General features: G+C 28.8%; 58 protein-coding genes and 1 other annotated feature (1 of these 59 running past the window's edge). Of the genes, 4 read left to right on the top strand and 54 right to left on the bottom strand.

Annotated elements, in window-relative coordinates; genetic code table 11:
* The 8 genes from fabD to ABHC41_RS05705 all read right to left on the bottom strand — a co-directional run.
* Window positions 1–498, bottom strand: partial view of an ACP S-malonyltransferase gene (fabD, locus tag ABHC41_RS05740; protein ID WP_271892381.1) — the 5' portion only. Its footprint begins 459 nt before the window's first position; the window shows 498 of its 957 coding nt (coding positions 1–498); it begins with the start codon at window positions 496–498; its stop codon lies off the left edge, out of view.
* Window positions 499–513: 15 nt separating this feature from the next.
* Entirely contained in the window at window positions 514–1,443 is a 930-nt protein-coding gene (fabK, locus tag ABHC41_RS05735) for an enoyl-[acyl-carrier-protein] reductase FabK (protein ID WP_166505857.1), read from the bottom strand.
* A 10-nt stretch (window positions 1,444–1,453) separates the two neighbouring features.
* Entirely contained in the window at window positions 1,454–2,440 is a 987-nt protein-coding gene (locus tag ABHC41_RS05730) for a beta-ketoacyl-ACP synthase III (RefSeq protein WP_195237263.1), read from the bottom strand.
* 30 nt (window positions 2,441–2,470) lie between these two features.
* Entirely contained in the window at window positions 2,471–3,478 is a 1,008-nt protein-coding gene (gene plsX, locus ABHC41_RS05725) for a phosphate acyltransferase PlsX (RefSeq protein WP_166505859.1), read from the bottom strand.
* An 11-nt stretch (window positions 3,479–3,489) separates the two neighbouring features.
* Entirely contained in the window at window positions 3,490–4,047 is a 558-nt protein-coding gene (gene fapR, locus ABHC41_RS05720; RefSeq protein ID WP_092924404.1) for a transcription factor FapR, read from the bottom strand.
* Between the two features lie 145 nt (window positions 4,048–4,192).
* Window positions 4,193–4,369 carry a 50S ribosomal protein L32 gene (gene rpmF, locus ABHC41_RS05715; RefSeq protein ID WP_071119670.1) on the bottom strand — a complete coding sequence of 59 codons (177 nt, stop codon included), beginning with the start codon at window positions 4,367–4,369 and terminating at the stop codon, window positions 4,193–4,195.
* 13 nt (window positions 4,370–4,382) lie between these two features.
* Window positions 4,383–4,910 carry a DUF177 domain-containing protein gene (locus tag ABHC41_RS05710; RefSeq protein WP_092924402.1) on the bottom strand — a complete coding sequence of 176 codons (528 nt, stop codon included), beginning with the start codon at window positions 4,908–4,910 and terminating at the stop codon, window positions 4,383–4,385.
* A 149-nt stretch (window positions 4,911–5,059) separates the two neighbouring features.
* A complete protein-coding gene (locus ABHC41_RS05705) occupies window positions 5,060–6,256 on the bottom strand; it encodes an acetate kinase (protein ID WP_092924400.1) in 1,197 nt (398 codons plus the stop codon).
* 402 nt (window positions 6,257–6,658) lie between these two features.
* Here ABHC41_RS05705 and ABHC41_RS05700 point away from each other — a divergent pair, with 402 nt between their 5' ends.
* On the top strand, window positions 6,659–7,939 hold the full coding sequence (locus tag ABHC41_RS05700; RefSeq protein ID WP_271892391.1) for a nucleotidyltransferase: 1,281 nt from the start codon (window positions 6,659–6,661) through the stop codon (window positions 7,937–7,939).
* A gap of 57 nt (window positions 7,940–7,996) precedes the next feature.
* Here the strand turns inward: ABHC41_RS05700 and ABHC41_RS05695 are convergent, their stop codons facing one another.
* The 6 genes from ABHC41_RS05695 to ABHC41_RS05670 form a co-directional block, all read right to left on the bottom strand.
* Window positions 7,997–9,388, bottom strand: a complete 1,392-nt coding sequence (locus ABHC41_RS05695) for an FAD-binding oxidoreductase (protein WP_092924396.1) — start codon at window positions 9,386–9,388, stop codon at window positions 7,997–7,999.
* Window positions 9,389–9,399: 11 nt separating this feature from the next.
* Complete coding sequence (locus ABHC41_RS05690) at window positions 9,400–10,611, bottom strand: FAD-binding protein (RefSeq protein WP_271892395.1); 1,212 nt, start codon at window positions 10,609–10,611, stop codon at window positions 9,400–9,402.
* A gap of 12 nt (window positions 10,612–10,623) precedes the next feature.
* Window positions 10,624–11,412 (bottom strand): electron transfer flavoprotein subunit beta/FixA family protein, encoded by a 789-nt coding sequence (locus ABHC41_RS05685; RefSeq protein WP_271892397.1) that lies wholly within the window; start codon window positions 11,410–11,412, stop codon window positions 10,624–10,626.
* 16 nt (window positions 11,413–11,428) lie between these two features.
* Window positions 11,429–12,703, bottom strand: coding sequence for a nickel-dependent lactate racemase (larA, locus tag ABHC41_RS05680; protein WP_271892400.1), 1,275 nt, complete (start codon window positions 12,701–12,703; stop codon window positions 11,429–11,431).
* A gap of 18 nt (window positions 12,704–12,721) precedes the next feature.
* A complete protein-coding gene (locus ABHC41_RS05675; RefSeq protein ID WP_092924388.1) occupies window positions 12,722–14,275 on the bottom strand; it encodes an L-lactate permease in 1,554 nt (517 codons plus the stop codon).
* Between the two features lie 128 nt (window positions 14,276–14,403).
* Entirely contained in the window at window positions 14,404–15,120 is a 717-nt protein-coding gene (locus ABHC41_RS05670) for a FadR/GntR family transcriptional regulator (RefSeq protein ID WP_092924385.1), read from the bottom strand.
* A 102-nt stretch (window positions 15,121–15,222) separates the two neighbouring features.
* Between ABHC41_RS05670 and ABHC41_RS05665 the strand changes: the two genes are divergently transcribed.
* On the top strand, window positions 15,223–16,422 hold the full coding sequence (locus tag ABHC41_RS05665) for a sporulation integral membrane protein YlbJ (protein ID WP_166505863.1): 1,200 nt from the start codon (window positions 15,223–15,225) through the stop codon (window positions 16,420–16,422).
* Between the two features lie 26 nt (window positions 16,423–16,448).
* Here ABHC41_RS05665 and ABHC41_RS05660 read toward each other — a convergent pair whose 3' ends face one another.
* From ABHC41_RS05660 to ABHC41_RS05635, 6 genes are all read right to left on the bottom strand, one after another.
* Window positions 16,449–16,973, bottom strand: a complete 525-nt coding sequence (locus ABHC41_RS05660; RefSeq protein ID WP_092924379.1) for a hypothetical protein — start codon at window positions 16,971–16,973, stop codon at window positions 16,449–16,451.
* 2 nt (window positions 16,974–16,975) lie between these two features.
* Complete coding sequence (coaD, locus tag ABHC41_RS05655; RefSeq protein WP_195237250.1) at window positions 16,976–17,473, bottom strand: pantetheine-phosphate adenylyltransferase; 498 nt, start codon at window positions 17,471–17,473, stop codon at window positions 16,976–16,978.
* Between the two features lie 50 nt (window positions 17,474–17,523).
* Complete coding sequence (gene rsmD, locus ABHC41_RS05650) at window positions 17,524–18,075, bottom strand: 16S rRNA (guanine(966)-N(2))-methyltransferase RsmD (protein WP_092924373.1); 552 nt, start codon at window positions 18,073–18,075, stop codon at window positions 17,524–17,526.
* Between the two features lie 40 nt (window positions 18,076–18,115).
* The gene (gene recG, locus ABHC41_RS05645; RefSeq protein WP_166505865.1) at window positions 18,116–20,173 is read right to left on the bottom strand and encodes an ATP-dependent DNA helicase RecG; all 2,058 of its coding nucleotides are present in this window, start codon (window positions 20,171–20,173) and stop codon (window positions 18,116–18,118) included.
* 69 nt (window positions 20,174–20,242) lie between these two features.
* Window positions 20,243–21,865: a DAK2 domain-containing protein gene (locus ABHC41_RS05640; protein ID WP_092924367.1), complete on the bottom strand. Its 1,623-nt coding sequence runs from the start codon at window positions 21,863–21,865 to the stop codon at window positions 20,243–20,245.
* Window positions 21,866–21,879: 14 nt separating this feature from the next.
* Entirely contained in the window at window positions 21,880–22,230 is a 351-nt protein-coding gene (locus ABHC41_RS05635) for an Asp23/Gls24 family envelope stress response protein (protein ID WP_092924364.1), read from the bottom strand.
* A gap of 311 nt (window positions 22,231–22,541) precedes the next feature.
* On the opposite strand from ABHC41_RS05635, the gene rpmB reads away from it, so the two are divergent.
* Window positions 22,542–22,730 carry a 50S ribosomal protein L28 gene (gene rpmB / locus ABHC41_RS05630; protein WP_092924361.1) on the top strand — a complete coding sequence of 63 codons (189 nt, stop codon included), beginning with the start codon at window positions 22,542–22,544 and terminating at the stop codon, window positions 22,728–22,730.
* 226 nt (window positions 22,731–22,956) lie between these two features.
* Here rpmB and ABHC41_RS05625 read toward each other — a convergent pair whose 3' ends face one another.
* The 19 genes from ABHC41_RS05625 to dapF form a co-directional block, all read right to left on the bottom strand.
* A complete protein-coding gene (locus ABHC41_RS05625) occupies window positions 22,957–23,106 on the bottom strand; it encodes a 2-oxoglutarate translocator (protein WP_092924358.1) in 150 nt (49 codons plus the stop codon).
* A gap of 140 nt (window positions 23,107–23,246) precedes the next feature.
* Window positions 23,247–23,774, bottom strand: a complete 528-nt coding sequence (locus tag ABHC41_RS05620; protein ID WP_166505866.1) for a flavodoxin domain-containing protein — start codon at window positions 23,772–23,774, stop codon at window positions 23,247–23,249.
* 162 nt (window positions 23,775–23,936) lie between these two features.
* The gene (locus ABHC41_RS05615; RefSeq protein WP_166505867.1) at window positions 23,937–24,581 is read right to left on the bottom strand and encodes a thiamine diphosphokinase; all 645 of its coding nucleotides are present in this window, start codon (window positions 24,579–24,581) and stop codon (window positions 23,937–23,939) included.
* Between the two features lie 9 nt (window positions 24,582–24,590).
* Window positions 24,591–25,247, bottom strand: coding sequence for a ribulose-phosphate 3-epimerase (gene rpe, locus ABHC41_RS05610; protein WP_166505868.1), 657 nt, complete (start codon window positions 25,245–25,247; stop codon window positions 24,591–24,593).
* Between the two features lies 1 nt (window position 25,248).
* The gene (gene rsgA, locus ABHC41_RS05605; RefSeq protein ID WP_092924346.1) at window positions 25,249–26,133 is read right to left on the bottom strand and encodes a ribosome small subunit-dependent GTPase A; all 885 of its coding nucleotides are present in this window, start codon (window positions 26,131–26,133) and stop codon (window positions 25,249–25,251) included.
* Window positions 26,134–26,301: 168 nt separating this feature from the next.
* Complete coding sequence (gene pknB / locus ABHC41_RS05600) at window positions 26,302–28,197, bottom strand: Stk1 family PASTA domain-containing Ser/Thr kinase (protein WP_271892416.1); 1,896 nt, start codon at window positions 28,195–28,197, stop codon at window positions 26,302–26,304.
* Window positions 28,198–28,209: 12 nt separating this feature from the next.
* Window positions 28,210–28,959: a Stp1/IreP family PP2C-type Ser/Thr phosphatase gene (locus ABHC41_RS05595; RefSeq protein ID WP_195237244.1), complete on the bottom strand. Its 750-nt coding sequence runs from the start codon at window positions 28,957–28,959 to the stop codon at window positions 28,210–28,212.
* Window positions 28,960–28,977: 18 nt separating this feature from the next.
* Window positions 28,978–30,009 carry a 23S rRNA (adenine(2503)-C(2))-methyltransferase RlmN gene (gene rlmN, locus ABHC41_RS05590; protein ID WP_092924337.1) on the bottom strand — a complete coding sequence of 344 codons (1,032 nt, stop codon included), beginning with the start codon at window positions 30,007–30,009 and terminating at the stop codon, window positions 28,978–28,980.
* A 9-nt stretch (window positions 30,010–30,018) separates the two neighbouring features.
* Window positions 30,019–31,344 carry a 16S rRNA (cytosine(967)-C(5))-methyltransferase RsmB gene (gene rsmB, locus ABHC41_RS05585; protein WP_092924334.1) on the bottom strand — a complete coding sequence of 442 codons (1,326 nt, stop codon included), beginning with the start codon at window positions 31,342–31,344 and terminating at the stop codon, window positions 30,019–30,021.
* Window positions 31,345–31,400: 56 nt separating this feature from the next.
* On the bottom strand, window positions 31,401–32,102 hold the full coding sequence (locus ABHC41_RS05580) for a zinc metallopeptidase (protein WP_092924331.1): 702 nt from the start codon (window positions 32,100–32,102) through the stop codon (window positions 31,401–31,403).
* 34 nt (window positions 32,103–32,136) lie between these two features.
* Window positions 32,137–32,889, bottom strand: coding sequence for a DUF116 domain-containing protein (locus ABHC41_RS05575; protein ID WP_166505872.1), 753 nt, complete (start codon window positions 32,887–32,889; stop codon window positions 32,137–32,139).
* Window positions 32,890–32,898: 9 nt separating this feature from the next.
* Window positions 32,899–33,828, bottom strand: coding sequence for a methionyl-tRNA formyltransferase (gene fmt / locus ABHC41_RS05570; RefSeq protein ID WP_195237240.1), 930 nt, complete (start codon window positions 33,826–33,828; stop codon window positions 32,899–32,901).
* Window positions 33,829–33,842: 14 nt separating this feature from the next.
* Complete coding sequence (gene def / locus ABHC41_RS05565) at window positions 33,843–34,283, bottom strand: peptide deformylase (RefSeq protein WP_092924321.1); 441 nt, start codon at window positions 34,281–34,283, stop codon at window positions 33,843–33,845.
* Window positions 34,284–34,302: 19 nt separating this feature from the next.
* Window positions 34,303–36,792 (bottom strand): primosomal protein N', encoded by a 2,490-nt coding sequence (gene priA, locus ABHC41_RS05560; RefSeq protein ID WP_195237238.1) that lies wholly within the window; start codon window positions 36,790–36,792, stop codon window positions 34,303–34,305.
* Between the two features lie 109 nt (window positions 36,793–36,901).
* On the bottom strand, window positions 36,902–38,101 hold the full coding sequence (coaBC, locus tag ABHC41_RS05555) for a bifunctional phosphopantothenoylcysteine decarboxylase/phosphopantothenate--cysteine ligase CoaBC (protein WP_166505875.1): 1,200 nt from the start codon (window positions 38,099–38,101) through the stop codon (window positions 36,902–36,904).
* Between the two features lie 5 nt (window positions 38,102–38,106).
* Complete coding sequence (gene rpoZ / locus ABHC41_RS05550) at window positions 38,107–38,370, bottom strand: DNA-directed RNA polymerase subunit omega (protein ID WP_166505876.1); 264 nt, start codon at window positions 38,368–38,370, stop codon at window positions 38,107–38,109.
* Between the two features lies 1 nt (window position 38,371).
* On the bottom strand, window positions 38,372–38,989 hold the full coding sequence (gmk, locus tag ABHC41_RS05545; RefSeq protein ID WP_092924309.1) for a guanylate kinase: 618 nt from the start codon (window positions 38,987–38,989) through the stop codon (window positions 38,372–38,374).
* A 53-nt stretch (window positions 38,990–39,042) separates the two neighbouring features.
* Window positions 39,043–39,924, bottom strand: coding sequence for a YicC/YloC family endoribonuclease (locus ABHC41_RS05540; RefSeq protein ID WP_271892432.1), 882 nt, complete (start codon window positions 39,922–39,924; stop codon window positions 39,043–39,045).
* A 1-nt stretch (window position 39,925) separates the two neighbouring features.
* Window positions 39,926–40,753: a diaminopimelate epimerase gene (gene dapF / locus ABHC41_RS05535; RefSeq protein WP_271892434.1), complete on the bottom strand. Its 828-nt coding sequence runs from the start codon at window positions 40,751–40,753 to the stop codon at window positions 39,926–39,928.
* A gap of 204 nt (window positions 40,754–40,957) precedes the next feature.
* Between dapF and ABHC41_RS05530 the strand changes: the two genes are divergently transcribed.
* Complete coding sequence (locus tag ABHC41_RS05530) at window positions 40,958–42,730, top strand: NFACT RNA binding domain-containing protein (RefSeq protein WP_271892437.1); 1,773 nt, start codon at window positions 40,958–40,960, stop codon at window positions 42,728–42,730.
* 79 nt (window positions 42,731–42,809) lie between these two features.
* Here the strand turns inward: ABHC41_RS05530 and ABHC41_RS05525 are convergent, their stop codons facing one another.
* The 15 genes from ABHC41_RS05525 to ABHC41_RS05455 form a co-directional block, all read right to left on the bottom strand.
* Complete coding sequence (locus ABHC41_RS05525) at window positions 42,810–43,829, bottom strand: BMP family ABC transporter substrate-binding protein (protein ID WP_166505879.1); 1,020 nt, start codon at window positions 43,827–43,829, stop codon at window positions 42,810–42,812.
* Window positions 43,830–44,102: 273 nt separating this feature from the next.
* Window positions 44,103–45,347: a uracil-xanthine permease family protein gene (locus ABHC41_RS05520; protein WP_092924295.1), complete on the bottom strand. Its 1,245-nt coding sequence runs from the start codon at window positions 45,345–45,347 to the stop codon at window positions 44,103–44,105.
* 105 nt (window positions 45,348–45,452) lie between these two features.
* Window positions 45,453–45,986 carry a bifunctional pyr operon transcriptional regulator/uracil phosphoribosyltransferase PyrR gene (gene pyrR / locus ABHC41_RS05515; protein WP_092924293.1) on the bottom strand — a complete coding sequence of 178 codons (534 nt, stop codon included), beginning with the start codon at window positions 45,984–45,986 and terminating at the stop codon, window positions 45,453–45,455.
* A 229-nt stretch (window positions 45,987–46,215) separates the two neighbouring features.
* Window positions 46,216–47,127: an RluA family pseudouridine synthase gene (locus ABHC41_RS05510; protein ID WP_166505880.1), complete on the bottom strand. Its 912-nt coding sequence runs from the start codon at window positions 47,125–47,127 to the stop codon at window positions 46,216–46,218.
* Entirely contained in the window at window positions 47,127–47,582 is a 456-nt protein-coding gene (gene lspA, locus ABHC41_RS05505; RefSeq protein ID WP_166505881.1) for a signal peptidase II, read from the bottom strand. Before lspA ends, ABHC41_RS05510 begins: the two co-directional genes overlap by 1 nt.
* Before the next feature lie 65 nt (window positions 47,583–47,647).
* Window positions 47,648–48,421, bottom strand: a complete 774-nt coding sequence (locus ABHC41_RS05500; RefSeq protein WP_240275615.1) for a polysaccharide deacetylase family protein — start codon at window positions 48,419–48,421, stop codon at window positions 47,648–47,650.
* Between the two features lie 3 nt (window positions 48,422–48,424).
* Entirely contained in the window at window positions 48,425–48,925 is a 501-nt protein-coding gene (locus ABHC41_RS05495) for a TraR/DksA C4-type zinc finger protein (protein WP_166505883.1), read from the bottom strand.
* Between the two features lie 3 nt (window positions 48,926–48,928).
* Window positions 48,929–49,312 carry a DUF5665 domain-containing protein gene (locus ABHC41_RS05490; RefSeq protein WP_166505884.1) on the bottom strand — a complete coding sequence of 128 codons (384 nt, stop codon included), beginning with the start codon at window positions 49,310–49,312 and terminating at the stop codon, window positions 48,929–48,931.
* A 122-nt stretch (window positions 49,313–49,434) separates the two neighbouring features.
* Complete coding sequence (gene trpS, locus ABHC41_RS05485; RefSeq protein ID WP_166505885.1) at window positions 49,435–50,445, bottom strand: tryptophan--tRNA ligase; 1,011 nt, start codon at window positions 50,443–50,445, stop codon at window positions 49,435–49,437.
* A gap of 15 nt (window positions 50,446–50,460) precedes the next feature.
* Window positions 50,461–51,159 (bottom strand): 5'-methylthioadenosine/adenosylhomocysteine nucleosidase, encoded by a 699-nt coding sequence (locus ABHC41_RS05480; RefSeq protein WP_166505886.1) that lies wholly within the window; start codon window positions 51,157–51,159, stop codon window positions 50,461–50,463.
* Window positions 51,160–51,216: 57 nt separating this feature from the next.
* Window positions 51,217–51,441, bottom strand: a binding site (T-box leader).
* Window positions 51,442–51,818: 377 nt separating this feature from the next.
* Window positions 51,819–51,998 carry a hypothetical protein gene (locus ABHC41_RS05475; protein ID WP_092924268.1) on the bottom strand — a complete coding sequence of 60 codons (180 nt, stop codon included), beginning with the start codon at window positions 51,996–51,998 and terminating at the stop codon, window positions 51,819–51,821.
* Between the two features lie 214 nt (window positions 51,999–52,212).
* Window positions 52,213–53,082, bottom strand: a complete 870-nt coding sequence (locus ABHC41_RS05470) for an ABC transporter ATP-binding protein (protein WP_207733530.1) — start codon at window positions 53,080–53,082, stop codon at window positions 52,213–52,215.
* A gap of 2 nt (window positions 53,083–53,084) precedes the next feature.
* Window positions 53,085–54,167: an iron ABC transporter permease gene (locus ABHC41_RS05465; RefSeq protein ID WP_092924262.1), complete on the bottom strand. Its 1,083-nt coding sequence runs from the start codon at window positions 54,165–54,167 to the stop codon at window positions 53,085–53,087.
* Window positions 54,167–55,195, bottom strand: coding sequence for an ABC transporter substrate-binding protein (locus ABHC41_RS05460; protein WP_166505887.1), 1,029 nt, complete (start codon window positions 55,193–55,195; stop codon window positions 54,167–54,169). Before ABHC41_RS05460 ends, ABHC41_RS05465 begins: the two co-directional genes overlap by 1 nt.
* Window positions 55,196–55,731: 536 nt before the next feature.
* Complete coding sequence (locus ABHC41_RS05455; RefSeq protein ID WP_166505889.1) at window positions 55,732–57,420, bottom strand: AbgT family transporter; 1,689 nt, start codon at window positions 57,418–57,420, stop codon at window positions 55,732–55,734.
* Window positions 57,421–57,671: the final 251 nt, after the last annotated feature.

Raw genomic sequence — 57,671 nt, 5'->3', positions numbered from 1 at the left:
TATTTGACCTGGAGAATTATAGTTTGCTACTTCAACAACTCCATCATCTATATTATCTATTATGCTTTTTAGCTTATTTCTATCTAACCCTAGTATTGCAGCCATAGCTCCTTTGCCTACTGGGACAGCTTCTTGCATAAATGATCCTCTTTTTTTAACTAAAGAAACAGCATCATCAAAATCAATAGCATCTGTAGCTACTAATGCACTATACTCTCCTAATGATAATCCTAAACATGCATCATATTTTAAGTCTATTTTTTCATTTAATGACTTTAAAAGAGCTATACTATGAGTAACTATTGCTGGCTGAGTATTTTCTGTTTTAGCTAATGTTTCACCATCACCTTCAAACATTATACGTTTTAAATCCATGTCTAAAGCTTCACAAGCTTTATCTATAACTTCTTTAGCTATATTATCATTTTCATATATATCTTTTGCCATACCTACATACTGACTTCCTTGTCCTGGAAATACTAATGCTATTTTACCCATAAGCCACCTCCTGCTTTATAAATCTATGTTTGGCATTATCTCTTTAACTTGGTTGACTATGTCACCTATAATTTTTTTACAAGGCTTAATATCTTTTACTATAGATGCTATTTGACCAGCCATAAACGATCCATTTTCAATGTCCCCATCTATAGTAGCCATTCTTAAAGAGCCTACACATTTTTTATCTATTTCTTCTGGATTTATTCCCTCTTTTTCCATACTAAGGACTTCTTTTGATAATTTATTTTTAAGAGTCCTAACAGGATGACCTGTACTTCTTCCTGTTACTATAGCATCTCTATCCTTAGATTTTATAATCATATTCTTATAATTTTCATGAACACTACACTCTTCACTACATATAAATCTAGTTCCTATTTGAACTCCTTTAGCACCTAAAGCAAGTGCTGCAACAACGCCTCTTCCATCTGCTATACCACCTGCTGCTATAACAGGTATATTAACTGCATCTGCAACTTGCGGCGTTAATACCATAGTAGTTAATTCTCCTATGTGCCCTCCAGCTTCTGTTCCTTCAACTATAACTGCATCTGCCCCTAGTTTTTCCATTCTTTGAGCTAATGCTATCGTTGGAACTACTGGTATAACTTTTACATTTGCTTTTTTAAGCTTTTCCATATACTTTGCTGGGTTACCTGCTCCTGTTGTTATCACAGGTATATTTTCTTCTATTACCAAATCTATTATTTCATCTGCAAATGGAGATAATAGCATTACATTTACACCAAATGGCTTATCTGTAAACTCCTTGCATTTTCTTATTTCTTCTTTTATTATTTCCTTTGGTGCATTACCACCTGCAATAATTCCTAATCCACCTGCATTTGAAACAGCACTTGCTAAATTAGCATTAGCAACCCATGCCATTCCGCCTTGTATTATAGGATATTGTATATTTAATAATTCACAAATTTTATTCATCATTTCCTCCTTATATACTCCACTTAATAACTGAAGCTCCCCAAGTAAGTCCTCCTCCAAAACCAACTAAGACTATATTATCACCCTTTTTGATTTTAGAGCTTCTGTATGCTTCATCCATAGCAACGGGGATTGATGCTGCAGACATATTTCCGCATTTGTGTAAATTTACATAAACTTTATCCATACTTAACTTAAGTCTTTTTGCCGATGCCTCTATTATTCTTATATTTGCTTGATGTGGTATAAGATAATCTATATCATTAGTGTCCAAACCTGCCATTTCTATAGCCTTTATGGATGCATCTCCCATTATTCTAACTGCAAATTTGTATACGTCATTTCCTGCCATTTTTATAGTGTGAAGATTATCCTCTACAGTACTTTTACTAGCTGGAAGCCTAGATCCTCCAGCTGGTATATTTAGGAAGTCTTTACCTCTTCCATCTGCACCAAGGTAAGTAGATAGTATTCCACCATCATTTACTTTACCTATAATAACTGCTCCTGCTCCATCTCCAAATAGGATAGAAGTACCTCTATCAGTATAATCTAAAACCCTTGAAAGTACTTCTGCTCCTATTACCAAGATGTTTCTATAACAGTTAGTTTCTATAAATTGTTTAGCGATAGTTAATCCATATACAAAACCTGAACATGCAGCTGATATATCAAAAGCACAAGCATTAACTGCACCTATTTTTTCTTGTACTAAGCATGCAGTTGATGGAAACGCCATATCTGGTGTAGCAGTTGCTACTATTATAAGATCAATTTCACTTGCTTGTAAATTTGCACATTCCATAGCTTTAAGTGCTGCCTTTACAGATAAATCTGATGTTGATTCATTGGCATCAGCTATTTTTCTTTCACTTATTCCTGTTCTAGTTTTTATCCATTCATCACTTGTATCTAATATTTTTTCAAAGTAAGAATTATTTAGTACCTTTTTGGGTAGATAACTTCCTACGCCCAATATACCAGCTTTTTTGTTCATATATAAATTAACCCTCCATACGAGTTTATTTTATTCTTCGCTTTCTTTATTAACTACTACAAAATCTTTTATATCTTGTAGCACGTTTCCTTTAGCAAATTTTATTCCTTGATTTATGGCATTTTTTATAGCTCTTGAATCTGAACTACCGTGTGCTTTTATAACTCCTCCATTAACTCCTAATAAAGGTGCTCCTCCATATTCAGCATAATCCATAAATGATTTTAATTTTCTTAGGTCATCTTTTAAAAGCATTGCTCCTAATTTACCTTTTGTACTTGATAAGAATGTTTCTTTTAAAAGTCCCATTACAGATATTGCAACACCTTCTGCTGATTTTAGAAGTATGTTACCTGTAAATCCATCACAAACAATTATATCTGTATAATCATTTATTACATCTCTTGCTTCTACATTTCCTATAAAGTTTAAGTCTATATTTTTTAATTCTTCATAAGCTTTTTTTACTAAGTCATTTCCTTTTCCTTCTTCTATTCCTACATTAGCTAAGGCTACCCTAGGATTAGAAAGACCTAAAACTTTTTTAGCATATATATTACTCATAGCTGCAAACTCTACTAAGTTTCTTGGTTTGCAATCTGCATTAGCTCCACCATCAGCTATAAGAGTCATTCCTTTTTTAGCATTTGGTATAGCTGGACATAAACAAGGTCTATCTATACCTTTAATTCTACCTACTACAAATAATCCCCCAGCAAGTAATGCTCCCGTATTTCCCGCTGATATAACTGCATCTGCATATCCTTCTTTTACAAGTCTAAGCGCAACAACCATTGATGAATCTTTTTTAGATCTTATCGCTTTTACTGGCTTATCTTCATTTTCTATAATTTCTGTTGTATGAATTATTTCAAGTTTTTCTTTATCAAAATCATATTTTGAAAATTCTTTTTCTAATATCTCTTTATCTCCAGTTATTACTATATTTATTCCATATTCTTTTATTGCATTAACTGCACCTTCTACATTAGATTGTGGTGCATTATCTCCACCCATACCATCAATTACTATTCTCATACATTCTCCTCCTAATCTAATTCTTCAAATATAAATTTTCCTCTAAATATTTGTTCTTGTGCTTTATTATTAATGACAACTTTGACATAATGCTTTGTACCTACATTTTTGTAGATTTCAGCCTTTGCTATAAGTCTATCCTTTTGTTCTATTAATTTCAAACATTTAACATTTGCAAACCTCATTATTACTTTTGGTGCATCTACTATAGCCATTGCTAATGAGTCTGCCATAGAAAATATATATGTATCCTTTAAAGTATTAGTTTTAGAATAGAGCATATCTTCTGTAATTTCTAGCATAGATATTCCTAATTTCCCTACTGATAAATCAATTATTTCTCCTGTAATTTCCTTAATTCCAAGAGTTTTTACCTTTGAACTTTCTGCTTCTGCAATATTTTTTACTCTCTCCCTAAGTTCAGGTATATTCAGACTCATTCTATCTAGCCTTATAGTTTGAATACTAACTTCAAATAGGCTAGCTAACTCTTCGTCTGTATAAAAAGGGTCAGCCTGTAACATTTCTATTAATTCCTTTTGTCTTTGGGCTTTACTTTTCTTTTTCATATTACCTCCAAGTTTTTATAGCTGTAATTAGTACCAGCTACTAATAGTAGTATATAGTATCACAATAAAATTATCAATACTTTTTTATTATTTTTTGTTTAAACAAAAAAAACATGTAGAGTAATCTACATGTTTTTAGAAGTTATTATTCAGATACAACTTCTTTACCTTTATAATATCCACAGTCTGGACATACTCTATGTGGTAATTTTGGCTCATGACATTGTGGGCAACTTACAAATCCAGTTGCTACCATTTTAGAGTTAGCTGCTCTTCTCATTTTAGTTTTTGATTTAGATGTTTTACGCTTTGGTACTGCCATTTACGCCACCTCCTTAGTCGTTTTTAAATATATCTTTTAATTTAGCAAAACGGGGATCAATATTCTCCTCGTCGTTCGCAGTTTCAGTGCAAGAACAATTTTCTTTATTAAGATTTGCTCCGCATCCTTGACAAAGTCCCATACAATCTTCATCACAAAGAACTCTTGGTGGTATTTTAAAGTCTAATGTTTGTTGTATAAGTTCTATAATATCTACAACTTGTCCATCATAGATGAATGCATCATCATCTTCAAAACTATCTTCATCATAGTCTTCTTTTACTAAAAAACCATTTATAGAGTATTCTATTGGTACTTCGACATCTTCTAAGCATCTTGAACATTGGTCAAGAATTGTAAAATCTACATCTACATCTAGGTATAATCCATTTTTAGTAGATGATATTTTACCATTTAAATTTATTGGTGAAACTAACTTATAGTTGTTATCACAATAACTAATAGTATCAACTTTTTGAGAAAAATTCAAGTCTAATTTGTCAGTTTCTCTTCTTATTAATTTATCTAGACTGATTTGCATTGTATTCACCTCAATCCACTACCAATTTATTATACAAATTTAGTAGATGTTTGTCAAGTATTTTTACTTGATAGATATTTTGAAAATGTTGTAAGACATAGTTTAAGGTAGGCTTTAACCTACCTTAAATATATTATAACCTATTACAATTATTTTACTAATGCAACAGTATCTCTTGCTATCATTAACTCTTCGTTAGTTGGTATTAATAATATCTTAACTCTAGAGTCTTCTGTAGATATTACTCTTTCTTTTCCTCTAACTTTGTTAGCTTCTTTATCTAAGTTCATTCCTAAGAATTCCATGTTAGAAGCTATTGATTCTCTTATTTCTATACCATTTTCACCAACACCAGCAGTAAATACAACAGCGTCAACTCCGTTCATTTCTGCAGCATAAGCTCCTATGTATTTTTGAACTCTTTGAACGTATGCATCTAAAGCAACTTGAGCTTTTTCATCACCGTTTGAAGCAGCTCCTTCTATATCTCTAAAGTCACTAGATATACCAGTCATTCCGTATACACCTGACTTTTTGTTCATTAAATCAGATAATCCTTTAGCATCTAATCCTTCTTTTTCCATTAAGAATGGTAATATAGCAGCATCTATATCTCCACATCTAGTTCCCATTATTAATCCTTCAAGTGGAGTGAATCCCATAGATGTATCAACACACTTACCACCATCAACAGCAGCTATAGAAGCTCCATTTCCTAAGTGACAAGTTATTATCTTAACGTCTTCTATGTTCTTTCCAAGCATTGCAGCAGCTCTTTGAGATACATACTTGTGAGAAGTTCCGTGGAATCCGTATCTTCTTACACCGTACTTAGTGTATAATTCATGAGGTAATCCGTATAAGTAAGATTTTTTAGGCATAGTTTGGTGGAAAGCAGTATCAAATACTCCTACCATTGGTACACCTGGAAGTATTTCTTCACAAGCTTTTATACCCATTATGTTAGCTGGGTTGTGAAGTGGTGCTAATTCTACACACTCTTCTAATGCAACCATAACTTCGTCAGTTATCTTAACTGAACCAGCGAACTTTTCTCCACCGTGAACTACTCTGTGTCCTACAGCTTCAACTTCGCTTATTTCTTTAACTCCACCGAATTTAGCATCAACAACACCGTCTAATACTAACTTTATAGCATCTTGATGGTTTTTCATTGGTTGTTCTATTATTAATTTACCTTCAACACCATCTTTTTCTTGCTTAAGTATAGAACCTTCTATACCTATTCTTTCAACTAATCCTATACATAAAACTTCTTCATTTGACATATCTATTAATTGATATTTTAATGAAGAACTACCACAGTTTAATACTAATACTTTCATTAGTATACCTCCTTAAAATTTTATGAATAATATGTAAAAAGCCTTTTAGGCTAACATTTACAATTTACTTTTTGTATACAGTAAACATTCTTTAACACTAATTAATATATCACTTTTTATTATAAAAGTACAGTACATTATCTATTTATTTGAAAATTTATTAAATTTGGTTCATAAATTAAAAGCATAAGTTTTATTATATATAAATAGTATATTGACTTTATTTAATATATTTTATATTTATATATTTACTTCATTTAAATATTTTTGCTTAACATAGATTATTTTTCTCTATTTGTTATAATATTATAATATATTATTTAAATTATTTTTTACAATATAGTTAGATTTCTACATATATTGTAATTACTCTATTATAATATTAACACAAGGAGAATCATTATGAATATACTTGGAGTAATAGTTGAGTACAATCCATTTCACAATGGACATTTACACCATTTAAATAAATCTAGACAGCTAACAAAAGCTACTCACACAGTCGCTATTATGAGCGGAAATTTTTTACAAAGAGGTGAACCAGCCTTATTTGATAAATATACTAGAGCTTCTATCGCAGTTGAAAACGGTGTAGATTTAGTTCTTGAACTTCCTACTTTATATGCTTGTCAGTCTGCTGAAATATTTGCCCACGGTGCAATAACAACTTTAAATTCATTAAATTGTATAGATTCAATTTGTTTTGGTAGCGAAGAAGGAAGTATTGATGTTTTGTATACTATAGCTAAAATACTAGTTGATGAGCCAAATGAATTTAAAGTAAATCTAAAGAAATACTTAGATGAAGGTATGCTTTATCCTAGTGCACGTAGCATGTCTTTATTTGACTATATATCTAAACATAATTTGATAGATATATCAAAAGATAAACTTTTAAATGTATTAAATTCCTCTAATAACATTTTAGGTCTAGAATACATAAAATGTCTACTAAAATTAAATAGTAATATAAAACCTTTTACGATTTCTAGAGTACAAGCTTCATACAACTCTGAAAATATAACTAGTAGTATTTGTTCTGCTACTGCCATAAGAAAATCTTTAAAAGATTACAATGAGTTATCACTTATAAGTAATGTAGTTCCTAGCCAAACTTATAATATACTTAATGAAAAAATTAATAATAATTTTTTACCTATGTTTGATGAAGCTTACTTTGATATTATAAAATCTATTGTAGCTAGAGATATTAGTATATTAGATAAATATTTTGAAGTTAACGAAGGAATAGAAAATAAAATATACCAAAATATATTTAGGTCTAATTCTCTTGATGAACTTCACTTATCTATAAAAAGCAAAAGATATACATTAACTAAAATAAAAAGAACTCTTAATAATATACTACTTGGAATAACTAAAGAAGATATAAGTTACGTTAAAGATATAAATGCCGTTCCTTATATAAGAGTTCTAGCTTTTAACGATAGAGGTCGGGAAATATTAAAAGCTATTAAGAAAACTTCTGAAGTAAATATAGTAAATAAATTATCTAAAGCGTCATTTTCTATGAATGATAAATTATTTAAGACTTTGCTTGATTATGATATAAGATCGAGTAACATATATAATTTAATTTACTATAAAAACAATCCTGATTTATTAAAGGGTCCTATGGATTATTATATATCTCCTATTTACATTAAAAATAATAAAAATTAAAATCTATTTACAAATAAAAAAGCACAGTTTATTCTGCGCTTTTTTATTTAGTTTAAATTAGTATATTTTACTTGGATTTAATATATTTTTATGATCAAAAGCAGTTTTTATACTTTTTATAAGATCCATATAAGACTCACTTTGAGATTCATGTAAATATTCTTTTTTAGCATAGCCTATTCCATGTTCTCCTGAGACTTGCCCTCTAAGTTCTCTTGATTTTTCATACATACAATCAAAGCTTTCTTTTAATTTTAACTTCCAAGTTTCATCATCCATACCATCTCTTAATGTATAAACATGAAGATTACCGTCTCCTGCATGCCCAAAACTCTTTATTCTTACATTTAATTCTTTTTGTAAATCATGAGTATATCTTATAAAATCAGCAACTTTATCTCTAGGTACTACAACATCACATTCGTCCATTTCTGTTGTAGATGCTTTTATAGCTTCTAAAAATGCTCCTCTTGCTGACCATATAGATTCATTTCTTTCCTGTGTATCAGATATAAATACATCATATGCCCCATTTTTTAAGCATAAGTGGGCAACTTTTTCATATTCTTTTTCTATATCTTCTTTACTATTTCCATCAAATTTTAATAGTAGATACGCATCTGAAGTATTATCAGGGAAAGACTTTCCTAAAAATTCTTCTGCTGCAAGTATTACATCTCTTTCCATAAATTCTATCGCTGTTGGTATTGACTTTGATTTTATTATTTTAGGTACAGTTTCTATTGCTGTTGGTAAATCCTTAAAAGGAATTAATAAACTTATATCTTTTTTAGGAAGAGGTAAAAGTTTAAGTATTGCCTTTGTTACTATTCCTAATGTACCTTCTGAACCTACAATCAAATCTTTTATACTATATCCAGAACTATTTTTTACTACTTTTCCTCCTATATTAACAATATCACCATTAGGAAGTACAACTTCAAGTCCTCTTACATAGTCTCTTGTAACTCCATATTTAACAGCTCTCATTCCCCCTGCATTAGTGTTTATATTTCCACCTATTGTGGCACTTTTTTCACCTGGATCTGGCGGATAAAATAAATCTCTTTCTTGAACATATTGTCCTATAGTCATCAAAAGCACTCCTGGCTCTACTGTTAATGTTAAATTTTCTTCATCTAATTCTAATATTTTATTCATTTTGCTTAAATTAATCATTATACCACCATGAATTGCTACAGAAGCACCAACAAGCCCTGTTCCTTGTCCTCTTGGTGTTACAGGTATATTATTTTTATAGGCATATTTCATTATTTTAGATACTTGTTCTGTATTATATACATTAACAAGTACTTCTGGATATTTTTCCACTCCTCCTAATTCATCATGTGAAAAATCTTCACTTATATCTTCGCCTGCAAAGACTTCTTCTTCTCCACAAATATCTATTAAAAATCTAATATCATCATTATCTATTTTTTTATACATAGCTATTCCCCCTATTCTTCTACGGATAATGCCACTTCTAATTGCTTTTGTTCTATTTTTTCTATTAATTTAGGAACAATCTCATATATATCACCTACTAATGCTAAATGAGCAACATCAAATATCGGTGCTTTTTCATCTTTATTTATTGCTACTATGTAATCAGAACCTTGCATACCTGCTACAAACTGAACAGCCCCAGATACCCCACACGTAATTATAAGTTTAGGTTTTACAGTTCTTCCACTAAGACCTATTTGTCTTCTTGGGTCTATCCATCCAGCTTCTATTAATGGTCTTGTTCCTGCAACTTGTGCTCCTAGTCTATCTGCTAATTTATATATCATATCCATATCATCTTGCTTTTTAATAGCCCTACTTGCAACTACTATAACTTCTGCTTCTTCAAGACCTACCTCTTTCGTTTTAGGTTTACTATCTAATACATTTATATTTGATACTAATTTTTCCTTACTAATACTACATAATGTTATCTTTCCATTTGGACTTTCAACTTCTTCTGGTTCTGAGAATATTTTATATCTTACTGTAGCAAACTGTGGTCTATTATTTGGAGTATGAATATGAGCCATTATATTTCCTCCAAATGCTGGTCTTATTTGATCTAAATCTGTATTTTCTTGAATATCAAGTATTGTACAATCTGCCGTAAGCCCTGTTTTAAATCTAGCCGCAAGTCTTGGTGCTAAAGATCTTCCAAGTGTAGTTCCCCCTACTAACATTATCGTAGGTTTTATATTATTTATAAAATCTTCAACTGCTCTAGAGTATGGCTCTATTCTAAAATGTTCAAATTCTGGATTATCATAAACAAATACTTGATCTACTCCATAAGATATTAATTTATCACATTTATCTTTTATATCTTTACCTACAAATACACAATATACTGGATGATTTACTTTCTTAGCCATTTCACGAGCCTTACCTATAAGTTCATAAGTTACAGGATGTATATCTCCTTCATGGTGGTCTACATATACAGCTATTCCTTTCCATTCATCCTTGTTTATCTCTTTTTTTAGATTTTCTACAAATTCAAAAGCTCCTTTTGGTCCCTTTTTAACACAAATCTTACACATTTTACAAGCTGAATTTATTTCTATTTTTTGGTCAATTAATTCTATGGCATTAAATGGACACAATTTTAAAACTTCATCTATATTATCTATTTTCTCTTGATTTATTACTACTTTAGCCATATAAATCCCCCCTTATATTAACTTTAACTCCTTAAGTTTATTTGCTAACTTTTCACTTATTTCTTCACTACTTCCTCTTAAAATTTCTTTTTCATTATTAGAAGTTGGAGGGAATATTCTTAATACTTGGGTTGGCGAACCATTAAGTCCATAATTGTTTTCATCTTGATCTTCAAAGTCACTTAAACTATACATAGGTATTTCTCTATTTTTAGTATCTAGCTTTAATTTAAAAGAAGGTAATCTCGGTTCATATATGCCCTTTTCAACAGTTATTAAACATGGATAATTTATTTCACATTCTTCTAATGTATTTGGCATATCACACTCAACTACTATACTTTTATCTTTAATTTCTATTATTTTAGTTACATTTGTAATATGTGGTATATTTAAAAATTCAGCTATTTCTGGTCCAACTTGAGCTGTATCTCCATCAGTAGTTTGCTTTCCACATATTATTAAATCTGGATTTCCTACTTTTTTTATACCTTGAGATAGTGTATAAGAAGTTGCAAGTACATCAGCACCTGCGAATTTTCTATCACTAAGTATAGCTCCCTCATCTACTCCCATCATAAAACTTTCTTCTACAATTTGTTTTGCTTGTGGTGGTCCCATTGTCAATACTTTTAAAGTCGCACCTTTTTTTTCTTTTATTTTAAGTGCTGTCTCTAATGCGTATAAATCATATGGATTCATTTTAGAATCTACACCATCTCTTTTAAGCACACCTGTTTTTTCATCTACTTCAACTTCAGAAGTTCCTGGAACTTGCTTAATACATGTTAAAATTTCCATACTTTATCCCCCTTAACTATTTAACTATTACAGATACTCCATCAGGAATAACTACAACCTTTGAATCCCTTCCCTTTATATGAAATGCCATATTTAAAGCATCTTCAAAGTTTGATGCATGCTTCATATGCATATTCTCTATCATATCTTTATCACACTTATCTGTAACCATTATTACAGTGTAATTTTCAAGTATTCTAGCTAATATTTGAAACTCCCATTGGTCAGGTACAGTATCTCCCCTACTTACCTTTCTTACTTTTTCTAAAACTTCTTTTGGTGATTTAGCATTTGCTATATTATCGTAAAAAGATTGACCTCCATGACCATCATTGCAGGCAGATATCATAATTATTACTCCACCTTCATTGCAAGTAGCTTCTGCTGCAGTCATTCCTTTTACAGACTGATATATATTTTGATCAAGAGGATACCCTCCATTAGTACTAACAACTATATCAGCTTTATGAGATTTAACTTTAGATAACTCTGTTACAAATTCACATCCTTTTCTATGTGCTTTTTCTACATCTCCAGCAAAAGATGCTATAACTTTTTTATCTTGGTCTATTACAACATTTAGTATAAAAGCGAGATTTGATACTTTAGCTGCATATACCATATCCTCGTGAATAGGATTATTTTGTAGTGTTCCAGTTCTGGCATTTTCACTATCTATAAAGTCACTACAGTGGTTATACATTATAGTTTTTGCTGATGCTATACCTGGTAATATACTTTTTCTACCTCCAGAAAAACCTGCAAAAAAGTGAGGTTCTATAAAACCTTCTGCTATTAATAAATCTGCTTCTTTAACTAGTTTATTTAGATATAAATCTCCACCAGATGGCAATACTCCCATTTTTTCCATTTGAGAATCATCTGTTGATATATGCATTATTATTTCTTCATTTTCTACTATTTCCTCACCCATTTTATAAATCAATTCTTCTTTTGTACTTTCTCTGTGAAACCCTGTAGCAATTAATATTTTTATACTTGCATCTTTATTTACTTTTCTTATTCTTTTTAAGATTATTGTCATGGTAATTTTGCTTGGTACAGGTCTTGTGTGATCACTAGTTATTATGACGATACTTTTTTTATCTTTTGCTAATTCTTCTAATTTCTTAGAGCCTATTGGATTGTCTAATGAATTTTCTACTATTTCTTCTTGAGTTCTATTGACTTTATATGTATGTGCTTTAGATTGAAGTGTCATTACGAAATTTTCATCTGGAATATTTAAAATCATTCCCTCTTTAGAATATGGAACTTTTAAAGTAGGCATATTTTCCCCCTTATATTTTTATATCTGTATATAACTTCCAAAATAAACTAATACTCCTAATATTACTACATATCCTAAACAAAATTTAAGAGTTGAGTTTAAAATTTTACCTTCTTTTCCTATTAACCCAGTAGCAGATGTTGCTATAGCTATACTTTGAGGTGATATCATTTTTCCTGCTGTTGCCCCTGCAGTATTTGCTGCTGCTATCCAATATGGGTCTATGCCTAGAGATGTAGCTGATTGAGATTGTAAACCTCCAAACAATATATTTGCTGATGTGTCACTACCTGTTACAAATGTACCTATTGAGCCTAAAAGTGGTGATATTACAGGATAAAATGATCCAGTTATTGCGCTTAGTCCAAAAGATATTGATGCTGTCATTGTGCTGTAAGACATAAGTTTTGATATAGCAACTATAGATGTTATAGTTATAAAAGATTTAGATAATTGTTTTACAGTTCTTATAAATACATTTATCATAGTAGATACTTTTACTCTTTGTATTAATCCACCTATAAATGTAGCAACTATTATTACAATACCTGGTGTATTTATCCATATGAATTCAGTTGTTGCGGCTCCTTCTCCTGTGTATATTTTAAATTGACTTGCAAATCTAGCTAAAAATTCATTTATAGATGTGAACAATGGACTTGCTGCTAAAATTAAAACACATAGTAATATGTATGGAAGCCAAGCTAATATACCCTCTTTTGTACTTACACTGACTTTTAATGCTACACTTCCTTTTATTCTATTTTCTTCTTCTGACATATCTTTTCTTTTATTCATTGCTTTTGCCATAAGAATTGTAATTAGCATACTACATAAACTTCCTATAAGAGCAGGTAATTCAGCTCCTAGATACTTTGCTACAAATATTTGAGGTAATGCAAATGCTACCCCTGATGCTAAAGTTATTAAAAATACTCCTTTTAATGCTTTAAGGCTTTTCTTTGTTAAAATTACTAATACAAAAGGTATTACTATTATGAATGGTGCTAATTGAATTGCTGTTAAATAACTTAATCTCATTACGTCTAGTCCCGTCACTGATGCTAATGTACTTACAGGTATGCCTATTGCTCCAAAAGCTGTTGGTACTGTATTAGCTATAAGACATATTATAGCTGCAAATATGGGATTAAATCCTAAAGATGCTAATATACTTGCTGGTATTGCAACTGCTGTGCCGTATCCTGCAACAGCTTCTAAAAAACCTCCAAATCCCCAAGCTAGTATAAGCACTTGTATTCTGTCATCTGTTGTAATACTAGATAACATTTTTTTCATAGTATCCATAGTTTTAGTTTCAACTGCTAAATTATAAGTAAATAGCGCTGCAACTATAACTAAAAGAATTGGCCATAATGCAACTAATACTCCTTCTATAGATGCCGTAATAGCATCTACAAATGGCATTTTCCAAAATACCATAGCTATAATAAATGTTAATATAACTGTTGCAAAGCAGGTTTTATGTGCTGGTAGTTTCATTATCCCTAAGGATACAATTAACCATATTATCGGTATTATAGCTATTAAAAATAATACATACTCGTTCATCAAGTACCTCCTATATATTTTATTTTATGTCGGTAACTTGAATGATGGTCAGTGGTATTACCACTTATATTTTATATAATATAAGAGATATTTATAAACCGCAATAATTGATTGAAAATTAACAATTTTCAACCAATAGTTTTTATATAGCTTTCTCTTATATTTTCCATATGTCTTTTCATCTCTTCATAAGCTAATATCGGATCATTTTTGCTTATTCCTTCATATATCCTTCTATGATTTTCAAATAATAGTTCTTCATCTCTATAATTTTCTATAATTTTTTCTCTTGCATCTTCTATAAACCTTTCAAATAGTTTAGATGATGTTATAAATACACTTTCTATAAGATAATTTTTACTTATAGATGCTATTTTATTGTGAAATCTTTGATCAAGTTGGATTATTTTCTTACTATTGTATTTTTTCATACTATTTTCTTTTCCCATTGCACCTATTATATTTTTTAATTCTTTACAGTCTTCTTTTGTTGCTTTTATTGCTGCTATTTTTACGGTTTGTAATTCTAATACTTCTCTTAGTTCCAATACATTTTGCCATGTACCTTCATTTAATTTAAATACCATAGATAGAGGTTCTATTAGTGACTTTTCTATATTAGTACATATAAAGTTTCCATCGCCTTGTTTGCTTTCAACCACCCCCATAGTCTCTAATACCCTTATTGCTTCCCTAATAGATGTTCTACTTACACTCATCTGCTCTGATAATTCTCTTTCCGATGGGAGCTTATCTCCTTTTTTTAATTCCCCATTTAAGATTTTATCTTGTATTTGTTCTATTACAAGTTCATAAACTTTCTTATTTGAAATATTAACAAACATGATATCCCCCTTAAATTTATATTATTTATATATTTTTTCTCATATATATCTTCTTCCTTAAATATACTTGTCTTATACTATATATTTTATTAGGTGATGCTTATGAAGAAAAGAAAAATTATATGTTTTTTTGTTCCTATATGTATCGTTTTATTAATTATACTTGGAATAATTATTTTTCCTAATGATTCCTTAGAGGCTGCTAAGGAAGGCATAGAAATTTGGACCACAATACTAATACCTTCTTTACTTCCATTTATTATAGGTGCAAACTTGATTGTTGATTTAAAAATCGTTGATATAATTGGGTTTATAATTAACCCTTTTACTAAGTTTATCTTTAATGTTTCTGGGAAAAGTGCCTTAGTCTTTCTTATATCAACAGTTTCTGGCTATCCTGTAGGTGCAAAACTTGCCTCAGAACTTAGGCTTAATTCTCAAATTTCTAAGGATGAAGGGCAAAGGCTAATTTCTTTTTGCTCTACATCTGGGCCACTATTTATAATAGGTGCTGTAGCAACTGGTATGTTTAAACATCCCAATCTTGGTTATTTAATGATTATTTGCCATTACTTAGGGTCTATATCTATAGGATTGTTTTTTAGAGGTTACGGTAAAGATATTATTTCTAGTTCATCTATATCCCTAAAAGCTAATATTAAAAATACAATAAATACTCGTTTCTCTAATGGTCAAGGCTTTTTTGTTCTATTTGGAAATGCTGTAAATAGTGGTGTTAATACATTACTTATGATTGGCGGTTTTGTAATAGTATTTTCAGTGATTTTTAAGGTACTTACATTATTTAAAATAGTTGATGTCATTGCTTTTATCTTATATATTCCTCTATCTCTTTTAGGATTTACAAAAGAACTTTGTTACGGTCTTATAAGTGGCTTATTTGAAATAACTATAGGTTGTAATAAAATATCATCTGTATCTAATGTTTCAGAAGCTTTAAAAGCCTCTCTAGCTAGTTTCTTAATAGGGTTTAGTGGTATTTCTATACTTGCCCAATGTTGTACCTTTATATCAAAAACAGATATTAGCGTACCTATATACATATTAAGTAAATTTTTTCATGGGATTATATCAGGGATTCTTACATTTTTACTATATCCTTTAATAGAATCAATTTCACTTGTTTCCAATTTCTCTAACACTTATAATTATATCTACCATGGTGGTGTATCTAATTTTTATTTGTCTAATTACAATACAGTACTTTTAGTAATATTTATAGTTTATATTTTAAATCTTCTTTCAAGGCTAGAAAAGATCGCTATAAAAAAAGAAAGCTAACACTTTCTTTTTTTATAGCCTTTATATTATTGTTCTGGATTTAACTCTAATCTATCTCTTGATATTTCTTCTAGTAAATCCTTTATATTATGTTCTAAACTTAAAAGTACATTATCAGCATACTCTATAGATCCAAGTCTTATTTCACCTGCTATTCTTTCTGCTCTTGCTATCATTTCTTTAGCTTGTAATTCTGCTTTTTGAATAGGTTCACTTGATTCTAAGTAAGCATTTAAAATTTCATCAGAATTTTTCTTTAACTCTTCTACTTTTTCATTGTACTCATCTTGTATTCTTTGTGCTTCCTTTTTAGCTTGTTCCACTAATTCTTGTGCTTCTATTTTTGCATCATTTATTATTTTGTGTCTTTCTTTATTAATCCATGTTGCTTGCTTTACTTCTTCTGGAACTAATGATTTTATTTCACCTATAACACCTAATACTTCATTTTTATCTATACCAGACTTTTGAGAAAAAGGTATTGAAGATGCATTATTTATCATACTTTCTAATTCATCTAACAATTCAATTATTTCTAAATCTACATACATAGTTACTTCCCCCTATTAGTTTTTCTTTTAAGTTCTTCTAATACAACTTCTGGAACTAAGTTTTTTATATCTGCATCAAAGTTTAATACTTCCTTTATTAACGAGGAGCTTATAAATGAATACTTTGGATTAGTTGCTAATATTACAGTTTCAATATTATGATTTAATTCTTTATTCATGTGAGCCATTTGCAGTTCATACTCAACATCAGTACCATTTCTAATTCCTCTTACTAAAGTATCTATACCATGTTCTTCACAATAATTTACTAAAAGTCCATTAAAACTTACTATTTTTATATTATCAAGATGATTAGTACATTTTTCTATAAGTTCTACTCTTTCTTCAAAAGTGAACATTCCCTTTTTATTAGGATTATGAAGCACCCCTATTTGCAACTCATCAAATATTTTAGAAGCTCTACATATTATATCTAAGTGTCCATTAGTTATTGGATCAAAGCTTCCTGCAAATATAGCTTTTCTTATTTTTTTATTCATCTTTTTGCTTAGCCCTCCATTTTAACATTGATATTAGGATTTTATATATTCTATTTTAACTTATAAAATGTTAAAGTTGTATTCCCATACTTTTTGTCTCTACTTTTTTCTAAACTGCCTATTTCTTCTGGGAATTTATCTTTAGTATCATGTTCGACTACAATTATACCATCTTCTTTAAGTATATTTGCATTGTCTATTTTTTCAAGAGCATCAATAAACATGTCTTTATAATATGGAGGATCCATAAATATAACATCAAATTTATTATTTTTTATTTTAAGCTTACTTATAGCATCTTTGAAATCTAAGTTTAAGACTTCACTTTCATTTTCAAATCTAGCTTTCTTTATATTGGATTTTACCAAAGCTATACTCTCTCTACTTACATCCACAAAGGTACATTTTGAAGCACCTCTAGATAAACACTCTATTCCTAAAGAACCAGTTCCAGCAAATAAGTCTAATATGTTACTTTCCATCATATATGGATTTATCATATTAAATAATGATTCTTTAACTCTATCTGTTGTTGGTCTTACATCTTCATTTTTAGGAGTATTTAACTTTAATCCTCTTACTTTTCCTGATATTACTCTCAACGTACCTTCACCTCATTGTATATTTTAGCATAATTTTATATTAATTTAACGAAATTTCTTTAACTATATTCTCAAATTTATTCATAATTTCACGTTTTAAGCCTTTATTTTCATAATTATCTAACTTAGAGTCTTTAGAAAATATAATTCTAGCTTCTTGTTGAGCAAGTTTAAGTATTTTCATGTGTTTAAATATATTTGCAACCTTTAATTCTGGTAAACCATGTTGTCTTGTTCCAAAAAATTCACCAGGCCCTCTTATTTCTAAATCTTTTTCTGATATTTTAAATCCATCATTTGTTTCTTCCATTATAGACATTCGTTGTCTACAAACTTCTGATTTAGATGCGTATATTAATATACAATAAGACTTATGACTTCCTCTACCTACACGACCTCTTAACTGATGAAGCTGTGCTAACCCAAATCTTTCTGCATTTTCTATTATCATAAGTGTTGCATTGGGAACATTAACTCCAACCTCTATAACTGTTGTTGAAACTAATATATCTATTTCTTTATTTTTAAAACTCTTCATTATAGAATCTTTTTCGCTGCCTTTCATCTTTCCATGTAAAAGACCTACTCTAAGATCGCTAAAATATTCAGACTTTAGCTCATCAACTAGTTCTGTAGCTGCTTTAGCTTCTATAGCTTCACTTTCTTCTACTAGAGGGCACACTATATAAACTTGTCTTCCTTTTTCTACTTCTTTTCTAACTAATGAGTTGTAAGCTCTATCTCTTTTTCCTTTATCAACTGCTATAGTTTCAATTGGCTGCCTTCCTGGAGGAAGCTCATCTATTATAGATATATCCAAATCTCCATAAAGTATAAGAGCTAATGTTCTTGGTATTGGAGTTGCCGTCATTACTAATATATCTGGATTCTCTCCTTTTTCCGATAATTTGCTTCGTTGCCTAACTCCAAATCTATGTTGTTCATCTGTTATTACTAACCCTAGATTATTAAATTCTACTTTATCTTCAATTAGTGCATGAGTTCCTATTAATATATCTATTTCTTTATTTTTTACTCTTTCTAAAACTTTTTCTTTATTCTTCTTTGTTAAACTACCAACTAGTAATTCTACATTCACTCCAAAAGGCTTTAAAGTTTCTGTAAGAGAAATATAATGTTGTTCAGCTAATATTTCAGTAGGAGCCATTAATGCACCTTGATATCCATTTAAAATACAATGTGATAATGCTAAAAGAGCTACGACTGTTTTACCTGATCCAACATCACCTTGTACTAGCCTATTCATAGCACTATTTGAATTCATATCATCTATTATTTCATTTAATGCTCTCTCCTGAGCTTTCGTTAATTTAAATGGTAATGAACTTCTTATTTCTTCTAGTTTCTTATTTTCTAAAAACTTTATACCATCGACTTCACTTACTCCATTTTTAAACATAAATAATCCTAACTGTAGCATTAAAAATTCTTCAAATACGATTCTATATAAAGCAATTTTTAAGGCTTCTTTACTGCTTGGATTATGAATATTTCTAACAGCGTAATCTATGCTACATAACTTATATTTTTCTAATATATTAATTGGAAGATACTCTTTTATGTTTATTTCCTTATCATTAAGCACTCCTTTTATTATGCTACTTACTTCTTTATTAGTAACTCCATAAGTTAAAGGATATACAGGTATTATTTTACATGTAGATTTTGGTGAGTTGCTAAGGTGCTCCACTTCACAAGAAGTTAATTCTACATTTTTAAATTCTTTTTTAACTTTACCAAATACTAATATAGTATCTCCAACTTTAAATGCATTTTTTATATATTCTTGATTAAAAAATACTAATTTTGCATACCCTGTTTCATCTCTTACGTCTAGCTTAGTTATATTAAGACCTTTTCTAGGAGATGACGTATGGCTTCCTACTATAATAGCTTTTATAGTAGCTCTATCTTCATTTTCTAGTTGAGCAATCTTTTTTATATTATTTCTATCTTCAAATTGTCTAGGAAAATAATATAATAGATCTTTTAGCGTAAATATATTTAATTTATTGAGTTTTTGAGCTCTTTTAGGTCCTATCCCTTTTACATACTGTATATCTTTATTTAAATCCATATTATCACCTATTAGATAAAAATCCTGTACAATCCTTACTAAGTAGGATTTTACAGGATTTTTTAAATATTATTCAACTGAAATTAAGTAGTAATAAAGAGGTTGACCTCCGTAATATAATTCTACATCTATGTCTTCAAACTTTTCTTCTAACTCGTCACGAAGTTTGTTTGCATCTTCTTCTTTTACATCTTCACCATAGAATAAAGTTATTATAGCACTATCTTCATCTACTATATTTTCTATAAGCTTAGTTGTTATTTCATCAACACCATCTCCAGCAGATTGTAATTTTCCTTCTGCTATACCTATTATATTACCTTCTTTAACTTCTATATCATTCATAACAGTATCTCTAACTGCAAATGTAACTTGACCTGATTTAACTAGTCCTAAAGACTCCATCATAGCTTCTTCATTTTCTTCTACAGATAAGTCTGCATTGAAGTTTACTAATGCTGTAAATCCTTGAGGAGTATTTTTAGTAGGAATTACTATTATATTTTTTTCACTTAATTCTTTTGCTTGATTAGCAGCCATTATTATATTGCTATTATTTGGGAATATAAATATATTTTTAGCATGAATTTCTTCTATAGCTTTCATAAAGTCTTCTGTGCTAGGGTTCATTGTTTGTCCACCCTCTATTATGTAATCAACACCAAAATCTTTAAAAATTTGAGCTAGTCCTTCACCCATAGAAGTTGCTATGAATCCATATTCTTTTTCTTCTACTGCTGATGCTGTTTCATCTTTTGTATCAAGCAATATGTTTTCATGTTGTACTTTCATGTTTTCTATTTTTATAGTTATTAATTGTCCATATTTTAAAGCATCTTGTAATACTAGTCCTGGATCATTAGTATGAACGTGCACTTTTATTACACCGTCATCTCCAACTACTGCTAAACTATCTCCATACTTCATCATCATATCTCTTATTTGTAAGTCGCTTACTTTATCACTTTCTAATATAAACTCAGTGCAATAAGCAAACTTTATATCATCCGTATTTATTTGCGCTTGAGCTGATGATTGTGTCGTAGTAGTAGATGATTTTTCTAAAGCCTCTATAGAATTTCCTTTTAGAGCTTCTAACATTCCTTCATATATTAGTACTAGACCTTTACCTCCAGAGTCTACAACTCCAGCTTCTTTTAGTGCTTTTAATAATTCTGGTGTTCTATTTAATGAATTATTAGCTTCCTTTATAACCATTTCTAAGAATGCTACTAAATCTTTTTCTTTCTTACAAGCTGAAAGTGCATATTCTCCACTCTCTCTTACTACTGTAAGTATAGTCCCTTCTATAGGCTTTATAACAGCCTTATAAGCTGTATCTGAACCATTCTTAAATGCATCTGCTAAATCTGATGTAGATATCTTTTCTTTTCCTTCTATTGATTTTGCAAATCCTCTTATTATTTGAGATAGTATAACACCTGAATTTCCTCTAGCTCCCATTAAAGAGCCTTTAGATAGAGCTTTACCTATTTCAGTTATATTATCCCCCTCTACCTTAGACAATTCTTTCATTGCATAAGATATAGTAAGAGACATGTTTGTTCCTGTATCTCCATCTGGAACTGGAAAAACATTTAGTTTATCAACTAAATCTTTATTATTTTGAAGATTATTTGCACCTGACACAAACATATCTCTTAATAATTTACCATCTATATATTGAATCATTTTCTTCCTCCTAATTACTTAACTCTAATTCCTTGAACATTGATATCTATTTTACTTACTTTTATAGCCGTTGTGTTCTCAACTGTATATTTTACTCTATCTATTATGTTATTTGCAACAGTAGATATATTAGTTCCGTATTGTAGTATAACATATAATTCTATAGCTATAGTGTTATCTTCTAATTCTTGTACTAAAACACCTTTTAATACGTTCTCACCTTTTAATAGTTCTACTATACCCTTAGTTTTATATGCTAAACCTACTAATCCATAACTTTCCATAGCAGCTCTGTATGCAATTTGTGCTATAACATGTTTATCTATTTCTATATTTCCATATTGATTACTTACTTTTACGCTCATGATTTACCCCCTTAGGTTCATATTTTTATTTGGAATAAATATTTTATTTATATTATTATAAAAATTTATATATCCTATAATACTATAAATATGATATAATTTAAACCTACGTAATTATTTTGTAATAGTAAATATTTTATTTTAAATATTTACTTTATACAAAATTATATATATAATTTTATATGATAACAAGACATTGTTCAATATTTGTTAAGCAAATATATATTTCTATTGCACGTTTTTAATATTTATGTTAATATAAATATGTTTTTAGTCTTTAAATAGTTATCATTTTAAGGAGGTGTACGTAAATGGCAAAGGTATGTAGCGTATGTGGTAAAGGAAAGGTTTCTGGAAACCAAGTATCACACTCAAATAGACATAACAGAAGAACATGGTCAGCTAACTTAAGAAGCGTTAGAGCTATAATAGATGGAACTCCTAAGAGAGTTAAAGTTTGTACTAGATGTTTACGTTCTGGAAAAATAGAAAGAGCTTAATTGTTCTTTAAAGCCTACTAATTAGTAGGCTTTTTTATTTCATATGTATTTTTATAATTTCATCTAATGATTATAGTAATTACATTAATTACTTTTTCTTGCTTCCCTTCATAAACTTTAATATAATTCCAGCTATCCATTTAGGCATTTTTATTGTTACCATTTTCATTTAACATTCCCCCAATAATATTATTTATTTGGCTTACTTATAAAGCATATTCAAGTATCAATAAAAAAATAGTAAAACTCCACATCCAATTAAAATAACTGCTGTAAGCAATGTCCAAATCCACCCCGGAAGCATCATAGATAAAAGTACTGCTCCTCCTGTTGACAAACATAACATTCCCAATAACACCTTAGAGCTATTTTTCATTAAAACACCTCCTTGAGTTATTTTACTATTTAAACTTATGTATATATTAAATTTATGCAAAATAGTCCATATTTAGACCTGTCCCACTTTTTATTAATAAATTTTTTCAAAATAAAAAGACGTATTTCAAAATACATCTTTTACAAAAGTTCTATCAATTTATCTATACTTTTTTTATCACACATATCTATTTGTTTATTAAAACTATCTAAAATCAACTTATCATCTTCTGTAAGATCTCTAAAATCTTTTTTATCTATATATACCTTTAATCCCTTCATAAGGATTTTGTCTTTTATACTTAATTCATTATAGAATATTGAACCTCTAAAATTAACTAAAGTTATATTACTTGCTATTTCATCACTAAAATTTTTATCTATTAGATTTTTTCTTAATTCTTCAGAAATTGATTCCATACCTACAGTAAATATTATTACTCTTTTATCTTTTATATTATGAAAGTTTTTCTCTATAAAACTTATTCCATTTATTTTGCTTGCATATATTCCTCCACCATATATTATAGTGTTATATTCTTTTAAATCCTTATTTCTAATATCACTAACTTCATATAAATCGGCATTTAGCCTCATTGCTATCCATCCAGAATATTTTTTAGTACTTCCATATTTAGATTTATATATAACCGCTACCTTATTATCCATAAAACCCCTCCAAAATTATAATTATTACTATATTTGACTTATGTGTTTTATAATCCTTTTATACAATTTAAATATTTTAAGTTTATATAGATTTATATTTTTTAGCTCATAAATAATATTAATTTAGTATTATTACACAAAAAAGATGACTTTCGTCATCTTTTATATATTTCTAATAGCAATTAAACTACCTTCATTTACTTTTACTCTACATTTATTTTCTAACATTACATTAGATATTCCTAATGGCAAATAAAACTTCATATCATATTCCTCTAAGGGATATTCAAAATTAGTAAGGGTAACTCCTTTTGCATCACCACTTAAAGGTATTACTGATACAGTATCTCCTATATTTCCTTTAATTTCTATTTCTTCATTTATAGCTATCTGTATTATCTCTTTTTCACTTATTATAGTAGGTATCATTCCTATACTTTTTACAAAGTACAATAAGTTTATATTTGCAATAGTATGATCTATTCTTCCTCCCAAAGCAAAATAAAAATCAATTTCCTTTACTTTAAGATTTTTAGCTAGATAAATACACAACTCCGTATCTGTTTCATTTTTTTTCGAAGGAAACCTTTCAAACTTTACATTTAGGTTCTTATAATAATTGACTATACTACTATCTACAGAATCTAAATCCCCTATTATATAATCTGGAACTATATCCATGTTGTAGATATGATTTGCTCCTCCATCTGCACATATTATATAGTCGTACTTATTTTTGGCTAATATTTCTTTAATATTATTGTAGTTCTCTGATTTTCCATTTAGTATAATGCAAGCTTTTTTCAATTTTTATACCTATAAACTAGCATTTTCTCTAAATAAATTTACTGTTTTTACTATATCATCACTATTAAATATTGCAGAACCCGCAACTATTATATTAGCCCCAGCCTTAACAACTTTATCTACATTGGTAGGCTTTATTCCTCCATCAACTTGTATGTCTATATTTAAATTTCTATCATCTATTAGTTTTTTTAATTCTTCTATTTTAGGTATCATACCCTCTATAAATGATTGCCCACCAAATCCTGGATTGACAGTCATTATAAGTACCATATCTACATCTTCTATTACATGTTTTATAGTTTCTATTGGTGTTGCTGGGTTTAGTGCAACTCCAGCTTTTACATTGTACGATTTTATATTTTGTATAGTTCTGTGTAAGTGTTTACATGCTTCTTGATGAACAACTATTAAATCACAACCTGCATCTACAAAATCCTTTATATAATTATCTGGATTTTCTATCATTAGATGTGCATCAAATACCATATTTACATCTTTTCTAAGGGACTTAACAAGACCTGGCCCTAAAGTTATATTTGGAACAAAATGTCCATCCATAACATCGATATGAAGGTATTCACATCCTGCACTTTCTACTTTTTTTACATCTTCTAATAGTCTTGCAAAATCTGCTGATAATATTGACGGTGCTAATTTAATCATTTTAATATCTCCTCTTCCCTTGTCTTATTTCATTTAATAATTGTATATAGCTATCATATCTTTTTTTAGATATTTTTCCTTCACTAACAGCTTCTTTAACTGCACAACTTGGTTCATTTTCATGTATACATCTAAAACCAAATCTACAGTCATCAAACTCATCAAATTCTATAAAATATTCTTTAAGTTCACTTTCTTCTATATCATCAAGAGTTAGAGAACTAAATCCAGGTGTATCTGCTACCATTCCTCCACACTCTAGTTTTAAAAGTTCTGCATGTCTTGTTGTATGCTTACCTCTTTTTATTTTATCACTTACTTCACCAGTTTGTAACTCAAAGTTTTTATCTATTTCATTTAATAGACTTGACTTACCTACCCCAGATGGACCTGCGAATACTACTACATTTCCATTTAATTCTTCTTTTATCTTATCTATATTTAATTTAGTTTTATTGCTAACTGGTATTACTTTATATCCACTTATTTCATATATATTTTTTAGCTCTTCTACTAAATCTCCATCTTCATCTAAATCTACTTTAGTTAAAACTATGACTATATCTAGGTTTTCCTTTTCAGCCAATACTATAAATCTATCTAATAACGATAAATTAGGCTTAGGATTTTTTATAGCAAATACTATAAGTGCTTTGTCTACGTTTGCTATAGGTGGTCTTATAAGTTCTGTATCTCTTTTGTCTATTTCCTCTATTACACCCTTTTTATCCTCTTCATCTACTATATTTATTTTTACTCTATCCCCAACTAAAGGTGTTATCTTTTGCTTTCTAAATATTCCTCTAGCTTTACATTCATATATCCCATTTTCAGTGTCTATGTAATAAAATCCCCCTATTCCTTTTACAATTTTTCCATCTAACATCTATTTCCTCCTCTAATTTTTCTAGCATAATTATTCTTTCCTATTTTTATATAATATCATAATAAGTTAACAATTAACCTATATTTATTTTTTATTACTTAAAATATCATTAATATTTATTAAAATAAAAGCCCAACTTATTAAGTTGGACTTTTTTGTTTAACTAATTTATTCTTGTGATTGTGTAGTATTTCCACTTCCTTCAGTACCAGTGTTATTTCCTCCACCTTGAGAAGAATTACTTCCTCCATTGTTTGAATTTTCTCCACTAGGTGAATTTCCACCTGTGTTTCCTCCAGTATTACCACCAGCATTATCCCCTGGTTTTTCTGGAGTAGTATTACCTGATTCCCCTGAGTTACCTTGACTATTTCCAGAATTATTTGAACCATTACCTGTCTCTGGTTTAGTGTTTTGATTTTCGTCTGGTGTAACTACTGGAGGAGTTTGTGTATTATCACTTTCCTCTTTTTTATTTTCTTCAGGTGGTGCTACTGGCTTAGGTCCCTTACTTACCACTACATCAACTGCTTCTCCATTCCCTGAAATAGATGTACCTGATTGAGGTGTCTGTCTAATTATATTTCCTTCTTTAAAGCTTTCGCTAAACTCTTGCTTAACATTGCCTAAAACTAAATTATTTTCTCTTAGTACACTCTCTGCTTCTATTAAGCTAAGTCCAACTACATTTGGAACCTGAGCTTGTTTTTTACCTTTACTTAAAACGATAGTTACAGAATCTCCTTCTTTTACTTGTTTTCCAGCTTCCGGCATTTGAGATATTACATGGTTAGCTTCTACATTTGTATCATATTCTTCTTTTATTGTTACATTTAAGCCTAAATCATCTAGCTTTCTTTGAGCTTCATCTAAGCTCATATTTTTAACATCAGGAGTAATCACTGTCTCCACTCCTGTTTGATTGCTATTTGATCCTAATAAATATTTGCCTGCTAGATAAACTTGAGCACCTAATATTATTATCAATATTACTGCTGCAACTACAAGTATTTTTTTCATTAAAGGGCTATCTTCTTTTACTTCTTTTTTTCTTCTATTTGAATTCTTAGATTTCTTTTTTTCATTTCTGTTTTGCTTAGGGTCTTCATACTCGTCTTCGTCTTCATAATCATCATATGCTTCTTCTTGATTATCATCAACATTAACCATAGAGTTTCTTAATTCCCTATCTTCTATCTTTTGAGTAGCATAGTTATCATATTCTTTTATAAAATCTAAATCTATATTCTTTTCTATGTACTCAATATCTTCTATCAATTCTTCTGCACTTTGATACCTATCAGCACTAGATTTTTCTGTTAGCTTTTTTATAATAGTTCTTACACTTTGAGGAATTCTAACTTTCTCCTCTTGAGTGAAATCTAAATTATCATTTATATGCTGAAGTGCTATTGATATAGGACTATCTCCCCTAAATGGTACCTTACCTATTAACATTTCATATAATACTATTCCTAAAGAATAAAGATCTGCATTACTAGTTACAAATTTACCTTTAGCTTGTTCTGGTGAAAAATAATGTACAGAACCTATTATACTTCCAATGTTTGTCATAGTAGAATTAGATACAGCCTTAGCTATACCAAAGTCTGCTACTTTAACTATTCTGCCTTCATTTGATATAAGTATATTGTGAGGTTTTATATCTCTATGAATAATACCTTTTCTATGTGCTGCACTAAGAGCCATAGCTATTTGTTTAGTTATATCAAGTGCAGTATATTCATCTAAAACACCTTCATTTTTTATTATTTCTTTTAAATTTTGCCCATCTATAAATTCCATTACTATGTAATGAACTTTTCCATCTTCTCCTACATCATATACATTTACTATATTAGGGTGCGATAAACTAGCTACAGCTTCTGCTTCTCTTTTAAATTTTCCTAAGAACTCCTCATCATCAACAAATTCAGGTCTTAAAACTTTTACAGCTACAGTTCTGTTTAAAAGTCTATCTTTAGCTTCATATACAAAAGCCATTCCTCCATCGCCAATTTTTCTAATAATTTCATATCTATTACCTAAAACAGTCTCTCCCACTTTATCACCATCCTATTTATCCTCTATTACTATAACAGATATATTGTCCCTTCCAGACATGCTGTTTGCTTTATTTATTAACTCATCACTTATCTCTTTGACTTCAATGTCTTTCATCATAATCTCTTCAATACTTTCATTATCAACAAATCCTGTTAAACCATCACTACATAAAAGAATTTTATCTCCTCTATCTATTTCATGCTTAAATATATCGACAATAACTATTTCTTCACTTCCCATAGCTCTTGTTATATGATTTCTTCTAGGATGATTTTTAGCTTCTTCCTCTGTTATGATGTTTGCCTTTATTAGCTCTTCAACTACAGAATGATCCATTGTAACTTTTTTAAATTCATTTTTACTTAATAAATAACATCTACTATCTCCAACATTAGCTACATATAACTTATTTTTATATAGTATAGCCGTTGTTAAAGTAGTCCCCATGCCTGAATATTCTTCACCACTTATAGACTTTTTATATATTATGGAGTTCACTTCATTATAAGCTTGTTTTATTATATCATCTATATAGTCTATTTTGATGTTATTATTTTGTAATAAGTTTTCCTTTAAGAAAAACATTATATTATCTACTGCTAGCTTACTTGCAACTTCTCCTTTTTTATGTCCACCCATTCCATCTGCTAGGGCAAATATGCCTATATCAGCAGAATCCGTTTTTATAATTTCACCCATACAATAATCTTCGTTATTTTTCCTAACTAGGCCTATGTCTGAGTCACAACTATAAATCATTAGACTTCCCCCCTAAAGCTACTTATGCTTTCTTCTTAATTGTCCACAAGCTCCACCAATATCAGAGCCCATAGATATTCTAACTGTAGCTGGTATATTATTTTTTTCTAATATATCTTTAAACTTGTATATATGAGACTTATCTGGACGTTTAAAGTCTCTTTCTTCTACATTGTTTATAGGTATTAAGTTAACATGACATAACATGCCCTTTAGTAACTTTATTAGTTCATTTGCTTCATTTGGCGAATCATTTACACCTTTTATAAGAGAGTACTCTAGGGTAACCCTTCTATTTGTCTTTTTTATATAATACTTGCAAGCATCTAGTATCTCCTTTATAGGATATGCATTTGCTATTGGCATAATTTCTTTTCTTTTTTCATCATATGGAGAGTGAAGTGATAAAGCAAGGTTTATAGGTATCTCTAAATCTGCAAGTTCTCTCATTTTTGGTGCTATACCACAAGTTGATAAAGTTATATGTCTATAACCTATATTTAAACCATTTTTATCATTTACTATTTCTAAAAACTTCTTAGTATTTTCAAAGTTATCTAGTGGTTCACCACTTCCCATTAAAACAAGATTTGATACTCTTTTACCTGTATCTTCTTGTATTTTTAGTATTTGATCTAAGATTTCCCAAGGCTCTAAATTTCTTAAAAGCCCATCTATAGTAGATGCACAAAACTTACATCCCATTCTACATCCTACTTGATTTGATATACAAACTGTAACTCTATCATCGTAATCCATCATTACAGTTTCTATTATATTACCATCGTTTAATAAAAATAAATACTTTTTAGTTTTATCAATCTTTGATTCTAATTTCAATTCGATTTCTATATTTCCTATATAGGATACTTCAGCTAATTTTTCTCTTAAACTTTTTGGAATATTATTCATATCATCAAAAGTCTTAGCACCCTTGTATATCCAAGAGTAAACTTGACTTCCTCTAAAAGCTTTTTCTCCTATAGTTTTCATAAACTCTTTTAGCTCTTCTTCTGTAAAGTTTTTTAATGCAACTTTATCTTGATTCATATTTTATCACTACCTTACTTTTCTTAATTTTGCTATAAAGAAACCATCCATTCCATGTATGTTAGGATATATTTTTAAATATCCTTTATCTTGGTTATCTAAATCTACATTCACTTCATCTATAGGTACTAATTCAAAATCATTGTTAGTCTTTATAAACTCATTTATTATATTTATATTCTCAGTATCTTCTATAGTACAAGTACTATATACAAGTATTCCATCTTTCTTAACATACTTAGATGCATTTTCTAATATAGTTTTTTGTATTAAAGGTAAATCTTTTAGTTCTGCCTTTGTTTTATATTTTATTTCTGGTTTTCTTTTTATTATTCCAAGTCCTGAACATGGTACATCTGCCAATACATAGTCAAATTTATTTATACTTTTTTCATCTACTTTAGATGAGTCAAATTTTTCTACAACTACATTTTTAAGACCTAATCTATTTACTGTTGATGTTATAAGTTTTAATTTATGTTCAAATATATCTCTGGCCAAAACTTCTCCAGTATTATTCATAAGAGTCGCTAAATGAGTAGTTTTTCCACCTGGTGCACTACACATATCAAGTACTAATGAATTTTTTTTAGGATTAACTACTTTTCCAACTAACATTGAACTTATATCTTGAACTGTAAATAATCCTTCTTTAAACAATTCATTATTTTCTATATTTTTAAAGTTTTCCACTCTTATAGCTTCTTCTATAAGGTTTACTTTATAAGCTTTTACACCTATATTATTTAGCTTTTCTATAAGTTCATCTCTGTTAATTTTTAAAGTGTTAACTCTTAAGTATAAATTTGGCTTTTCATTATTAGAATCTAATAAATCTTTTGTGAATTCTTCTCCAAAGTTTTTAATCCAATTTTTTATCATCCATGGACTATAAGAGTATTTAGTAGATAAATACATTATGTTATCATCTATATCTACTTTTAAAATCTCTTCTTTTTTTCTTATTATATTTCTAAGTATTGCATTTACAAATCCTGATGATCTTTTATCATATTTTTTGACTAAATTTACGGTCTCATTAACAGCTGCATAATCAGATATACTATCTAAAAATGCTATCTGATATACACCTAATCTTAGCAATATTTTAACACAAGTTGACATCTTTTGTGTCTTTATCTTAGAAAGTTTATTTATTATATAATCTAAATAATATTGATTTTCTATTACACCATATATTAATTCTGTAGCAAGACCTCTATCTTGATTAGTCATTTCAATTTTCTTAAAATGTTTATTTATTGATGTATTAGAATAATTATTATTCTCCTCAATATCTAAAAGTACCTTATATGCTATTTCTCTTGCCTTCATGCTATTTCTCCTTAATTTAAACAGAAAAAGTCCTAGAAACCCTAGGACAATCTCCTTTAATCATTATCTCTGTTTGCTATTGCTAGTAATCTAAGTAGTTGTAAAACTGAAGTTAATGCTGCAGCTACATAAGTTAATGCTGCTGCTGTAAGAACCTTTCTACTTTGATTAGATTCTCTTTTGTCTACTATTCCTAGATTATTAAGCTGAACTATAGCTCTACTTGATGCATTAAATTCAACTGGTAATGTTACTATTTGGAATAAGACTGATGCTGCAAATAGTATTATTCCTATTTCTAAAAATGGTCCCCTCATTATAAATCCTAAAGCAATTAATAACCAAGATATATTAGATGAAAAATTAACTATAGGAACTAAAGCACTTCTAAAATTAAGTGGTACATATCCTTTAGCATGCTGTATTGCATGGCCACATTCATGTGCCGCAACTGATATAGATGTTATCGATGTTCCATAATATATATCTTGTGATAATCTAACAGTATTACTTCTTGGATCATAATGGTCAGTTAAATGCCCTGTAACCATTTCTATAGATACGTTATTTAATCCATTAGAATTTAATATTGTTCTTGCTACTTGTTCTCCAGTATAACCTTTACTTGAATTCACTCTTAGATACTTACTAGTAGTACTACTTACTTTAAATTGAGCATAAATAGTAAAAAGTATCGCTGGAATTAATATCATAATTGTAGGGTCTAAACCATACCCATATCCATATGGATAAAACATATAAAACACTCCTATCTTAATTTAATATAGATTCTTATAAAGATAAGCTATATATTCTCTCTGTAAAAAATTTTATAGCTTCTTCAACTTCATTTATATCTATATTAGTATCTACACAAGGTCCATTAGGTCTTTTATTAAATACACCTAAAACGGGTACATGTCTCATATCTTGTACTCCAGCTGTTAAGTCCCTTTCACAAGCTACTGCTATAACAGCTTTTGGTCTGTTATCCATTATTATTTTTCTGGCTAGTGTTCCCCCTGTAGCTACAAATATATTTACATTTGTTTTTTCTTTTAATTTTACTAAATCTCCTATATTACACAAACCACAAGTTGCACAGTTTTCTATTTTGTTAGTAACTTTTAACTTACAGCTATTTCTTTGAACACAATGAGGTATTAATATTAATATTTCTTCTGGCTTTAAGTTATAACTATTACTATATATATATTTATTGTTTAATTTTATATATACCTTTCTTATTTCATTTTTGGGTATATTAACAAATTCTGCAATAATAGTTATTATAGGAAATAAAAATGATACGATTTTAAAGTTAACCTTCATTAAAGATGAGTCTACATCTTTATCCCTTATAATATTATTTGTAACTACTATAGAAAATATTATTACTATCGATGCTAATAATATTAGTATATCTGTTATTATAGCAAATACACCTGCTAAAGTAGATATAAAAAAGTTAACAAGTAAACCTATAGTCAAAAGAATTACTAATAATATACCTATGGCCGTCATATACTTTTTTGATTCTACCATTTTATTTACCTAGCCTAATATTTTTGAAGTATCTATACTGTTTCCCTTTATATATTCAGAAACTAAAACTCTTTTCTTTCCTGGCATTTGTATTTCTTCAAGTAATATTACTTTATCTAAAGTGCTTACTTTTATACCATCTTTATCAACGCTTAATATAGTTCCAGGTGCTTTTTGACTTTCCTCATTTAGCACTTTCGTCTTCCATACTTTCATAGTCTTTCCATCATAAGTTGTATATGCACTTGGCCATGGATTAACCCCTCTTACAAGGTTATGTATATCTTTTGCACTTTTATTAAAATCTATATTTCCTAAAGACTTATCCATCATAGGTGCATAACTAAACTCATCATGATTTTGCTTAGTTCTTGGTGCACACCCTTTTTCAATTAAGTCTAAAGTTTCTTTTAGAGTTTCTGCTCCAACAACCATCATCTTATCATGAAGCTCTCCTGCTGTTATTTCATTATCTAATGCAAACTCTTTTTGTAGTATCATATCTCCAGTATCTAGACCTTCATCCATATACATAGTAGTAACTCCTGTTTTTTCTTCACCATTTATTATTACCCAGTTTATAGGTGCCGCTCCTCTATATTTTGGAAGTAAAGAAACATGGACATTTATACAACCAAACTTAGGAATATCTAATATAGATTTAGGAAGTATTTGTCCATAAGCTACAACTACTATTACATCTGGATTTAATTCCTTTAATACATTTACAAACTCTTCATCTCTTGCCTTTAATGGTTGATATACTGGTATATCATATTTAAGTGCAAGCTCTTTAACAGGAGGCATTCCAAGCTTTTTACCTCTATTTTGAGGTTTATCTGGTTGAGTTATCACACCTATTACTTCATGTTTTTCATCTATTATTTTTTGTAAACACCCAAGAGCAATCTCAGGTGTACCCATAAATACTATCCTCATTTAATCATCTCCTACTACTTTTGTACTTTGTCTACAAATAATACACCATCTAAATGGTCTATTTCATGGCAAAATGCTCTTGCTAAAAATTCTTCAGCCTTTATTTCAACATATTGACCTTGTCTATTAAATGCTCTTACTGTTACATAATATGGTCTATTTACAGCTCCACATTCGCCTATAACACTTAAGCATCCTTCATCTCCTAATTGCTCTCCAGAAGTTTCTATTATTTCTGGATTTATAAGTTCTATTATACCATCACCGATATCTATAACAGCAACTCTCTTTAATACTCCTACTTGAGGTGCAGCAAGACCTACACCATCTGCATGATACATTGTTTCTGCCATATCATCTAATAATTGTATTAATCTATCATCTATTTTTTCTACCTTTTTTGCTTTTTTTCTTAAAATAGGGTCTCCTATTTGAACTATTTCTCTTAACGCCATTTTTGTCTCCTCCTATATTTTATAATATGTTGTTTGGATTAATATCTATGGATACATTAACCTCTTTATTAAACACTACGTCTCGTTTTGTTATACATATATATTTTATTATACCTTTTAATAGATTTATTTCAATATCCTCATCCTTAAATAATATCTGCCATCTATAATTTTGGTTTATTTTTGATATTGAACATGGGTTTGGACCTAATATGAAATCAAAATTATTTATACCCCTAGATTTGAGAAGATAAATAATTGAATCATACATATTCTTAGCATTTTGCTTTACTATATGTTCATTTTCACCGCTTATTACAACACTTACCATATTGTTAAAAGGAGCATATCCAAATGCTTTTCTGATTTTTATTTCATCTTCATAAAATCCTTCATAATCATAGTTTATGGCTCTTCTTATAGCATAGTGATCTGTATCATAAGTTTGAAGAATAACCTTACCTTCCTTATCAGATCTTCCTGCCCGTCCTGAAACTTGAGTTACTAGCTGAAATGTAGTTTCAAAACTTTTAAAATCCGGAAAATTCAATATCATATCTGCTGATAATATTCCTACTAAGGTTACATTGTCAAAGTCTAATCCCTTACTCAACATCTGTGTTCCTATTAATATGTCTGCTTCTTTATTTTTAAATTTATTAATAATTTCTTCTAATGAACCTTTTTTAGAGGTAGTATCTTTATCCATTCTAAGAATTTTTGCATCTTTGAATATATTTTTTAACTCTTCCTCTATCTTTTGAGTTCCTATTCCAAAAGGTTTTACATAGTTGCTTCCACATTCTGGGCACTCATGAGGTATTTCTTTTTCATAACCACAATAATGGCACCTTCCTATGTTATTTCTTTTGTGATATGTTAATGATATATCACAATTTTCACATTGAAATACATAACTACAGTTTCTACATGATACAAAACTTGCATAACCTCTTCTATTTAAAAATAATATTACCTGATTATTATTTTTAATAGCAGTTTCTATTTCTTGTTGTAGTCTTATGCTAAATATACTCTTATTTCCATTATTTAGTTCTAATTTCATATCTACAACTTCAATTTTTGGAAGCGGTCTTTTATTAGCTCTAGATTTTATTTCTATTAATTCATACTCTTTATTGCAAGCTTTATAGTATTCTTCAACAGATGGAGTTGCAGAACCTAATATCAACGATATATTTTCCTTGTGCGACATATACCTAGCAACTTCTATAGTGCTAAATTTAGGGTTTTTCTCTGACTTATATGAAGACTCATGAAATTCATCTATTATTATTACACCTAAGTTTTTAAATGGAGCAAATAATGCAGATCTTGCACCTATTAATATTCTTATTTTGCCTGCTTTTATAGCTTTATACACATCATGTTTTTGACCTTCTGATAATTGACTATGAAATACTCCTACTATATCTCCAAACCTATTTTTTAATCTATCTATAGTTTGTGGAGTTAGAGATATCTCTGGTACTAAAAATATACTATCTAAACCTTGATTTAGTGCATAATCTATAACTTCCATATATACTTCTGTCTTACCACTACCTGTTACACCATGAATCATGTAAGGTTTTTTATTTTCTTCAAACATCTCTGATGTTATTTTATTAACAGCATATAATTGCTCTTTATTTAATTTTATATCTTTATAGTCCGTGCTATATATATCTTTAGGCCTTCTATAATAATCTCTTATTTCTAAATTAATTAAATTCTTATCATATAATGATGTTATGCTTTTTTTAGATGCATTTAACAATTCCATTATATCATTTATTTCACTATCATCATTGTACTTTAAAAAGTTTATAACTTCTTTTTGCTTACTTCCTAGGGCTATCTTATTGTTTTTTATATATTCATCTATATAATCACTATCAATAGCTAATGATACATAGCATATTTTCTTTTCATTTTTATGATCTTTATATTCCCATAAAATATCTATTATATTTTTTTTATTAAGTCTGTAAAGTATATTATTTATCTTATTTATAGACTTTAATTTATCTATTTTTATCTTTCCTTTGTTATCTAGTATAGAATTTACTACTATCTGCTCATCTTCATTTAATGAACTAATTACACCTTTTATTTCTAATTGGTCTAAATTTCTTATATCGCTATTTAAAACTGCAACTTTATAATTATTTAACTTATATCCTTTTGGATATATTAAGTTTATACAATCTATATATGTGCACAGATATCTATTTTTCATCCATTTTACCAATTCTAAATCTTCTTTTGAAAATATAGGCTCTTTATCTAATACATCTATAATTTCTTTTAACCTTATGTTATCTTCTACTTTATTATTTATCTCAAAGACAAAGGCTTCTGTAGGTTTATTTCCTCTACCAAAAGGAACTAAAACTCTATGACCTACTTTTAAATCATCTATTAAAAGATTTGAAAATTTGTATGTAAATAAATTGTCTGTATGTATAGTATTGCTTCTTACTACTAATTTCGCATACTTTTCCATTATAAAACATCTATCTCCTACTCGTATTAACTAGATTATATCCTTTTTAATAGCTATTTACTCAATTATACCTCTTGCTAAAAATAAAAGCATCTAAATTAATAGATGCTTATCTTTGTAGTAACTTATTGACATTATCTAATATAACATCTGCCACTTCTTCTTTTTTCATTTTTGGATATTCTGTAATATTTCCATCTTTATCTATAATCTTAACTATATTAGTATCTACACCAAATCCAGCGCCTTTTTTAGTTAAATCATTAGCTACAATAAAATCTAGATTCTTTTTCTTTATTTTACCTTTAGCATTTTCTATAAGGTCATTAGTTTCTGCTGCAAATCCAACTAGTATTTTATCTTTTTTTATCTTGCCTATTTCATAAGCTATATCTTTATTTCTTTCTAATTCTATAGATAAATCATCATCAGATTTTTTTATTTTCTTATTAGAATAGTTTTTAGGCTTATAATCTGCTACTGCTGCACTTTTTATTACAACTTGATTATCATCTAAGTTTTCTAAAACTGCATTATACATATCCTCAGCACTTTCTATTTTTATAAGCTTTTTTATATTTTTAGGAACTTCTAGATTAGTTTGTCCTGATATTAAAGTTACATTAGCACCTCTATTTGCTGCTTGAGTTGCAATTGCATATCCCATCTTACCTGTAGATCTATTGCTTATAAATCTCATTGGATCTATGCTTTCTACTGTAGGTCCAGCAGTAACTATTATATTTTTACCAATTAAATCTTGCTTTTGTGTAAGTAAATTAACTACTTCATTTACTATTACCTCTGGTGATGCTAACTTACCTTTTCCAGTATCTCCACAAGCAAGTCTTCCACTTTCTGGATCTACAAAATTACAACCTAGTTCCTTTAATATTTTTATATTTCTTTGAAGTACAGGATTTTCATACATATTAGTATTCATAGCAGGTGCTATTAATACTTTTGCCTTAGTAGCCATAACTGTTGTTGTAAGCATGTCATCAGCTATGCCATTAGCCATTTTACCTATGAAATTAGCAGTTGCAGGTGCTATTAAAAATACATCTGCTTTTTTAGCTAGTGATACATGCTCTACATCCCAAGTTTTTGGTTCTTCAAACATATCACAAACTACATAGTTTTGGCTTAATGATTGAAATGATAATGGAGTTACAAATTCAGTAGCAGCTTTAGTCATTATAACATGAACATTTACACCTAATTTTCTAAGTCTACTTACTACATCTAATGATTTGTATACAGCTATTCCTCCACTTACTCCTAGTACAACAGTTTTACCTTTTAACATAAGAATTACTCCTCTTCTGTAATTTTTTGTTCTAAGTGCTTTTCAGCTTCATTTAAATCTATTTCTTCTTGAGTTAATAATCTATAGCTTATTTTACCATCAGCAACTTCTTGAGTCGCTATAGTTACAGGTTTGTTATCTCTAGTTTTTGTAGTTGTTATAGGCTCAGCACCGTCTATTATTTCTCTAGCTCTTTTTGCTACTGTTCCAACTAAATAATATCTGTTGTCTATTTTGTTTAATACTTCATTTATTGATGGTTTTAACATTTTATAATTCCTCCTTGAATTTTGCTATTATATTATTTTTATATCTATTAACTTTATTTTTTTCCGCTAATATTATACTTTCTAATTCTTTTACTGATGTATTTACATCTTTATTCACTACAAAATAGTCGTAATCAGATATTTTGTTTATTTCTTCAAATGCACAACTAAATCTTTTGTGTATTTCTTCTTCTGTTTCTGTTCCTCTTCCAACTATTCTATTTTTTAATTCTTCAAGAGATGGCGGTAATACAAATATAAATACACCCTCTGGATATACATCTTTTATTTGCTTAGCTCCTTGCATTTCTATCTCTAATATGACATCTTGTCCATTTTCTAAAGATTCTATTATAGCAGCCTTTGGTGTACCATAAAAATTGTCATAAATTTGAGCATACTCTAAAAATTCACCATTATTTATCATCGTTTGGAATTTTTCTTTTTCTAAAAAGAAGTAATTAACTCCATCAACTTCGCCATTTCTTGGCTTTCTAGTTGTTGCTGATACCGATAATTTTATATCGTGATTTTTGTTTAGTAGCTCTTTGCATATTGTACCTTTACCAGCTCCTGATGGACCAGATACAACTAATAATAGCCCTTTTTTCTTAAGCATTACTATCTTCCTTTCTGATATACAAGTTTCATTATTATATATTTTATTATTATTTATTCTATATTTTGTATTTGCTCTCTTATTTTCTCTAATTCAGATTTAACTTCTACTACTAAATTAGTTATATTTAAGTCTGATGATTTTGATCCTATTGTATTTGTTTCTCTGTTCATTTCTTGTATTAGGAAGTCTATCTTTCTTCCTATTGATTCGTCTTTTACTATAGTCTTTTTTAATTGCTCTATATGACTTTTAAATCTTACTATTTCCTCTGTTATACTGCTTTTATCTGCATATATTGCAACTTCTTGTGCCAATCTATTTTCATCTATTATGCTAGGATTTTCTAGTATCTCAGATATTCTAGTATTTAATTTTTCTTTATAATCAATAACAACATTATATGAATACTTTTCAATTTCTTCAATATAATTTTTAAGAAGGTCACATCTCATTATAACATCTTCTGCTAATTTTTTACCTTCTTCTATTCTCATTTCTTTTAAATTACTTAAAGCTTCTTCTAAAGATTTTTTAAGCATTTCCCATAAAAATTCTTCATCTTCTTCTTTTTCTTCAGCTTTTATTATGTCAGGAAACTTAGCTATATTCATAACGCTTATATCATCTATTAAATCAAACTTATTTTTTATTTGATTTAATATTCCTACATATTGACTAGCTAATACTTCATCGAATTTTAAGTTTACATCTTCACTACCTAATACGTCAAGCTTTATGTATAAATCAACTCTACCTCTTTTTACATAATTTTTTATTAAGTTTCTTGCCTTTTCTTCTAAAAATGATATCTTTCTTGGTAATCTTATATTTATATCTGCATATTTATGATTTATAGTCTTACACTCTATTACAAAATAATAGTTATCATCTTTATATTCTCCTCTACCAAAGCCAGTCATACTTATTGCCATATTATACCTCCAAAATACCTTCACATATTTTAACTGCAGGCCCTGTCATATATATACAGTCCTCATTTATATCTATTTTTACACATCCACCTTGTGATGTTACATATACATTTTTATCTAATTTTCTTAAAAAATTTCCTATAACTGCTGATGCTGTCATTCCTGTACCACATCCTAAAGTATAACCACATCCTCTTTCCCAAGTAGCTACTTTTATATTATTATTATCTTCAATTTTTACAAAGTTTACATTAGTGCCTTTTAAAAACATTTTATTTTTTTCTATTTCACTTCCATATTTATGTACATCATTTAAGTTTATATCATCTACAAAAACAACAGTATGAGGAACTCCCATTAACATAGAGCTTACTATAAATTCTTTATCTTTTACTTTTATCTTTTGCTCTAAGAAAGTTTCCATAGTATGAATCATAGATATGTTTTTACACAAGAAGCTTCCACTTCCCATATTAACTTTTACTAAACTTGTTATATTATCCTCTTTGTTTATATTTACTTCTTTTATTCCATCAAGAGTTTCTATTTTAAAATTTTCTTTTAATACTATCTCATTGTCATAAACATATTTAGCAAAACATCTAAGTCCATTTCCACACATAGATGCTATCGACCCATCAGAATTATAATATAACATTTTAACATCTGCTATGTTAGATTTCTTAACAATTAAAAGCCCATCAGCACCTACTGAAAATTTTCTATTACATACTTTTTTTGCTATTTTTTCGTATTCATCATATTGATCAAACCTTTGGTCTATAACTATAAAATCATTCCCTATCCCATGTAATTTCCAAAATTCCATACTATCCCCCCTCTAATTTAATCCCTAACTTAATATTATACAATATATTAATAAGAAAGGGAAATTATATAGATATAAAATTTGTTTTTATCCCCTTATAATTAATTATATACTTTCTTTAATTAATTTTGATAAATATTCACAATATACTTATATTATGTAATAATTATTATATATTGTTCATCTAAGAAAGGAGCGATTATTATGGCTTTAGATGGTTTAGTTATACATTCTATAGTAAACGAGCTACAATCAAAGATTTTAGGAGGTAAGATAGATAAAGTATACCAACCTGAAAACGATGAAGTTGTTTTACATATAAGAAACAATAAAGAGAACTTTAAATTAGTATTAAGTGCTAGTGCCTCAAATCCAAGGGTATATTTAGCTAAGGATTATAAAAAAGAAAATCCTATAAATGCCCCTATGTTTTGTATGCTTTTTAGAAAACATATACAAGGAGGTAATATAGTAAATATATCTCAGGTAGGTTTTGAAAGAATAGTAAAAATAAGTGTAGAGTCTCTTGATGAGTTGAAGGAAAAAACTACAAAGGATATATATATAGAAATAATGGGTAGACACAGTAATATAATACTTACTCATTCAAATGATAATAAAATAATAGACTCAGCAAAGAGAATACCTCCTAGCATAAGTAGGGTTAGACAGATACTCCCAGGTATGACTTACAATCTACCTCCTGCTCAAGATAAATTAAATCCTTTAGATGATATATCTGAAGATGAATTTATAAAAGAATTAGAATCTTTTGATGGTAACTTATACAAGTCTATTTACTCTAGGTTTTTAGGCATAAGCCCTGTTATTTCCAAGGAAATTTGTCATAGAGCAAACATAAATGAAAATTTAAGTACATCTGAGTATTCTTTTGATGATTTAAGATCTTTATATAAAGAGTTTAAAGGTTTATTTAAAGATATGAAAAATAATATCTATTCTCCATGTGTTGTAGTAGATGAAAGTGTTGATAAAATCATAGATTTTAGTTGCGTAGATTTAACAATGTTTAAAGATTTATCTTTTGTTAAAAATGATAGTATGTCTTATATAATTGAATATTACTATAAAACTAAGGATATAAAAGACAGAATTCATCAAAGATCTTCTGATTTAAGAAAAAGTATTTCTATAAATTTAGATAGACTTTACAATAAACTAAAAAAACAAAATGAAGAACTTATAGCATCTGAGAATGCTGATATATACAAGATTTATGGAGAACTTATAACTTCATATATCTACATGATAGAAAAAGGTATGGAAAGTGTTGAGGTTCAAAACTTCTACGACCCAGAATATAAAACTATAAAAATAAAACTTAATAAAAATCTAACTCCTTCTGAGAATGCTCAGAAGTACTTTAAAAAATATACTAAGATGAAAACTGCTAAAATAGAAATAACTCATCAAATAGATATAACCAAAGATGAAATAGAATATTTAGAGAATATAATGCTTAGTATAGAAAATTGTGAAAACCTAGCAGAGCTACTTGATATAAGAGAAGAGCTAGGTAGAGTTGGTTATTTAAAATCATCTAGTAAAAATAAAAAAGAAACTAAGCTTACAACTAAACCTCATGAATTTTTAAGTAGTGATGGATTTAAAATATTGGTAGGTAAAAATAATAAACAAAATGATCATCTTACTTTAAAGATTGCAAGTAATGATGATATATGGATGCATACTAAAAATATACCAGGTTCTCATGTTATTATAAAATCTGATTCTAAAGATATACCTGAAACAACTTTATATGAAGGTGCTATGCTTGCTGCATACTTTAGTAAATCAAAAATGTCTGCACAAGTTCCTGTTGATTATACAAAAAAGAAAAATGTCAAAAAGCCTAATGGAGCAAAACCTGGTATGGTAATATATGAAACTAACAACACAATGTATGTAACTCCTACAGATGAACTTGTTGCAAAGCTTAGAATAAAAGAAAATTAAAACAAACTTTAAACATTTAAATCTAAACTTTTTATTAATAATATTAAAAGCCTTATGGATTTCCATAAGGCTTTTTTATCTATTTCATCATATCATTATATTCTTTTTCTGTTCTTGGAACGTTTATTTCTCCATCTATAACTTTTTTAGCTTGTTTATTTACATAATCTATTATTTCTTGAGGTACAAGCTTGTTAGTATTTTCTGGTATACCTACTGCACCTTCTTTTAATCCATAAACTTGAGCTTCTCCACCTTTGTAGTTCCCTTCAACTAATGATTTAGCTAAATCATAAGATGCTACGTTTAATTTCTTTAATGCAGATGTTATTACATTATCTGGAGCTAAATAACTTTGATCTCTATCAACACCTATAGCATATTTATTATTTTCTCTAGCTGCTTCTATAGCACCTGTTCCTGTATCCCCTGCTGCTGATAATATTGTATCTACATTTGAAGCATACATTTGCTTAGCTATTGATTTACCTTTTGCTTGATCACTAAATGAGTTTGCATATTGCTGTGCTACTTTTACATCTTTGTTAGTAGTCTCTACTCCATACTTGTATCCATATTGATATTTACTTATAGCTGGAGTTGGCATTCCTCCTATAAATCCTACATTATTAGTCTTAGTCATCTTAGCAGCTATTATTCCTGTTAAGTATGCTGCTTCTTCTTCTTTAAATATTACAGGCACAACATTTTCTGGAATTTTGTCATATGTTTCATCCATTAATGCAAATTTTTGGTCTGGATAACTTTCTGCTGATTCTTTTATAGCATCTTTTAATTGGTATCCAACACCTATTATTAAATCAGTTTCTTGGTCTACTAATGTCTCTATATTTTGTATATAATCAGATTCTTGTGGTGATTCTAAGTATTTTATATCTATATTAAAATCTTCTTTAGCTTTTTGTAATCCTTCCCACGTAGCTTGGTTAAATGATTGATCAGTTATACTTCCTTCCCCTAACACTATCCCTACTGAAAGATTTGAATTTGCCTTTTCATTTTTTGATGAACATCCAGTTAGCAATGTTGCTGACAATACTACTGATGCTGCTATTGATATTAGCTTTTTAAACTTCATAAACTCCTCCTAAATGCTATTGAACTTTAATCTTAAATTTTTATTTTTCGTTCGACAATAGGTTTTTATTTTACAATACATATTATAATTTGTCTATACTTTTGCTTTTATTTTCTATTTTTTATAATTTTTTTCGTATATATACGATCATTATTTGTATATCATTCATTTTTTAGTATTTATTATTAAGTATAAAAAATTTTAAATTTATTATAAAAAATAAAAGCTATAAAGTTTGAGATTATTCAAACTTTATAGCTTTTTATTTATATATTATACTATTGTAGCTTGTGGAGATACATTTTTAGTATCTTCTTTTGCTTTAAATTCACTATTATTTAATATCCTATTTAATATAACTCCAACTATAGCCGATAAACTAAGCCCTGTTATAGATACAGCTTCAGTAATAGGTATACCTATTACTATACCCTTATTTCCTAAATAAGTTGTTCCAAGTCCTATTATCATTATCGTAGCTATTATTATTATATTATTTTTATTTTGAGTACATTCTCCATCTTTTATAGTTTTAAACCCTACAAAAGTTATCATAGAGAATAATAATATACTTATTCCACCCATTACTGCTTGAGGTATACTTTGTAAGAATCCCCCAAACTTACCTATGCAAGAAAGTATTATAGCAAATACTGCTGTTCTTCTTAATAAAGAAGGATCATAGTTTTTAGTTATAGCTAAAACTGCTGTATTTTCTCCATACGTAGTATTTGCAGGACCTCCTAAGAATCCAGCTACCATAGTTGCTAATCCATCTCCTAGCAAGGTTTTATTTAATCCCGGATTTTCTATGAAATTCTTACCAACCACTGCTCCATTTGTAGTCATATCTCCTATATGTTCCATAAATACTGCTAGAACTACTGGAGCTATTATTACTATAGCTTCTAAGCTAAACTTTGGTAATGTAAACTTTGGTATCTCAACTAAACTTGCTTGTGTTATTGTAGATACATCTACTAATCCCATCGCTAAACATATCACATATCCTGAAATAACTGCTATTAATATTCCTAATTGCTTTATAAATCCTTTTGCAAACTTATTTATACAAAATGCTATTCCTAAAGTTATTATTGCTATTAAAAAGTTTGATGAGGCCATATTAAATGCTGTTGGTAATAAGTTAAGACCTATTACACCTATCATAGCTCCTGTTACTTGTGGTGGAAAATATTTTTTTATCTTATCTATTCCTACCGCTTTAACTGCAAAAGACATTATTACATATATAAGTCCCGCTACCATTATACCACCTTGAGCATAAGCTAAGTCTCCGCCATAAGCTTCTTTAGCTGCTAATATTACTGGTATAAACGCAAAGCTTGAACCTAAAAATACTGGTACTTTTCCACCTGTACAAGCATGAAATATTAAAGTTCCTACACCTGCACAAAATATTGCTACTGCAGGATTAAATCCTGTCAATATAGGAACTAACACTGTTGCTCCAAACATTGCTAATAGATGTTGTAATGACATTACTGTTTTTTTCATAAAAAAACCTCCCATAAATTTTTTAGGGAGAAATACTTCTCCCTTTTTCAGTCTCTCTGTACTGATTTAAAAGGCACTATTGTATATTGATTATAGTGTATTTAATTATTCGTTTATTGTTACACAATCTTCTTTGTCTGTTTCTGCTAACTTAACGCATATTATTTCTTTATTTGATGTTGGCACATTTTTACCTACATAATCTGCTCTTACAGGTAACTCTCTATGTCCTCTATCAACTAATACTGCTAGTTGTATAGATTTTGGTCTTCCAATATCCATTAGTGCATCTAGCGCACCTCTTACAGTTCTTCCAGTGTATAATACATCGTCAACTAGTATAACTTTCTTATCATTTATATCAAAATCTATGTTAGAACCATTGATCACAGGATCTACATCTACTTCTTTTAAATCATCTCTATATAAAGTTATATCGATTTCTCCTGTGTTAACTTTTTTTCCTTCTATCTGTTCAATTTTTTTAGATATTCTATGAGCTATAGGTACTCCTCTAGTTTTTATACCTACTAAAACTACATCTTCAATACCTTTGTTTCTTTCTATTATTTCATGGCTTATTCTTGTTATAGCTCTACCAATTGCTTTTTCATCCATTAATTGGGCCTTTTCTATCATGGTGACCTCCTATTATATAAGATTTTTTGTTTAAAAAAGCTTCTTATCACAAGACAAGAAGCTTATATATTCTAATTAAATATAAGTATGATTAATAAATTAAACCAACTAATATAATTTGATATATTATATGTTTATATAGCTTTTGCCTTATGATATCTCTGTATCACTTAAAGGTATTTCTTTTATTTTTTATTATTATATATCTATATCATATATTTTTCAAGACCTATTTAAGTTTATTAATTATATTCTTAAAATATTTAGGTAATTCTGAATCAAATTCTATATACTCTTTAGTAGTTGGGTGTATAAATCCAATCTTTTTTGCATGTAATGTTTGACCTTCTACTTTGAATTTATTATTTTTAGGACCATACACAGTGTCTCCTAAAAGTGGATGATTTATAGATAAAGCATGAACTCTTATTTGATGAGTTCTTCCTGTTTCAAGTCTCGCTCTCATATGTGTAAAGTTTTCATATCTAGCAACAACTTCAAAATGAGTAACAGCTCTTTTTCCATCTTTAACCACTGCCATTTTAAGTCTATCTTTAGGATTTCTTCCTATTGGTTTATCTACAGTTATTTTATCTTCTTTTACTACTCCATGACATATAAATTCATATTCTCTAGTTATAGAATGGTCTTTTAATTGTTCTGCTAAAAAATTATGAGCATTGTTATTTTTAGCTATCATTAACAGCCCTGATGTATCTTTATCTATTCTATGAACTATACCAGGTCTTATTACTCCATTTATAGATGATAAATTGTCTTTACAATGATATAGTATTGCATTAACTAAGGTTCCTTCATAATTTCCTGGAGCTGGGTGAACTACCATATTTTGAGGTTTGTTAACTATCATTACATCGCTATCTTCATAAACTATATCAATAGGTATATCTTGTGGTAATACCTCTAATAACTTTGGAGCTGGTATTTGTATGATTATTTTATCATCTTCTTTGACTAAGTATTTAGCTTTTTCAACCTTACCATTTACACTCACTTTTTTATCTTTTATTATCTTTTGTATGTAACTTCTTGACATATCTCCTAATTGAGAAGATAGGTATACATCTAATCTATCTCCCTCTTCTTCATCAAGAACTAAAAATTCTTTTATTTCGTCCATTACTTCACCTGCTTTTCTTCCTCAAAAAATAAAATATATATGCATAGCATTATAGTTCCTACTACTACAAACACATCTGCAATATTAAATACGTATTCCCATATAAATCTAAAATCAAAATAGTCTACTACAAATCCAAGTCTTATTCTATCTATTAAATTGCCTATAGCTCCAGATATTATAAGTATTATACTTGATTTTCCTAATAAATTTAAATTCTTATTAGTATTTAAATAGTATAATCCAAATATAGATGCTGCTAATGCAACTATTATAAATATGATTTGATTATTTTGCAACATTCCAAATGCTGCCCCTCTATTTTCTACATAAGTTAGATGAAACACATTTTCTATTATGGGTATACTACCTATTCCTTTTAGGTGTCCTAATACCCATAATTTAGAAAGTTGATCTATTCCTATCAATACAGCTATCATTAATATATACGTCAATATTTTTTCCTCCCAAAATTATATATATATTATATTATACAAAAAAAGGCTCCCTTATTGGAAGCCTATTGTTGTTTTTGCGTTGCACGATCTTTATCTAGACTATCTTTGAGCTCATGTATAGTAACAAACTCAAATCCTTTTTCTTTTAGTTTAGGAATAAACATATCTAATGCCAGTATAGTTTGTGAAGTTTTATTTCTCACTTTATTATAATCATGTAAAAGTATTATATTCCCATTTTCCACCTTTGATGTAATTGTGTTAACTATATAATCTACTCCTGGGTTAGACCAATCTCTAGGATCTATATTTGACCATAGTATTATATCCATATCATTGTTTTTTATTATATCACACATATTTTTAGATACGGCCCTGTATGGAGGTCTAAATGATGTTGGATACTCACCTATAGCTTCTTTTATTATATTTTGAGTATCTATAATCTCTTTATTTATTTCATCATAAGATTTTTTAGATACGTTTATATGAGTAAATGTATGGTTAGCAATTTCATGCCCTTCTTTAAATGCTCTTTTCACTATATCACCATTATACCCTACCTTTTCTCCTATTACGAAGAAAGTTCCTTTTACATTGTGTTTTTTAAGTATATCTAGTATTTGAGGAGTGAAATCTTCATCTGGCCCATCATCAAAGGTTAAAGCCACTACTTTTTTATCATCTCTTCCTTTTTTTATTATTATATCTTCATATTCTTTAAAATTATCACTAACTAAATTATTAGCTTCTATTGTATTTATATTTTCTAGCTTAAACATACCAAATATAAAAATTGCAGATATACAAATAACATATAGTATTTTTTTCATCATATATTAGTCTTTATCAGACTCTTCCTTTGGCATTTTGTTCATTTCATATAATTTTAATAATACTTCATCATAAAATGTAGGACCTTCATTTATTAAATTTTGACCTTCTTCTCTACTAGTTAGATGCATATCTGGTTGATGTTTTGCACAGTTGCTACATAAATTTGTTTCTGGTAGTATATCTAATCTATCAGCCTCAATATTATTTTTGCATATATCACATATTCCATAAGTTCCATTCTCTATTTTATTTAAAGCATTTTCTACATTAAATAATCTACCTTTTTCATGAATCGTTAAACTATTTTGCATATCTTGCATATATACTTCTGTCCCTATATCCGCTAAATGATTATCATAACTAGATAATTCTCCTGATGTATACTTTTCACTAGTGTGTTCACTTGTATCTCCAAATACTGTATTATCTTGCATTTCATTTATTAGGCTCGATAACTTCTCCTTTTCTTTTAGTAGTTCTTCTTTGTACTTTTGGGTATTCATATACTACCTCCTTCTATATTCATCTACTATATCCATTAATCTTGCTATATACTCCCCTATTACAGGTAAATCCACTGATTTACTTAATAGGTAAAAAACAAATGCAGCAAGTATTGATAGACCTATTGCTTGACCAAATCCTTTTCCTAAACCTGCTATAAAATTTATTGTGAACAATCTTCTTTTACTATCTGTTAGCATCATATATTCTCTTATTCTACTTCTTTCTATTATAAGAGTTAATCTTTCTAGGTATCTCCTTATAGTCCCTAGATTTTCTGTAGTTTTTTCACATATATTAAGTTCATTCATAGCTTTATCAAGGTCTTTCATATTTATAGGATTTTGTTTATCAAGGTCATTATCTTCTTTGTACTTAATGTGCATCACATCCTTTATGAATGACTTTTATATAAACTTATTATGTGATTTTTTTGATTAAAAATACGAAAAGGATTATGCATAAATTTATATATTTAAATTCACACATAATCCTTTAATTTAAATTATTATCTAGGTAAGAATTTTCTTTCTATTAATCCTACTTTTTTGTATACCTTTCTTAATGTTTTTCTAGCATGTCTTTCAGCTTTATCAGCACCCATTGCATAAACATTTTCTAAATAATCTTTGTTCTTTAATAAATCAAGATATCTTTCTCTTATAGGTCTTAAAGATTCAACTATAACTTCAGCTACATCACCTTTAAAATCACCATAACCTTTACCTTCATACATACTTACTAGTTCTTCTATTGATTTATTGTCTAATTTTGAATATATTTCAAGTAAATTTTTTATTCCTGGTTGTTCATCAGTATATTTTATAATCCCTACTGAATCTGTAACACTTCTTTTTATCTTTCTTCTTATTGTATCTGCATCATCAGCTAATAGTATAAATGCATTTTCATTTTCATCAGACTTACTCATTTTTTTAGTTGGTTCTTGTAAGCTCATTACTCTACCAACTTCTTTTGGTATATATGGATCAGGTACTTTAAATGTTGGTGAATATCTATTGTTAAATCTAGTTGCTAAATCTCTAGCTAGTTCTAAGTGTTGCTTTTGATCTTCTCCAACTGGAACTAAATCTGTTTGATATAAAAGTATATCTGCTGCCATTAATACTGGATAAGTAAATAATCCTGCATTTAAGTTAGCTTCACTTTTTTGTGACTTATCTTTAAATTGAGTCATTCTACTTAACTCTCCCATATAAGTCATCGTATTTAATATCCACATAAGTTCAGTATGTGCACTTACATGAGATTGTATGAATATCGTATTTTTCTCTGGATCTAATCCACAAGCTAAGTACTGTGCAAGTAATTCCATAGTATTAGCTCTTAAATTTTTAGCCTCTTGTGGAACTGTTATAGCATGTAAATCAACTACACTATAAAAACAATCATACTCATCTTGAAGTTTTGTCCAGTTTTGTATAGCTCCTAGATAATTTCCTAAAGTCATTTTCCCAGATGGCTGAGCACCACTAAATATTATTTTCTTTTCGCTCATTAATAACACCCCTCATTATATTGATCTTAACATATTAAGTACTATATCTTTAGAGTTATGAGCTGCATCCTTAACAAATTCGTCATATACAACATCTGCACTTCCGTCAGCTCTATCAGACATTGCTCTTATTATTACAAATGGAACTTTATTTAGCTCACAAACATGAGCTATAGCTGCCCCTTCCATTTCTCCACAGAATGCTTCAAACTCTTTTACTAATTCTTCTTTTAATTCTCTAGAGCTTATGAATCTATCTCCTGTTACTACTCTTCCTTTAACTACTTTATGAGTTTTAGTTTCTTCTTTTGATGATTCAAACGCCGCATTTACAAGTCTCTCATCTGCAACAAATGTTGAATTTTCCATTCTTGGTATTACACCTTTTTTGTCTCCAAATACTGTTGTATCAAAATCATATTGTATAGCATCAGTTGATATAACTATATCATATACATCTAAATCTGCATTTAATGCTCCTGCAACACCTGTATTTACTATTGCATCTACACCAAATTCACTTATTAATATTTGTGCACATAAAGCAGCATTTACTTTACCTATTCCACATCTTACTACTACTACATCTTTATTTTCTAAGTTTCCTTTGTAGAATACTAAGCTGGCTTTTTCAACTTTTTCTTTTACATCCATTAATTCTACTAATATATCTACTTCTTCATCCATTGCACCTATTATACCTATTCTGTTCATTACATTTCCTCCTAAGTTGTTTTTCTATAAATTTGCAATAAAAAATCCGTCCTAAATAAATAGGACGGATATATTTTCCGCGGTACCACCTAAATTATATACACCTAGTGCATATCACTTATACCTGCTATAACGTGCAGTCACGATATCGGCTAGTTTACTACTGTATTTCACCTTACTCCTCAAAGGTCCATTCATCAAATACTTTATGCTAAGCTCTCAGCATCCTTAACTCTCTGTTATAAAGATATTTTGATTACTAATCCTTATCAATGGATTTAAATATTTATATATAAACTATGATATTCATTAAAACTTATTTTGTCAACTGTATAATATATTAATATTATTATCTAGTATATATATTTATTCTATTCAATTTATTATAATAAGTTTGAATTATCTCTATACTGTCAAGTCATTTTCATCTTTAATTTTTATAGTTTTTTAATACATCTGCCATAACAAAGCACCTAAGCAATTCTATTACACAAATTATAATCTGAGGAATTAATTCACCCTTACCAGCAAAGTACATCACCTGAATACTGTGATTATTTTAACCTGATAAATATACGCTCACCTTGTCATAAAAAAATCTACCTAAATAAGGTAGATTTCTCTATAAATATAAATCATACTTAACTATGTTTATAACATTATAAGCTCCACTCACCATCTTTTATAAAAATTTTAACTGTATTAAAATTTTTGTCCATTACAATCAAACTTCCATCTTTTATATCTTCAGTTATGAGTATAAGCCCCTCTTGTCTGCAATAATTTCTGGCAAGTTCTAATGCATCAGATTCCATATCTAATTCTAATAATCTTCCCATGTTCATTACTCCTATTTATATAATTTATAATTATACCCATTTTTACCTTTTTCTAAACTCCCTAATATAGTTTTAATTAATAAGTTATGAGCAGATTTTAAATTAATATAATACATTCTTAAACAAAAAGTTAGCTTTACCTAAGCGACTTGTCGGCAAAACACTTCATGTATCTTTCCTTGAATGTAAAAAAAAGAAGGTTTTTACCTTCTTCTTAAACTAACTCCATTTTATTTGTTAAATGATTATGGTAATGAGAATGCTTACCTGTAAATCCATCTTCGTGAACATGGTCATGGCCTACTCCGTTTACATGTTCATGACTATGCATAAATGATACTTGTAGTTTATTATTTATAGGATTTATACCTACATATGCATTGACACCAAATACTTCTTTTAACATTTGTGATGTTATAACTTCTTCCACTTTCCCATATTTTGTTATCTGTCCATCTTTCATGACGATTAAATAATCACAATACATAGATGCCATATTCATATCATGTATTGCAGATAATGTAGTTATATTAAGGCTTTTCACCAAGTCCATAAGCTGTATTTGATACCCTATGTCCAAGTGGTTTGTAGGCTCATCTAATATTAAAAAATCAGTATTTTGAACTAATGCTCTCGCAATTAAAGTCCTTTGTTTTTCTCCACCTGATAAATTAGAAAAACTTCGTTCACTATAGTTATCTAATCCAACTTTTTTTAACATATCTTCAACCATTTTTAAATCTTCTTTCGAATAATCTTCAAATATAGATTTGTATGGATAGCGACCCATTTTCACTATTTGCTCAACTGTAAAATCAAACTGTGAACTACTTTCTTGAGCAAGAACTGCAATCTCTTTTGCACACTCTTTATCTTTCATAGTAGATAAATCTTTGTTATCTAATAGTATCTCTCCACTAGATGGCTTATAAAGCCTATATATATTTTTAAGTAATGTAGATTTTCCAGAACCATTTGGGCCTATTACCCCTACAAAGGAACCTTTAGGAACATTAAAAGATACATCTTTTAATATTTCTTTTTTATCTATACTAAACCTTAAATTTTTAACCTGTATCTTCATGATTATTCTTTTCCTCCAAATGAATAATTTTTCTTAGATATTAAATACAAGAAGAACGGTCCTCCGACTAACGAAGTTATTATACCTATTGGTATTTCTATTGGTGGGAAAAGCCCCCTCGCGGCAATATCTGATGCTATTAAAAATATTGAACCTACTAATGCAGAAAGTACTATTAACTTTTTATGATCACTGCCAGCTATTGTTCTACATACATGAGGAACAACAAGTCCTATAAACCCAATAGCTCCTGTTATCGCAACTAAGGTAGATGTTAAAAACGTTGCTAATATAAGTATTATTGATTTTACAAGTTTTACATTTATACCAAGTATTATAGCGCTATCATCTCCAAGTAATAATATATCCAAAGACTTAGACATTAAAAAAGCTACTATCATTACTATTACTAGTGCTACAAATGGAATTAATAAAACATCCCATTTAGCTCCTCCTAAACTTCCAACAGTCCAGAAAAGTGCATTTTTAGCTTGGTTTGAGTTATCTGCTGAATATATAAGTAAATTAGTAAGCGCTGAAAATATTGTAGATATTGCCATACCAGTAAGTACTAATCTTGTTGTTGATGTTGTTTTTCCCATCTGCGTGCCTATTGCAAACACTAACACTCCTGAAATAATAGAACCTACAAATGCACCAGATGTTATACTATTTATTCCAATAGATGACACCCCTCCTAAAACAATAACAGCAACAGCTCCACATGATGCACCAGATGATATTCCTAATATATACGGTTCTGCTATAGGGTTTTTAGTTACACATTGCATTAATACTCCACATATTGCAAGACCAGCTCCACATATTGCTCCTAATAAAACTCGTGGAAATCTAATTTCCCATATTATATTATGGGTCATGACTTCTCCAACTCCACTAAATAACATTCCATTTGATAATTTGTTTAATAAAATTTTATATACCTCTCCAGGTTCTATATATGTACTTCCTATAGCTATTGCTCCGACTATTGTACCTGCTAATAATATTATTAAAGCTATAGTCCAAAATAAGAAACCTCTCTTTTTTGAAAGGTTTCTTGAGTTTTCTATACTAACTTGCATTATTTGTTTCCTTCAAAGAAATATCCATACATTTCTTCTATAAGCTTAGGATTTCTAACACCTGGAGATAAGTCAGCTAATCCTACTACATATATTTTATCATTCTTTATTGCAGGTACATCTTTAAGTGCTGGATGATTCTTTAAGAAATCTATTTTTTCCTTAACTGGTTGACCAGCTAAGAAATCAGTTACTAATATAACTTCTGGGTTTTTAGCCACTATACTTTCCCAAGAAACATTTATGTATGGTTTATCTGCATCTTTTCCAAATATGTTATTTCCACCAGCTAATTCTATTAAGTTATTTGCAAGACCACTTCCTACTACCATAGCATCCTTTTCACCAGAATCATATACCATCATTTTTACTTTATCTTCTTCTTTTATATCTCCAACTTTATCAGTTACAGCTTTTATATCACTTTTCATTTTATTTACTACTTCATTTGCTTTATTTTCTACTCCAAATATTTTTCCTAATAATTCAAAGTCTTCATATACAGTTTCTACTGTTGCATCTGGATTATATGATTTTGCCATAAATGGAGTTATATCTTTTTTTATTAACTCATCTGGTGATCCTGTTGTTTGTTCATTTATAGATGAATCCCATCCACTAACAAAGTCTGCACCTGTTGCTATAAACCCTTCTTTAGATATAGAGTGTCCTTCTCCAACTTTAAGTTCTGGTATTTTATTATAAGCTTCTTCAAACTCTGGAAGTATTGGGTTATCTAAAAGTGCTGTTCCTACCATTTTATCTCCTAAATCTAGTGCAAGTAACATCTCTGTCATAAATTGAGATAATGTAACTGCCTTTTGCCTTGGTTTTTCTACTTTGACATTATAATCTTTCGCTCCATCTGAGTATGTAAATTCTACTGGTGTGAAATTACTTTCTGCTACTTGTGTTTCTGGCGTTTGACTAGTTTCTTTTTTATCTGACGAACATCCTACTACACTTAAACTTATTCCTGCTACCATTAATACTGCTAAAAATCTTTTTAAACTTTTGCTTTTTATCATTTTTATTTTCCCCCTAAGTATATTTTTTATATAAACACTATTGTTTAATTTAACATAAATTTACTAATTACATTACAAAAAGCCATGAGTTTTTACAAAGATATATCAAATAAATCTTTGTAATTTAAACCTTCATGGCTTTATTTTTATCAGTTATTTAATTTTTTATATCTAATGTTTTGTATCCTTATAATAGAATAGGTACTTCTGTACCTCTTTTAACTTATCTTACAGTTTAATTATATATTCTATTTTTTTTAACGTAAACACAATATTATTTTTCAGAAAATTTAGTTTTATACATCTTTTTATTATTATTTAGTTTTTTTTATATATTTTTACATTGTTTTTATCTTTTATATTCGATTAAAATATTTATTTTAATTCAATTTTTAATTTATATATTTAGTATTTTATAATTTTTTATAATTAATCAACCTAAAAACTTTAAGTAAATATAAGAAAGGGGTAAATTTAAGCATAACCTAATTTTACCCCTTTATATAAAATATTATATGTAGTTAATTTTAAACCCCTTACATAAAGATTGCTGTTCCTGGTCCTATAGGTGCTCCTGCTAAAGCCCATATTATAGCAAATATAGTCCATCCTATTAAGAATGCTATAGCTATTGGCATCATTGTACTTATTAGGTTACCTACACCAAATTCTTTCTTATATTTTTGACCAAATACTACTATAACCCCTAAATAGCTCATTAATGGAGATATTACATTTGTTGAAGAGTCACCTATACGGTATATTAACTGAACACCTGCTGGAGTGAATCCCGCAACCATTAACATTGGAACAAATATTGGAGCAAGAAGTCCCCACTTAGATGAAGCTCCTCCCATGAATAAGTTAACAAATGCAGTTAAGAATATAAATGCAACCATTAACACAATATTCATAAACATACTACCTTCTGGTATTTTAGAAACTAAATTAGCTCCTAATGATGCAACATACACTCCTAAGTGAGAGTCGTTAAAGTAATTAATAAATTGAGCAACGAAGAATAATATAACTATTATTGGAGCCATATCTGCCATCGCTCTAACCATTGCTGGCACTATATCCGCTGCTTTTTTAAACTTACCTGATTTAAATCCGTATACTAATCCACTTACAGCGAATATAACGAACATTATCATTATAACCATATCACCTTTAAAGAATATAGAGTTTAAGAATCCATCTGCTGCAACTAAAGCTGCATTCCCTTCTGCATCTTTTCCCCATAACTCTACTGTAGTTGATAAGTCACCTACTAAAGGTATAGTGTTATTTTTATCTATTGGTAAAGCTGTTAATATTATTAAAGCAAATAATAATAACATTATTTTATTTGTAAATTTATAAGCACTTTTTTCTGCTTGAGTTATTTCATGTTCTGGCTCAACTTCAGCCTCTGCTTTATTATATTTTCCTAATCTTGGCTCAATATACTTATCTACAACTATAGTTCCTATTAATATTATTAAGAATGTAGATGCCATCATGAAGAACCAGTTACTTGTAACTGATAAAGTTCCTGCTAATTGAGTACCTGCCATAGCATCACCAGTCTCAGCTGCTGCTTGAGTAAATGGTAATAATAATGCATCTGTTGAACTAACAAATAAGTTTGCACTAAATCCTCCAGAAACCCCTGCAAATCCTGCTGCAAGACCTGCTATAGGATTTCTTCCTAATGTATAATACATTAATGCAGCAAGTGGTATTAATACAACATACCCTGCATCTGATGCCATATTAGACATAACCCCTAAGAATATTACAACTGGAGTAACTAATTTCATAGGCGTAGCTTGAACTATACTTTTCATTGCCATTGTTAAGTATCCACTTTGTTCCATAAGTCCTATTGCTAACATTATTATAAGTATAGTGCCTATTGCATACATGTTCATAAAATTAGCTATTGCAGTTCCTATAACATAAGAAAGACCATTTGAATATCTTTCTGCTACTTCTGTTCCTGTTGCCCCTACTTTTAACACCTCTATTGGTTTTTGCCCTAATAAATTGTTTATTGGGAAATCACCTAAAGGAGTTTTAGCTACTACCCCTAAACTTCCTAGTATTGCTGATAAAACTAAAACAAATGCTGCTATGTATATAAACATTAGCACTGGGTGTGGTAATTTGTTACCAAGCTTCTCTATTTTGTCCATGAAGCCTTGTTTTTGTTTCTTTTGCGATTTTACACTTACATCCATACTTTCCCTCCCTATTTTATATTCCATGATTACTTAACTTATTCTAACACATCACGACAACGATTTCATAATTTTTCTGAAACTTCTAATTTATTAATCTATTCTCTTATTTTCATTTTATTTTAAAATTTTTTTAATGATTTATACTTTAACTTTTAAAGCAGCTTTTAGTGTTTTTTTCTAACTTAATTTCATTTTTAATGTTTTTTTGTATATTTTTTAAATTTTTCTTAACTAATACTTATCTTTAT

The organism is Romboutsia sp. 1001216sp1, assembly GCF_039841805.1.
GTDB classification, from domain to species: domain Bacteria; phylum Bacillota; class Clostridia; order Peptostreptococcales; family Peptostreptococcaceae; genus Romboutsia_C; species Romboutsia_C hominis.
This window is presented reverse-complemented; position numbering and strand designations above follow the sequence as displayed.

Coding starts and splice junctions, on each gene's coding strand:
- ABHC41_RS05665 (WP_166505863.1), top strand. CDS start 15,223: ATGAAGAAAAGAAAAATTATATGTTTTTTTGTTCCTATATGTATCGTT.
- rpoZ (WP_166505876.1), bottom strand. CDS start 38,370: ATGTTAAAACCATCAATAAATGAAGTATTAAACAAAATAGACAACAGA.
- ABHC41_RS05490 (WP_166505884.1), bottom strand. CDS start 49,312: ATGCACATTAAGTACAAAGAAGATAATGACCTTGATAAACAAAATCCT.
- ABHC41_RS05620 (WP_166505866.1), bottom strand. CDS start 23,774: ATGGATAATAAGGTAGCGGTTATATATAAATCTAAATATGGAAGTACT.
- ABHC41_RS05685 (WP_271892397.1), bottom strand. CDS start 11,412: ATGGAAATTTTAACATGTATTAAGCAAGTTCCAGGAACTTCTGAAGTT.
- recG (WP_166505865.1), bottom strand. CDS start 20,173: ATGGATTTAAATAAAGATATACAGTATGTAAAAGGGATAGGACCTAAA.
- ABHC41_RS05580 (WP_092924331.1), bottom strand. CDS start 32,102: ATGTTTTATCCATATGGATATGGGTATGGTTTAGACCCTACAATTATG.
- ABHC41_RS05700 (WP_271892391.1), top strand. CDS start 6,659: ATGAATATACTTGGAGTAATAGTTGAGTACAATCCATTTCACAATGGA.
- ABHC41_RS05710 (WP_092924402.1), bottom strand. CDS start 4,910: ATGCAAATCAGTCTAGATAAATTAATAAGAAGAGAAACTGACAAATTA.
- gmk (WP_092924309.1), bottom strand. CDS start 38,989: ATGCTTAAGAAAAAAGGGCTATTATTAGTTGTATCTGGTCCATCAGGA.
- ABHC41_RS05640 (WP_092924367.1), bottom strand. CDS start 21,865: ATGATTCAATATATAGATGGTAAATTATTAAGAGATATGTTTGTGTCA.
- rpe (WP_166505868.1), bottom strand. CDS start 25,247: ATGATTAAATTAGCACCGTCAATATTATCAGCAGATTTTGCAAGACTA.
- dapF (WP_271892434.1), bottom strand. CDS start 40,753: ATGGAATTTTGGAAATTACATGGGATAGGGAATGATTTTATAGTTATA.
- ABHC41_RS05595 (WP_195237244.1), bottom strand. CDS start 28,959: ATGATTTATAGTTGTGACTCAGACATAGGCCTAGTTAGGAAAAATAAC.
- ABHC41_RS05540 (WP_271892432.1), bottom strand. CDS start 39,924: ATGGCAATAAGTATGACTGGCTTTGGTAGAGGAGAATATAAAGATGAT.
- rsgA (WP_092924346.1), bottom strand. CDS start 26,133: ATGTTAGATGGAAAAATTGTAAAAGGAATAGGGGGATTTTATTACATA.
- ABHC41_RS05625 (WP_092924358.1), bottom strand. CDS start 23,106: ATGAAAAATAGCTCTAAGGTGTTATTGGGAATGTTATGTTTGTCAACA.
- ABHC41_RS05635 (WP_092924364.1), bottom strand. CDS start 22,230: ATGAGCGTAAAAGTAAGTAATCAATATGGAAATATAGAAATAGATAAA.
- pyrR (WP_092924293.1), bottom strand. CDS start 45,986: ATGATAGAAAAGGCCCAATTAATGGATGAAAAAGCAATTGGTAGAGCT.
- ABHC41_RS05660 (WP_092924379.1), bottom strand. CDS start 16,973: ATGTATGTAGATTTAGAAATAATTGAATTGTTAGATGAATTAGAAAGT.
- ABHC41_RS05705 (WP_092924400.1), bottom strand. CDS start 6,256: ATGAAAGTATTAGTATTAAACTGTGGTAGTTCTTCATTAAAATATCAA.
- coaD (WP_195237250.1), bottom strand. CDS start 17,473: ATGAATAAAAAAATAAGAAAAGCTATATTTGCAGGAAGCTTTGATCCA.
- fmt (WP_195237240.1), bottom strand. CDS start 33,828: ATGAGGATAGTATTTATGGGTACACCTGAGATTGCTCTTGGGTGTTTA.
- ABHC41_RS05495 (WP_166505883.1), bottom strand. CDS start 48,925: ATGAATACCCAAAAGTACAAAGAAGAACTACTAAAAGAAAAGGAGAAG.
- ABHC41_RS05475 (WP_092924268.1), bottom strand. CDS start 51,998: ATGGGAAGATTATTAGAATTAGATATGGAATCTGATGCATTAGAACTT.
- def (WP_092924321.1), bottom strand. CDS start 34,283: ATGGCGTTAAGAGAAATAGTTCAAATAGGAGACCCTATTTTAAGAAAA.
- ABHC41_RS05500 (WP_240275615.1), bottom strand. CDS start 48,421: ATGATGAAAAAAATACTATATGTTATTTGTATATCTGCAATTTTTATA.
- ABHC41_RS05470 (WP_207733530.1), bottom strand. CDS start 53,082: ATGAAGATACAGGTTAAAAATTTAAGGTTTAGTATAGATAAAAAAGAA.
- priA (WP_195237238.1), bottom strand. CDS start 36,792: ATGGAAAAGTATGCGAAATTAGTAGTAAGAAGCAATACTATACATACA.
- rpmB (WP_092924361.1), top strand. CDS start 22,542: ATGGCAAAGGTATGTAGCGTATGTGGTAAAGGAAAGGTTTCTGGAAAC.
- ABHC41_RS05690 (WP_271892395.1), bottom strand. CDS start 10,611: ATGGCTAAAGTAGTAATAAATCAAGAGAAAATAGATAATATAGATGAA.
- larA (WP_271892400.1), bottom strand. CDS start 12,703: ATGCCTACTTTAAAAGTTCCATATTCTAAAGAGGGAATGATTTTAAAT.
- ABHC41_RS05455 (WP_166505889.1), bottom strand. CDS start 57,420: ATGGATGTAAGTGTAAAATCGCAAAAGAAACAAAAACAAGGCTTCATG.
- ABHC41_RS05525 (WP_166505879.1), bottom strand. CDS start 43,829: ATGAAGTTTAAAAAGCTAATATCAATAGCAGCATCAGTAGTATTGTCA.
- ABHC41_RS05460 (WP_166505887.1), bottom strand. CDS start 55,195: ATGATAAAAAGCAAAAGTTTAAAAAGATTTTTAGCAGTATTAATGGTA.
- fapR (WP_092924404.1), bottom strand. CDS start 4,047: ATGAAAAAGAAAAGTAAAGCCCAAAGACAAAAGGAATTAATAGAAATG.
- coaBC (WP_166505875.1), bottom strand. CDS start 38,101: ATGTTAAAAGGTAAAACTGTTGTACTAGGAGTAAGTGGAGGAATAGCT.
- ABHC41_RS05575 (WP_166505872.1), bottom strand. CDS start 32,889: ATGGTAGAATCAAAAAAGTATATGACGGCCATAGGTATATTATTAGTA.
- ABHC41_RS05510 (WP_166505880.1), bottom strand. CDS start 47,127: ATGGACGAAATAAAAGAATTTTTAGTTCTTGATGAAGAAGAGGGAGAT.
- ABHC41_RS05520 (WP_092924295.1), bottom strand. CDS start 45,347: ATGAAAAAAACAGTAATGTCATTACAACATCTATTAGCAATGTTTGGA.
- ABHC41_RS05675 (WP_092924388.1), bottom strand. CDS start 14,275: ATGAACGAGTATGTATTATTTTTAATAGCTATAATACCGATAATATGG.
- plsX (WP_166505859.1), bottom strand. CDS start 3,478: ATGAGAATAGTAATTGATGGTATGGGTGGAGATAATGCACCACAATCT.
- ABHC41_RS05670 (WP_092924385.1), bottom strand. CDS start 15,120: ATGTTTGTTAATATTTCAAATAAGAAAGTTTATGAACTTGTAATAGAA.
- ABHC41_RS05465 (WP_092924262.1), bottom strand. CDS start 54,167: ATGCAAGTTAGTATAGAAAACTCAAGAAACCTTTCAAAAAAGAGAGGT.
- rsmB (WP_092924334.1), bottom strand. CDS start 31,344: ATGAAGGCAAGAGAAATAGCATATAAGGTACTTTTAGATATTGAGGAG.
- trpS (WP_166505885.1), bottom strand. CDS start 50,445: ATGAGCGAAAAGAAAATAATATTTAGTGGTGCTCAGCCATCTGGGAAA.
- ABHC41_RS05530 (WP_271892437.1), top strand. CDS start 40,958: ATGGCTTTAGATGGTTTAGTTATACATTCTATAGTAAACGAGCTACAA.
- ABHC41_RS05695 (WP_092924396.1), bottom strand. CDS start 9,388: ATGTATAAAAAAATAGATAATGATGATATTAGATTTTTAATAGATATT.
- ABHC41_RS05730 (WP_195237263.1), bottom strand. CDS start 2,440: ATGAACAAAAAAGCTGGTATATTGGGCGTAGGAAGTTATCTACCCAAA.
- rlmN (WP_092924337.1), bottom strand. CDS start 30,009: ATGAATCAAGATAAAGTTGCATTAAAAAACTTTACAGAAGAAGAGCTA.
- ABHC41_RS05480 (WP_166505886.1), bottom strand. CDS start 51,159: ATGAACAGAATAGGTATAATAGGTGCAATGGATGAAGAAGTAGATATA.
- fabK (WP_166505857.1), bottom strand. CDS start 1,443: ATGAATAAAATTTGTGAATTATTAAATATACAATATCCTATAATACAA.
- rpmF (WP_071119670.1), bottom strand. CDS start 4,369: ATGGCAGTACCAAAGCGTAAAACATCTAAATCAAAAACTAAAATGAGA.